This is a genomic window from Pseudomonas fragi (genome assembly GCF_002269505.1).
GTDB classification, from domain to species: domain Bacteria; phylum Pseudomonadota; class Gammaproteobacteria; order Pseudomonadales; family Pseudomonadaceae; genus Aquipseudomonas; species Aquipseudomonas fragi_D.
In genome coordinates this window covers 1-56,005 of record NZ_NQKQ01000022.1, presented here as the reverse complement: position 1 = coordinate 56,005, position 56,005 = coordinate 1, and the positions used below count along the sequence as shown (strand labels likewise).

Here is a 56,005-nt window from a genome sequence, read left to right as displayed (position 1 = left end):
GTTGAGCTGGTGGGCCAGTACCGAGCCGATCAGGAAGCCACGGGCATCCATGGCGCCGATATGGCTGAAGTCAGCCTCGACGTAGCGCTCGATGAAACGATCGGCAATAACGCGCATGGCACGGGGCGACTGGTACAGCGGAGTGATGTCGCGAAAGATGACGCCCGGCTTGGGGAAATCAATAACCGGGCGAATCAGGGTTTTGAGGCAAAAATCGTCGGAGACCATATCGGGCTGTCCTGGGGAGCGTTAAGCGCGCCAGTATAACCCGTCAAGCCGTGTCAAACCTCCAGCGAACCACCGGCCAGGGCACACAGCTTGATCGGGTCAAGAATATGCACTTCTTTGCCTTCGGCGGTGATCAACTGGTTTTCCTGCAGGCGGGTAAACACGCGGGATACGGTTTCTACGGCCAGGCCCAGATAGTTGCCGATTTCGTTGCGCGACATGCTCAGGCGGAACTGATTGGCCGAGAAGCCGCGAGCGCGGAAGCGCGCTGACAGGTTGACCAGAAACGTGGCGATACGTTCGTCAGCGGTTTTTTTCGACAGCAGCAACATCATTTGCTGATCGTCACGGATCTCGCGGCTCATCACGCGCATCAGCTGGCGACGCAGCTGTGGCAGTTGTACGGAGAGTTCGTCGAGACGTTCGAAAGGGATTTCGCATACCGGTGTAGTTTCCAGCGCCTGGGCCGATACCGGGTAGGTTTCGGTATCCATGCCGGAGAGGCCTACCAGTTCGCTGGGCAGGTGAAAGCCGGTAATTTGTTCTTCGCCGTTGTCGCTCAGGCTGAAGGTTTTCAATGCGCCAGAACGTACGGCGTAAACCGAGCCAAAGGTGTCGCCCTGGCGGAACAGGAATTCGCCTTTTTTCAGTGGGCGGCCGCGCTTGACGATTTCTTCCAGCGCATCCATGTCTTCCAGGTTCAACGAAAGTGGCAAGCAGAGAGGGGCCAGGCTGCAATCCTTGCACTGGGCCTGATTATGAGCTCGCACTTTTACTGGCTCGGACATTTCTTAAATCCTTGTAGGAAAACACACATAAGATGCAAGGGTACCCCAGCGTGGGGGGGCTAGGCCAGCCGCACCATGCCAGGGCATGCATCTCATGCTGTAGAGGTCGTGTTTGCGACCTTAAATCACCCGCGAATAGCGCTGGCGGGTTTGTTGCTCAAGGTAAGCGTCGAACACCATGCACACAGAACGTACCAGCAGCCGCCCAGCTGGCAGTACGGTCAGTTGCTCGTCATCGAGGGCGATCAGGCCGTCGGCAGCCATGGTCTTGAGCGCCGGCCACAGGGGGGCAAAATAGCCGCGAAAGTCGATATTGAACGCCTGCTCCACAGGCGCGAAAGGCAGATGCAGATTGCAGATGATCTGCTGGATGACCTCGCGACGGATACGGTCATCCTGATTGCATATCAGGCCGCGGCTGGTGGCGAGCTGGCCGCTGGCCAGGGTGTGCTGGTAATTGGCCAGGTCGCTGTCGTTCTGACAGTACAGGTCACCGATCTGGCTGATGGCCGAGACGCCAAGCCCGATCAGGTCGCAATGGCCATGGGTGGTATAGCCCTGGAAGTTGCGTTGCAGGGTTGATTCTTCCTGGGCGATGGCCAGTTCGTCGTCCGGCAGAGCGAAATGATCCATGCCGATATAACGATAGCCGGCGCCGGTCAGTTGCTCGATGGTGCGCTCCAGCATCTGCAGCTTGGCGGCAGGCGAGGGCAGGTCGCTGGTGTTGATGCGGCGTTGGGGCATGAAGCGTTCAGGCAAGTGCGCGTAGTTGAACACCGACAGGCGATCGGGCTGCAGGCTGATCACTTCTTCAACGGTGCGGGCAAAGGCTTCGGGGGTCTGCTTGGGCAGGCCGTAGATCAGGTCGATATTGATCGAGCGAAATTGCAGTGTGCGCGCAGCGTCGATCACGGCCCGGGTCTCTTCCAGGCTTTGCAGGCGATTGACCGCCCGCTGCACGTCCGGGTCGAGGTCTTGCAGGCCGATGCTGACGCGGTTGAAGCCCAGTTCGCGCAACAGGCCCATGGTCGACCAGTCGGCTTCGCGGGGGTCGATTTCGATGCCGTAGTCGCCAGAGTCGTCGTCCAGCAAATTAAATTGCTGGCGCAGCTTGGCCATCAGTTGGCGCAATTCGTCGTGGCTGAGAAACGTCGGGGTGCCGCCGCCAAAGTGCAGTTGCTCGACCTTCTGTTTGGGGTCGAGGTGGCAGGCGATCATCTGGATTTCCTGCTCAAGCTTCTGCAGATAGGGCTGGGCCCGGCCACGGTCTTTGGTAATGACCTTGTTGCAGGCGCAGTAATAGCAAATATTGGCGCAAAACGGCACGTGCACATACAGCGACAGCGGGCGCAGTGCCTTGCGGCTTTCGCGCAGGGCGTGCAGCAGGTCGAACGGGCTGACCTGGTTGTTGAACTGCATGGCTGTCGGGTATGAGGTGTAACGCGGTCCGGCCAGATCGTAGCGGCGGATCAATTCTGGGTCCCAACGAATGGCGTCGAGCATGCGGGCATTCCCCTGGGATGGCTGGCAATGCTCCGGAGTCTAGGGGGTGAGTCGATGTTGCATCTTGATTTGCATCAAGGGCTGTGATTTGGCTTATTCCCTGTAGTCGCTGCCGCAGGCTGCGATAAGGACCGCAGGGCCTTCAAAAACCAGGCCTGCTACGCAGTCCATCGCAGCCTGCGGCAGCGACTACAAGGTGCTTTATCTAATGCCCCATCAACCAATGCTGATGGGGGCCGGGAAGGGTCCAGATACCGAACAGAATCACCAGCAGCCCGCCAGTCATGCGCACGCTGCGTTTGCGTAGCAGTGCGCTCACACGTTCGGCAGCCAGCCCGGTGGCCAGCAAGACCGGCCAGGTGCCAAGGCCAAATGCAAGCATCAGCAGTGCGCTGTCGGTTGCGCTGCCTTGGCTGGCTGACCAGATCAGTGTGCTGTACACCAGCCCGCAGGGCAGCCAGCCCCACAGCGCGCCCAGCAGCAAGGCGCGCGGCAGGCTGGACACCGGCAGCAAGCGGGTGGCCAAGGGCTGGATATGCCGCCACAGGCCGCGGCCCAGGCTTTCGATACGGGTCAGGCCGCTCCACCAGCCAGCCAGGTACAGGCCCATGCAAATCAGCAACAGGCCGGCGAGGATGCGCATGAACATGGCCGCCGGGCTATTGGCCACTGCCCAGCCTGCAAGGCCCAGCAGTAAACCCGCAGTGGCATAGCTGAGAATTCGCCCAAGATTGTAGGCCAAAAGCAGCCTGAAGCGTCGGCTGCGTTGCTCCTTGGGGATGGCCAGGGTCAGCGCGCCCATCAGACCGCCGCACATGCCCAGGCAGTGTCCGCCGCCGAGCAGGCCCAGGATCACGGCCGAAACCAGCAGGGGAGCCAATTCAAGCATGGGGTGGCGACTTGCTGTCGGTGTCGCTGGCCGATTCCCCGTGCTGGTTCCTGGCTTCTTCGACGGCAGCGGTGTGCTGCGGATCCTGGTCGTCGAACAGGATACTGTGGGCCGGGCTGTCCAGGTCGTCGTACTGACCGCTGTCGACCGCCCAGAAGAATATAAAGATGCAGATGGCGACAATCAGCAATGCCGCCGGAATCATGATGTAAAGCGCTGGCATAAAGGCTCCAGGCGACCGGTTCAGGCCGGTAGCGGGCGGTTGTGTGGCATGGCTGGAGTATGCGCCACCGCAGGCATGCGCGTCAGGCGCAAGGCGTTGAGTACCACGGTCAGTGAGCTGAGCGACATGCCGATTGCAGCCCAGATCGGCGTGATCCAGCCCAGCGCGGCAAATGGCAACATAAGGCCATTGTAGAGGCCGGCCCACAGCAGGTTCTCGATGATCACCCGTCGGGTCCGGCGCGCCAGGCTGAACGCTTGCACCAGCGCATCGAGGCGGTTGGACAGCAGCACCGCGTCGGCACTGGTTTTCGCCAGGTCCGTGGCCGAGCCCATGGCCACGCTGATATCGGCAGCGGCCAGTACCGGCACATCGTTGACGCCGTCCCCCAGCATCAGCACCTTGCGCCCCTGGGCGTGCAACTGCTGCAAAACCTGCAGCTTGTCATCCGGGCGCAAGCCGCCCTGCGCTTCATCTATTCCCAGTTCGGCGGCCACGCTGGCGACCATCGGCGAACTGTCCCCCGAGAGCAGCAGCGTGTGCCAGCCGCGGGCCTTGCACGCCGCCAGCAATGCCGGGGCATCGTCGCGCAGGCGGTCGTCCAGGACAAACCAGGCCAACGCGCCGTGAGTGTCACCCAATAGCAGCCATTGGCCGGGTTCTTCCGGCATCGGCACAGCCGGGCACTGGCTTAACTGGCAGACAAAGCCCGGTTGGCCAATGCGCAAGCGCTGTTCGCCGACCCGTCCTTCAAGGCCCAGTCCCGGAGTGCTGTGCACTTCCTCGGCTGCTTGTGGGGCACGGCCAAAGGCGCGGGCTATGGGGTGCTCGGAGCGATTTTCGAGGGCCGCGGCCAGGGCCAGGCACTGGTCGCTGTCCAGGTCGCGCAAGGGGCGGATGGCGCGCAGGGCCAGACGGCCTTCGGTCAGGGTGCCGGTTTTGTCGAAAATCACTGTATCAATCTGATTCAGGCCTTCGATCACGTGGCCGCGGGTCATCAACAAACCCAGCTTGTGCAGCGTGCCGGTGGCAGCAGTGAGTGCGGTCGGCGTTGCCAGCGACAATGCGCAAGGGCAGGTGGCCACCAGCATCGCCAGGACAATCCAGAAGGCCCGTGATGGATCAAGTTGCCACCACCACAGGCCGATCCCGGCAGCGGCGATTAACGAGAACAGCAGGAACCACTGCGCGGCCTTGTCGGCTATTTCCGCCAGGCGTGGTTTTTCGCTTTGCGCACGATCCAGCAGGCGCACGATGGCGGACAGGCGAGTGTCCTGGCCCAGCGCCATGACCTCGACGGTCAACGCGCCTTCCACATTCAGGGTGCCCGCAGTGACAGCATCGCCACTGCGGCGCGGCTGCGGCAGGTACTCGCCGGTCAGCAGGGATTCGTCGATGCTGGACTGGCCATCGAGGATCTTGCCGTCAGCCGGCAGGATCGCCCCCGGATGTACAAGTACTCGGTCGCCGACTTTCAGTTCGCTGAGCAAGATACGCTCGCTTTGTCCGTCGGCGCTCAGACGCAGGCATGAGGCGGGCAGCAGGTTGACCAGTTGCGCAGTGGCGGCGGCGGTGCGTTCCCGGGCGCGGCGTTCCAGATAGCGTCCGGCCAGCAAAAACAGGGCAAACATGCCCACGGCATCGAAATACAGTTCACCAACACCGGTGATGGCGGTCCAGATCCCGGCGATATACGCCCCGCCAATGGCCAGGGACACCGATACATCCATGGTCAGGTGGCGGGTGCGCAGGTCGCGCATGGCGCCTTTGAAAAAGGGGGCGCAACTGTAAAACACGATGGGTGTTGTCAGAAACAACGCAACCCAGCGCAGGATGGTGTGCATTTCGGGACTTAGATCGATATTGAACTCTGGCCAGGTGGCCATGGTAGCCATCATGGCCTGGAACCACAGCAGCCCGGCGACGCCGAGCTGGCGCAAGGCCAGGCGGTTTTCGCTGGCCAGTTGTTCGGTGGCGCGATCGGCCTGGTACGGGTGCGCGGCATAACCGATGTGGCGCAGTTCGCTGAGGATTTCACTCAACGGTACCTGGCTATCGTCCCAGCGTACCTGCAGGCGATGGTTGGACAAGTTGAGTCGCGCTTCACTGACGGCAGGCAGATGGCGCAGGTGCTTTTCGATCAGCCAGCCACAGGCGGCGCAGCTGATGCCTTCGATCAGCAGGGTGGTTTCGGCCTGCTCGCCTTCATGTCGGACAAAGGGCTTTTGCACGTCAGGTCGGTCATACAGGGCCAGCTCTTCGACCAGTTGCACGGGCAGTGCCTGCGGATTGGCGGAGGCTTCACTGCGGTGCTGGTAGTAGCTTTCGAGGCCGCCGGCGACGATGGCTTCGGCCACCGCCTGGCAGCCCGGGCAGCAGAATTCGCGAAGTTCGCCCAGTACAAGGGCGGTAAACCGGCTGCCGGGCGGGACGGGCAGGGCGCAGTGAAAGCAGGGAACGGGAGTGGTCATGGTGTGTTGAGCGCGCCTGGCCTTGGTATTTGAGTGGGCTGCTTGCCCTCACCCCAACCCTCTCCCGGAGTGAGCTGATCAGGGTGCTTTTGCTTAACGCTTACTTGTCGTGAACTTCTGCGCCCTGGATAGGCTCGTCGCCCAGCAGCAGGTCCTTGTCGTGGCCGACCAGTTCTTCTTCAAACAGGCGCCAGGTCTTGCCGTCTTCAACACCCAGCAGCTCAACAAAGCGCCGACCTTCGATCTTGTCATCCAGTTGGCCGATGTAGCGACCCGGTTCCGTTGCGCTCTGGCTCAGGCTGATCTTGCGGTCTTTTTCCGGCTGGGTTGGCGAAATCAGGTTCAGTTCCAGCACTTGCGGCTTGCTGTTGCCCTCAAGCAGCAGCACGACTTCGCCGGTCATCTCGTCCAGGCGCAACTTGGCTTTGAGCTGCAGGGTCTGGCCCAGAAGCTCACGGTCCAGAGCCCGGTTGATGCCTTTGCCAGCCTCGTAGTAATTGTCGTTAACCAGGTTATCTGGGTTGTTCACGGCAATGGTCACCATCGACAAGGTCAGGGTCACCGAGCAGGCCAGGATGGCAATGATGATCCATGGCCAAATGTGCTTGTACCAGGGGCTGGAAGCGTTTGCTGCGGGCATGTCGAGTTCTCTTATCTGATTTGAGGGCCGATGAATCGGCTCTTGGCTTTAACGGTGACGTCGTTGTTGTCGGCGTCCTTGAGGATAAAGAACACCTCGTTGGTGCTTGACGGCAGTTTCTCGGGAGCAATTGACAGCTCGACCGGCAGGCTGACGATATCGCCCGCTGCGACCTTGATTTCACGTTTGCCCTGCAGCTTGAGATCCGGCAAGCCGGCGGCGTCTAGCACATAGGTGTGGTCTTGCTGGTCCTTGTTCATGATTTTCAGGCTGTAGACGTTTTCGATCCGCCCTTCGGCGTTTTCACGGTACAGCACGCGGTCTTTGCTGACATCGAAGCCTACCAGCGTACGAGTAAAGAACGCAGCCGCCAGCAGTCCCATCATGGTCAGCAACACCAGCGCATAGCCGATCAGGCGCGGGCGCAGCTTATGGGTTTTCTGGCCTGAGAGATTGTGCTCGGTGGTGTAGCTGATCAGGCCGCGGGGGTAGTTCATCTTGTCCATGATGCTGTCGCAGGCATCGATACAGGCCGCGCAGCCGATGCACTCGATTTGCAGGCCATCGCGTATATCAATCCCGGTAGGGCATACCTGCACGCACATGGTGCAGTCGATGCAGTCGCCCAGGCCCATGGCCTTGTAGTCGGCGTCCTTTTTGCGCGGGCCACGGACTTCGCCGCGACGTGGGTCGTAGGAAACGATCAGGGTGTCTTTATCGAACATCACGCTCTGGAAGCGTGCATACGGGCACATATAAATGCACACCTGCTCGCGCAGCCAGCCGGCGTTGCCGTAGGTGGCGAGGGTGAAGAAGCCGACCCAGAAATACGCCCAGCCATCGGCCTGGCCGGTGAAGAAGTCGATCACCAGTTCGCGGATGGGCGAGAAGTAGCCGACAAAGGTCATGCCGGTGACAAAGCCGATCAACAGCCAGAGTGTGTGTTTGCTGAACTTGCGCACAAACTTGTTGGCGCTCATCGGTGCTTTGTCGAGCTTGATGCGCTGGTTGCGGTCGCCTTCAGTGACCTTCTCGCACCACATGAACACCCACGTCCACACGCTTTGCGGGCAGGTATAGCCACACCACACGCGCCCGGCGTAAACCGTAATAAAGAACAGGCCAAAGGCCGCGACGATCAGCAGTCCAGAGAGCAGGATGAAATCCTGTGGCCAGAAGGTGGCGCCAAAAATAAAGAATTTGCGTTCGGGCAGGTTCCACCACACAGCCTGGTGACCGCCCCAGTTGAGCCACACCGTACCGAAGTACAGGAGGAACAACACCGCTCCGCCGCCGATGCGCAGGTTACGGAAAAGCCCGGTAAAGGCACGGGTGTAGATTTTCTCCCGGGCCGCATAAAGATCGGTGCTTTCAGCGGGTTTTTTGGCAGGTGGAGTGACGTTGTGTACAGGAATCTGATTGCTCATTAGTGCGTCCCACGGCAGTGGAAAATGCCTCGGTCAGTACGTGCCGACCGCGGTCAGAAGGTGTTGCGATAGCGTAATGATACCCCTGTGACTCTAGCTCAAGGGTGCGACCTTTGGTCGCGTTCCTGAAAAGATCAAGTTGGTATAGGAGTTGTAACAAGTCATGACATGGATCAATTGACTTAAGCCTGTACCTGGGTTGCGCGAAGCCCTGAAACGGGGTTGCACAGGTTGATCTCGTTGATGCCAAAGGTGAGGGGCGGCAGCCTGAAACAAAACGGCCCCGCCAACTCTCGTTGGCGGGGCCGTTTTTTGCAGCACTCAAACGCTTGTATTACTCGTCTGCCTTGGCCTCATCGCCATGGGACAAGCTGTAAACATAGGCGGCCAGCAAGTGAACCTTGTCGTTCCCTTGCAAGTCAGCCTGGGCAGGCATCTGACCCTGACGGCCATAACGGATGGTCTGCTGCAGTTGAGCAAAGCTCGAACCGTAGATAAACGCCCCGGGGTGAGTCAGGTTGGGTGCGCCCATCAGCGGGTTGCCCTTGCCTTCAGGTCCGTGGCAAACCGCACAGTTGGTCGCGTAGATTTCCTTGCCTTTGGCAGGGTCGGCTTTCGCGCCTTCCGGCAGTTTGCGCCCGTCGAGACTGGTCAGCACATAGGCGGCCACATCGCTGACACCTTGCTCGCCGATCACTTCAGACCAGCCCGGCATGACCGCGTGACGGCCGGCCATGATGGTGGTCTTGATGTCGGCAGGCGTACCGCCCCAACGCCAGTCGGCGTCGGTCAGGTTGGGGAAGCCGTAGGCGCCTTTGGCGTCGGAGCCGTGGCACACCGAACAGTTGGAGGCGAACAGACGGCCACCCATTTTCAGTGCTTGCGGGTCCTTGGCCACTTCTTCAATGGGCATGGCTGCGAATTTGGCGAAGATCGGCCCAAACTTGGCGTCCGATTTGGCCATTTCCTTTTCCCACTCGTGCACGCCGGTCCAGCCGGTCTGACCATTGGCAAACGGTGTTTGCTCTTTGGTATCCAGGTACTGATAGCCCGGCAGCAGGCCTTTCCAGTTACCCAGACCCGGGTACAACACGAGGTAGCCGAGGGCGAAAATGACGGTGCCCACAAAGAGCATGAACCACCATTTTGGCATCGGGTTGTCGTACTCTTCGATCCCGTCGAACGCGTGACCGACTTTCTCGTCGGTCTGCTCGCTGCGCTGGCCCTTGCGGGTGGCCAGCAACAGCCAGGTCAGGGCGAAGATGGTACCCAGAGTGAGGACTGTAACGTACAGACTCCAGAACGTAGTCATTCTTTGTTACTCCTAGAAGCTTGCTCTTGCTCGACGTGCTTGATGGCTTCGGGATCATCCTTGAACGGCAACAGGGTCGCGTCGTCAAATTCTGACTTGCGCCGCGGGCTGAATACCCACAATGCCAAACCGATAAAAGCCACCATCACGACGACAGTGCCCAGGCCACGAATCATCCCGATATCCATTCAGATCACCGTTTGCTTTTGATGATGGTGCCCAAGCCCTGGAGGTAAGCCACCAGTGCGTCCATTTCAGTTTTGCCCTTCACTGCATCCTTGGCGCCGGCGATGTCTTCGTCGGTGTAAGGGACGCCGAGCGTGCGCAAGACTTCCATTTTTTTCGCGGTGTCCTTGCCGTCCAGCTTGCGCTCTACGAGGAACGGGTAAGCCGGCATGATCGACTCAGGCACAACGTTGCGCGGGTTGTACAAGTGCGCACGCTGCCAGTCATCGGAGTAACGCCCGCCGACTCGCGCCAGGTCCGGCCCGGTACGTTTGGAACCCCACAGGAACGGGTGGTCCCATACGCTTTCACCGGCTACCGAGTAGTGACCATAACGCTCGGTCTCGGCGCGGAACGGACGGATCATCTGCGAGTGGCAGCCGACACAGCCGTTGGCGATGTAGATATCGCGGCCTTCAAGCTCCAGCGCGGTGCGTGGCTTCATGCCCTCGACCGGAGTGTTGGTCACGTCCTGGAAGAACAGCGGAACGATTTGCGTCAGGCCGCCGATGCTCACGGCAATGACCATGAAGAAGGCCATCAGGCCGATATTCTTCTCGATTGTTTCGTGCTTGATCATCAGTGGGCTCCAACTACAGCGATCTTGCTCGCTGCTTCAGCTTCTGCCGGGTTCGAGGCACGAACGGTACGGAACACGTTGTAGGCCATGAACAGCATGCCGCTGGCGAAAATGGCACCGCCAAGGGCGCGAACGATAAAGCCCGGGTGGCTGGCTTGCAGCGCTTCCACGAACGAGTAGGTCAGCGTGCCGTCGTCGTTGATCGCACGCCACATCAGGCCCTGGGTGATGCCGTTGACCCACATCGAGGCGATGTAAAGCACGGTACCGATAGTTGCCAGCCAGAAGTGCACGTTGATTAGGCCGGTGCTGTACATCTGTTTCTGGCCGTAAACTTTGGGGATCATGTGGTACATGGCGCCGATCGAGATCATCGCTACCCAGCCCAAAGCGCCGGCGTGTACGTGACCGATGGTCCAGTCGGTGTAGTGCGACAGCGCGTTGACGGTCTTGATTGCCATCATCGGGCCTTCGAAGGTCGACATGCCGTAGAAGGCCAGGGACACCACGAGGAAGCGCAGGATCGGGTCGGTGCGCAGCTTATGCCAGGCGCCCGAGAGGGTCATCATGCCGTTGATCATGCCGCCCCAGCTTGGAGCCAGCAGGATGATCGACATTGCCATGCCCAGCGACTGGGCCCAGTCCGGCAGCGCGGTGTAGTGCAAGTGGTGCGGACCTGCCCAGATATAGAGGGTGATCAGCGCCCAGAAGTGCACGATGGACAGGCGGTATGAGTAGATTGGGCGCTCGGCCTGTTTCGGCACGAAGTAGTACATCATGCCCAGGAAGCCGGTGGTCAGGAAGAAACCTACGGCGTTGTGGCCGTACCACCACTGAATCATGGCGTCAGTCGCCCCGGCGTAAGCCGAGTAGGACTTGAAGAAGCTCACTGGCAGAGAGGCGTGGTTGACGATGTGCAGCATTGCCGTCACGACAATAAAGGCACCGTAGAACCAGTTACCGACATAGATGTGCTTGGTTTTGCGCTTGGTAATGGTGCCGAAGAACACAATGCCGTAGGTCACCCAGACAATGGCCAGCAAGATAGCCAAAGGCAATTCCAGCTCGGCGTATTCTTTGCTGGTGGTGTAACCCAGTGGCAGGGTGATGATCGCGCCGACGATAACCGCTTGCCAACCCCAGAAGGTAAACGAGGCCAGCGTATCGGAGATCAGTCGTGTCTGGCAGGTTCGCTGCACGACGTAGTAAGAAGTGCCAAACAATGCACAGCCACCAAAGGCAAAGATCACAAGGTTGGTATGCAGGGGGCGCAGACGGCCGAAGGTCGTCCACTCGAGGCCAAGGTTCAATTCAGGCCACACAAGCTGTGACGCGATGAAAACCCCGAGCCCCATGCCAAGGATCCCCCAGACCACCGTCATGATGGCGAACTGGCGGACTACCTTATAGTTATAAGCAGTCGGGCTGATTGCTGTGCTCATTCTAAGGTTCCACGGTTTAGGTATTTTATTAGGATAAAAATCGGTCGCAAGTATGTATAAAGCGTAGGGCTATTGCAACGAACCATGACCCCGGTCAATGCTTTCCAAGGCTTGTTCTGCGGCCTTTCCATGCGGGAAGTAAGGTCAAAGTGACCTCGCCAAAAACGCCGCATGCAGGGCAAAAGTGAAGGGGTCGAGGCGGGCTGGTTGAGGTGGGGGCAAGGCGCGGCAAAAATCGTAATGCACGATAGCCGGTGCAAACCCACCATTGTGGCCCGTAACGCTGCCCTTCAACTTACCGGTTAGTTTCACTTGACGTGACGCTGCATAGATCCGGCTCACACAAGCGTTGAGCTTAGTCTTGAATGGCGGGAGAGCAATGGCGGGGCATAAAGAGGTGCGACACTTGGTCGCGCTTTGAGGCGGGAACTGCCGCACCAAAATGATGCGGCAGGAAATGTCCGGTAATTATTCGGCAGTTTTTTCCTCTTGATTACCGTGTGACAAGCTGAACACATAAGCCGCCAGCAACTGCACCTTGTCGTTGCCCAGCAACTCGTTTTGCGCCGGCATATGGCCCTGGCGACCGTGGCGAATGGTTTGCTGCAATTGCGCCAGGCTGGTGCCGTAGATAAAGCCGGCTGGTTGAGTCAGGTCGGGCGCGCCCATCATCGGCATGCCTTTACCGTTTGCCCCGTGGCAGGCCACGCAAGTGGTATCAAACGCTTGCTTGCCAGCAGCCAGATCGACAGTGGCGCCTTCAGGCAACGGCAGACCTGCCAGGTCGTGGCGTACATAGGCGGCGACGTTTTTCACCCCGTCTTCACCCAGGACTTCACCCCAAGCTGGCATTGCCGCGATGCGACCGCCCATGATGGTGGTTTTGATCGTGTCGGCATCGCCGCCCCAGCGCCAGGTGTTGTCGGCCAGATTGGGAAAGCCGAAAGCACCCTTGGCATCCGAGCCGTGGCACACCGAGCAGTTGGAAGCAAACAGGCGCCCGCCCATTTTCAGTGCTGCCGGATCCTGAGCGACTTGTTCAACGGGCATGGAGGCGTATTTGGCGTAGATGGGCCCAAATTTGGCGTCCGCCTTGTCCATTTCCTTTTCCCACTCATGTACACCGGTCCAGCCATTCTCATAGCCGGGCAGCAGGCCTTTCCAGTTGCCCAGGCCCGGGTACAGGATCAGGTAGCCCACGGCAAATACCAGCGTGCCGACGAACAACATGAACCACCATTGTGGCAGCGGGTTGTCGTATTCCTCGATGCCGTCAAAGCTGTGGCCCATGGTCTCGACGGTATCGCTTTTGGTCTCGCCCTTGCGCGTACTGACCAGCAGCCAGGTCAGGCCGATCAGCGTGCCGATAGTCAGCACGCATATGTACAGACTCCAGAAGGTGGTCATGCTTTGTTACTCCTAGACGCTTGTTCTTTCTCTACGTGTTGAATCGCCTCTGGATCGTCCTTGAATGGCAGTAAGGTCGCGTCTTCAAACTCCGATTTGCGTCGTGGGCTGAACACCCACAGCGCCAGACCGATAAACGCCACGGCCACCACCACGGTGCCCAGGCCGCGAATCATTCCACTACTCATCTCCAAGACCATGACTCACCTCTTGCTCTTAATGGCAGTGCCCAGCACTTGCAGGTAGGCGACCAGAGCGTCCATCTCGGTCTTGCCCTGCACGGACTGCTTGGCGTTGGCGATGTCTTCGTCGGTATAAGGCACGCCCAGGGTGCGCATCACTTCGAGTTTTTTCTCGGTGTGGCTGCTGTCTACCGGGGCTTCCACCAGCCATGGGTAGGCAGGCATTTTCGACTCGGGCACGACGTTGCGCGGGTTGTACAAGTGCGCACGGTGCCAGTCATCCGAGTAGCGCCCGCCGACGCGGGCCAGATCCGGCCCGGTGCGCTTGGAGCCCCACAGGAACGGGTGATCCCACACGCTTTCCCCGGCGACCGAGTAGTGACCATAACGCTCGGTCTCGGCACGGAACGGACGGATCATCTGCGAGTGGCACTGCACGCAGCCTTCACGGATGTAGATGTCGCGACCTTCCAGTTGCAGTGCGGTGTAAGGCTTCATGCCTTCCACCGGGGTGTTGGTCACGTCTTCAAAGAACAGCGGGACGATTTGCGTCAGGCCGCCCACGCTTACGCACAGGATCATCAGCAACAGCATCAGGCCGATATTTTTTTCAACGACTTCGTGTTTCATTGCCAACTCCTCAGGCCATCTGCGCGGCGGCTACGACTTCAGCGGGCTCGGCGTTACGCACGGTGCGCCAAGTGTTGTAAGCCATCAGCAACATGCCGCTGAAGAAGATCGCACCACCGACCAGTCGCACGACATAGCCCGGGTGGCTGGCCACCAGGGTTTCGACGAAGGAGTAAGTCAGCGTGCCGTCTTCGTTGACTGCGCGCCACATCAGGCCCTGGGCGATGCCGTTGACCCACATCGAGGCGATGTAGAGCACGGTGCCGATGGTGGCCAGCCAGAAGTGCGCGTTGATCAGGCCCAGGCTGTACATCTGCGGGCGGCCGAAGATTTTCGGGATCATGTGGTACAGCGCGCCGATCGAAATCATCGCCACCCAGCCCAGCGCGCCGGCGTGAACGTGGCCGATGGTCCAGTCGGTGTAGTGGGAGAGGGCGTTGACGGTCTTGATTGCCATCATCGGGCCTTCGAATGTCGACATGCCGTAGAAGGCCAGGGACACCACCAGGAAGCGCAGGATCGGGTCGCTGCGCAGCTTATGCCAGGCGCCCGAGAGGGTCATCATGCCGTTGATCATGCCGCCCCAGCTCGGAGCCAGCAGAATAAGTGACATCACCATGCCCAGCGACTGTGCCCAGTCCGGCAGCGCGGTGTAGTGCAAGTGGTGCGGACCTGCCCAGATGTACAGGGTGATCAGCGCCCAGAAATGCACGATGGACAGGCGATAGGAGTAGATCGGACGTTCGGCCTGTTTCGGCACGAAGTAGTACATCATCCCCAAAAAGCCCGCCGTCAGGAAAAAGCCCACAGCGTTATGCCCGTACCACCACTGCACCATGGCGTCAGTGGCGCCACCGTAGAGTGAGTAGGACTTGGTGAAGCTGACCGGGATTTCCAGGTTATTGACGATGTGCAAAATCGCCACAGTCACGATAAAAGCGCCGAAGAACCAGTTGCCCACGTAAATGTGCTTGGTCTTGCGCTTCATGATCGTGCCGAAGAACACGATGGCGTAGGCCACCCAGACGATGGTGATCAAGATGTCGATCGGCCATTCCAGCTCGGCGTATTCCTTGGAACTGGTGTAACCCAGTGGCAGGCTGATGGCCGCCAGGACGATGACCAGTTGCCAGCCCCAGAAGGTAAACGCCGCGATTTTCGGCGAAAACAGGGTGGCCTGGCAGGTGCGTTGCACCGAGTAGAACGAGGCGGCGAACAGTGCGCAGCCGCCGAAGGCGAAAATCACGGCGTTGGTGTGCAATGGGCGCAGGCGCCCGAAACTGGTCCAAGGCAAATTGAAGTTGAGTTCTGGCCAAACCAACTGCGCGGCGAGAAAAACCCCGAGCCCCATACCGACGATGCCCCAAACCACCGTCATAATGGCAAATTGGCGGACCACCTTGTAGTTGTAGGCGGTACTTGTAGAAGTGTTCATGGTTCCCCATCCACGGTTCAGGCGCGTCAAACGCACGCCTGGAGTTATAAGCAGACTAAAAGCGAGGCAAGCATGGTCGTAGCAGGCAAGGCCGGTATTGACGGGGATCAATGGGCGCAGTGCGTGCAAGAGCGGGGCTGGCTGTGGAATGGCGCCTGCGGGAAGCCATCCGCGACCCTGATCCTGGCCCACGGCGCGGGTGCGCCGATGGACAGCAACTGGATGGACGGCATGGCTGAACGCCTTGCTGCACGCGGGGTGAGCGTGTTGCGGTTCGAGTTCCCGTACATGGCCCAGCGCCGCCTTGATGGTGGCAAAAGGCCTCCTAATCAGCAGGCGAAATTGCTCGAATGCTGGCGTGAAGTTTTTTTCGAGGTGCGACGGCATGTCGCTGGGCGATTGGCGATTGGCGGCAAGTCAATGGGCGGGCGCATGGCCAGTCTGCTGGCGGATGAGCTCAATGCCGACGCGCTGGTGTGCCTGGGTTACCCGTTCTATGCCGCCGGCAAGCCGGAAAAGCCGCGGGTGGCGCACCTGGCCGACCTGCAGGCGCCGACCCTGATCGTGCAGGGCGAACGTGATGCATTGGGCAACCGTGCGGCGGTAGAGGCCTACACACTGGCGCCGGGTATTGAATTGATGTGGCTGGAGGCGGCTGATCATGACCTCAAGCCGCTGAAGGCCTCGGGGTTTACCCATGAACAGCATCTGGATGCGGCGGCGGACAAGATTTCGCAGTGGCTGAAGTCGCCCAGTTCCCTGTAGTCGCTGCCGCAGGCTGCGAAGGGTTGCGGAGCAACCCGTTTGCTTGAATGCACCGCCGCCCCAATCGCCGCCTGCGGCAGCCATTACAGAGTTTCCTGCTTATCGGTTAAACCGCTCCACCAGCGAATACTGGGTATTCACGGTCTGCGACAGCTCCTCGCTGAGCAAGGCCGAATGTTGCGCCTGCTCTGAGGTCTGGTCAGCCAGGTCGGCAATGGTGCTGATGTTGCGGCTGATTTCCTCAGCCACGGCACTTTGCTCCTCGGTCGCAGCCGCGATCTGGGTGGTCATGTCAGTGATATTGGCCACCGCTTCGCTGATGCCCACCAGTGCCTGGTCGGCTTCCAGTACCCGCGCCACACCTTCTTCGGCCTGACGATGACCGGCGTCCATGGTTTGCACCGCAGTGGCGGCGGTCTGCTGCAGTTTGGCGATCAGGCTGTGAATCTGCCCGGTCGAAGCACTGGTACGTTGAGCCAGCTGACGCACTTCGTCAGCCACCACGGCAAAGCCACGGCCCATTTCACCGGCCCGTGCTGCTTCGATGGCTGCGTTCAGGGCCAGCAGGTTGGTCTGATCGGCAATGCCCTTGATCACGTCGACGACGCCACCAATCTCGTCACTGTCCTTGGCCAGTTGTGTAACCGTGGCCCCGGTTTCACCCACTACCACCGAAAGGCGCTGGATCGCTTCGCGGGTTTCACCGGCAATATCACGACCGCGGCTGGTCAGGCGGTTGGCTTCCTGGGTGGCGTCGGCAGTGCGTTGCACATGGCTGGCCACTTCCTGGGTGGTGGCGGCCATCTGGTTCACGGCCGTGGCCACTTGCTCGGTCTCGACGCGCTGGCGCTCCAGGCCTGTCGAACTCTTGTGCGCGAGGATGTCGGACTGGCGAGCCTGGCCGCTGAGGTGCTCGGCGGTGTCCTGCAGACGTGTCAGGCAGGTCTTCAGCCGTGCTTCCTGGCTCAGGATGGACATTTCCAGACGCGCTTGCGGGCCGCGGCTGTCGGTGTACATCTGCGCAATCAACGGGTCAGAGGTGGTTTGCTCGGCCAGACGCAGCAGGCGTTTGACCCCGCGTTGCTGCCAGGTCAAACCCAGCAGGCCCAGCGGAATCGACAACAGGGCTGCCAGGGCAAAACCCCAGCTGGAATTGAGCGTGGCGCCAATCATGAAGCTCAACTGGCTGACCAGAATGAACGGTAGCCAGTCCTGCAGCACCGGCAGCCACTTGTCGCGCTGGGGTACCGCCGACTTGCCACGATTGAGGCGCAAGTACAGGGCTTCAGCGCGGCGGATCTGCTCTGCCGTCGGCTTGACCCGCACCGACTCGTAGCCCACCACCTGCTCGTTTTCGAAAACCGGCGTTACATAGGCGTTGACCCAATAATGGTCGCCGTTCTTGCAGCGGTTTTTGACGATACCCATCCATGGCGAACCCTTTTTCAGGGTGCTCCACATATGTTCGAAGACTGCGGACGGCACGTCCGGGTGGCGCACCAGATTGTGCGGCGCGCGTATCAGCTCCTCACGCGAAAACCCGCTGATTTCCCTGAAAGCATCGTTGCAGTAGGTGATGACGCCTTTGGCATCGGTCGTGGAAATCAACCGTTGTTGCGCGGGGAATGTACGTTCGCGTTGAGTGATGGGCTGGTTGTTACGCATGTCGTTTCAATCCGCAAGACTTTGACAGGCTGTCGGCATGCTCAAGCAATTGTTTAATTTATATTTCAGACGCCGGGCCTTCAGGGGGCGAGCATTGGGTAAGTGAAAAACACGAAGTGCAGCGCGTTAAGCCCAAAGTGCGTGGCGATCGCAGCACTCAGCCCGCCAAAGCGGTAGGCCAGACCGTAGCCAATGCCTGCCAGCCCTGCCAGCAACATCCATTGCCAGCCTGCTGGCGCATGCGCCAGGCCAAACAGCACCGACGCCACGACAAGCGCTACGGTCTGGCCGTAGGGCAGCAACTTGAGCTTGCGGCTCAGTCCGCCCTGAATGTAGCCGCGAAACAGAGCTTCTTCGACCAGGGTAACCAATAGCAGATTATTCAACAGCCAGAGGGTGCCCTGATGAGGCCATTTTGGTGCCCAGGCCACCATGCCCAACAGCATTGCGCCGCCCAGCGCGGCAATGGCAGCCAGTGCCAGACCCATCGCGATGGCGCGCAAAGACACACGCCAGGCAAACCGTGGCGCGATCCACGGGCATACCAGCAGCAGCCAAAAGCCAATCAGCGGCTTGTCCAGGTTGAAGTACATCGAAAACGGCACGGCATCTGGTGTCAGGCGCACCGGGCTGATGGCCCTGCCGTTATGGAAGCCGGGTAGCCAGTGCAGGGCCAGTGCGACAGCCAGCAGGGCAAACAGACCGTGGCCAGCATAGCGCAGGTAATGGCTTTTGTTTTGCAGTACGGCGAGCCCGCTGAGCGTCAGCAGGGCCAGTGTGATGAGGGTTTGAATGGCCAGTTGCCCGTAGCTGAGGGCAAGGCCGTAGCCCAGGGTGAGAAGTGCCAGATAAGGCCATGGCAAAGCAATCATGAAAATCCTTGGAGTCGTTAAAAAACACCCCGGATCCAGTCCGGGGTGCGCAAGTATAACGATTCAGGCACCAGTGCGAGCGAGCCTGCTCGCGATGCATACAACTCGGTCATGTTTATGCAATCGCGAGCAGGCTCGCTCCCACAAGGCTCAGGTGTGGCTATGAAGCAATCAACTGACGTAGCACGTAGTGCAATATCCCTCCGGCCTTGAAGTATTCCACTTCGTTAAGCGTGTCGATCCTGCACAGCACTTCAACTTTTTCCTGGCTGCCATCCTCGCGGGTGATCACCAGGGTCAGGTTCATCCGTGGCTGTAACTGGGCTCCGGTCAGACCGAGGATGTCGAGGGTCTCCTTGCCTGTCAGGCCCAGGCTCTTGCGGTTCTGGTCGAGCTTGAACTGCAACGGCAGCACACCCATGCCCACCAGGTTGGAGCGGTGAATGCGTTCGAAACTCTCGGCAATCACCGCCTTGACTCCCAACAGGTTGGTGCCTTTGGCCGCCCAGTCACGGCTTGAGCCGGTACCGTATTCCTGGCCGGCAATCACCACCAGCGGCGTGCCGCAAGCCTGATAGCGCATGGCTGCATCGTAGATTGGCAGTTTTACGCCGGTAGGAATATAGATCGTATTGCCACCTTCTTCGCCACCGAGCATTTCGTTACGAATTCGAATATTGGCAAAGGTGCCGCGCATCATCACTTCATGGTTACCACGACGCGAACCGTAGGAGTTGAAGTCCCGTGGTTCTACGCCTTTTTCCCGCAGGTAGCGCCCGGCGGGGCTGTCTGCCTTGATATTGCCGGCAGGGGAAATATGGTCGGTGGTGACCGAATCGCCGAGCAATGCCAGAATATTCGCACCCTTGACGTCAGCAATTACCGGCAACGGCCCGCTGATCTGGTCAAAGAAGGGTGGATGCTGGATGTAGGTCGAATCCTCTTGCCAGACATACGTCGCGGCTTGCGGTACTTCGATGGCTTGCCACTGCGCGTCGCCGGCAAAGACTTCGGCGTATTCCTTGTGGAACATGCCGGTAGTCACCTGGGCCACAGCATCGGCGATTTCTTTCTGGCTAGGCCAGATATCGCGCAGGTACACAGGCTGGCCATCTTTACCGGTGCCCAGCGGGTCACGGCTGATATCAATCCGGACTGTGCCGGCAAGGGCATAAGCGACAACCAGTGGTGGCGAGGCCAGCCAGTTGGTTTTCACCAGCGGATGCACGCGCCCTTCAAAGTTGCGGTTGCCGGACAGGACCGAGGCCACGGTCAGGTCGGACTGGGTAATGGCCTTTTCAATCGGCTCGGGCAGGGGCCCGGAGTTGCCGATGCAGGTGGTGCAGCCATAGCCCACCAGGGCAAAGCCCAACTGGTCGAGGTACTGAGTCAGACCGGCGGCCTTGTAGTAAACGGTGACTACCTTAGAGCCCGGTGCCAGCGAGGTCTTGACCCACGGCTGGCGCGTCAGGCCTTTTTCCACGGCTTTTTTCGCCACCAGTCCTGCAGCCATCATTACGCTGGGGTTGGAGGTGTTGGTGCAAGAGGTGATTGCGGCAATCACCACTGCGCCGTTTTTCAGGCGATAGGTGTGGCCTTCAAAGCTGTAGTCCGCTTCGCCGATCAGGTCGGCATTGCCCACGGCCACGCCGCCACCGCCTTCGCTTTCAAGGCGGCCTTCTTCTTTTTTCGTGGCAGGCTTGAATTGCAGGCTCATGAAATCGTCGAAAGCCTGGCCCACATCGGGCAGTGCAACCCGGTCTTGCGGACGTTTAGGCCCGGCCAGGCTGGCCTCGACAGTGCCCATGTCCAGGGCCAGGGTTTCGCTGAAAACCGGTTCCTGCCCTGCGATCCTCCATAGCCCTTGAGCCTTGCAGTAAGCCTCGACCAGTTTGACCGTGGCATCAGGGCGACCTGAAAGGCGCAGGTAGTCCAGGGTGATCTCATCCACCGGGAAGAACCCGCAGGTGGCACCGTATTCCGGGGCCATATTGGCGATGGTGGCACGGTCGGCCAGGGGCAAGTCCGCCAGGCCATCACCATAAAATTCGACGAACTTGCCGACCACGCCCTTGCTGCGCAGCATTTGCGTGACGGTCAGCACCAGGTCTGTGGCGGTGATGCCTTCCTTGAGCTTGCCGCTGAGTTTGAAGCCCACTACTTCGGGGATCAGCATCGACACCGGCTGACCGAGCATGGCAGCTTCGGCCTCAATGCCACCTACGCCCCAGCCCAGCACGCCAAGTCCATTGATCATGGTGGTGTGGGAGTCGGTGCCGACCAGCGTGTCGGGGAACGCGTAAGTGCGGCCGTCTTCGTCCTTGGTCCACACGGTACGCCCCAGATATTCGAGGTTTACCTGGTGGCAAATCCCGGTGCCGGGTGGCACCACGCTGAAATTATCAAAGGCATTTTGCCCCCAGCGCAAAAACGCATAACGTTCGCCATTGCGCTCCATCTCGATGTCGACGTTTTGCTCGAAGGCGCTTGCGCTGGCGAACCGGTCAACCATCACCGAGTGGTCAATCACCAGGTCCACGGGGGACAGCGGGTTGATACGTTGCGGGTCGCCGCCGGCCTTGGCCATGGCGGCGCGCATGGCGGCCAGGTCGACCACTGCCGGCACGCCGGTAAAATCCTGCATCAGCACCCGGGCAGGGCGGTACTGGATTTCCCGGTCGCTGCGCCGCGCCTTGAGCCAGGCGGCCAGCGCCTTGAGATCGGGCTCGGTGACGGTCTTGCCGTCTTCCCAGCGCAGCAGGTTTTCCAGCAGTACTTTGAGCGACATGGGTAACTGGCTCAAATCGCCCATAGAGTTGGCGGCGAGCGCAAGGCTGTAATAGTGATAAGTCTTATCGTCGACTTTTAGTGTAGCGAGGGTGTTCAGGCTATCGAGGGAGGACATGAAATGACTCCTTTAGACGGATCACATGGCACAAGCAGAGCTTCTAACCTAGCCCTGATTGTGGGTGCTGGCTAATAACTGGACTGTCTATACGGGCTCCAGGTTCCGAACTCAGTTATCATGCCCGCCTTTTCGTGACACACCTTGCTCCAAAGCAAGGTTGCGCAGCCGGCCAATTCCCGCCAGTTGCCCAGGAGTAATTCAATGAACACCGTTTTTATGCACTGCCGACCCGGGTTTGAGGGTGAAGTCTGCTCGGAAATCGCCGAGCACGCCGCCCGCCTTAATGTGTCTGGCTACGCCAAGGCCAAGCCGAGCACTGCCTGTGCCGAGTTTGTGTGCACTGAAGAGGGCGGCGCCGAACGCCTGATGAACAGTCTGCGTTTTGCCGAACTGATTTTCCCGCGCCAATGGGCCCGTGGCGGCTTTGTCGAGCTACCGGAAACCGACCGGATCAGCGTGATCCTCGAACACATGGCCGATTTCCCGGTATGCGGTAGCCTGTGGCTGGAAATCGTCGACACCAACGACGGCAAAGAACTGTCCAATTTCTGTAAAAAGTTCGACAGCCACCTGCGCAAGGCGCTGATCAAAGCCGGCAAACTGACTGAAGAGGAAGATGCCAGCAAGCCGCGCCTGCTGCTGACCTTTAAAAGTGGCCGTGAAGTGTTCCTGGGCCTGGCGTCGGCCAGCAACTCGGCCATGTGGCCGATGGGCATTCCGCGCCTTAAGTTTCCGCGTGAGGCGCCGAGCCGTTCGACCCTCAAGCTGGAAGAGGCCTGGCACCACTTTATCCCGCGCGACCAATGGGATGAGCGTCTGCACAGCGACATGACCGGCGTTGATCTGGGCGCTGCACCGGGCGGCTGGACCTGGCAGTTGGTCAACCGTGGCATGATCGTGACTGCCATCGACAATGGCCCGATGGCTGAAAGCCTGATGGACACCGGTCTGGTGCAGCATCTGATGGCTGACGGTTTTACCTTCAAGCCCAAGCAGCCCGTGGACTGGATGGTCTGCGACATCGTTGAGAAACCGGCGCGCAATGCCGCCATGCTTGAAGAGTGGATCGGTGAAGGTCATTGCCGTGAGGCGGTTGTCAACTTGAAATTGCCGATGAAGCAGCGTTATGCCGAAGTGCGCCGTTTGCTCGACCGTATTGCGGACGGCTTCAAGGCGCGGGGCATTCAGGTTGAAATCGGCTGCAAGCAGCTGTACCACGACCGTGAAGAAGTGACCTGCCATTTGCGTCGACTGGACGTCAAAAAGCCTAAATCTCGCTGATTGGGGAGTAAATGATGAGTTTTACCGACCTGCCGGTTGACGGCACCCTGGACGCTACCGGGCTGAACTGCCCGGAGCCGGTGATGATGCTGCACCAATACATTCGCGACCTGGCGCCGGGCGGCTTGTTGAAAGTCATTGCGACGGATCCTTCGACCCGCCGTGACATTCCCAAGTTCTGCGTGTTTCTGGACCATGAACTGGTGGGCCAGCAGGAAGAGGCGGGCACTTACCTGTACTGGATCCGCAAGAAGCAGGATTGAGATGATCCTGCTGAAACTGTAGTCGCTGCCGAAGGCTGCGAAGGGTTGCGAGGCAACCCGTTATATTGAAGGCCCAGGGGTCCTTCTCGCAGCCTTCGGCAGCGACTACAGGTTACGCGGTACGGCGAATATGCTTTTTCGCACTGCGCGCCAAGCGCACGCCCAGCATCAGCGCAGCGCAAGTCAGGCCGACGATCAAGCCCTGCCACAGCCCGCTCGGGCCATTGGCCGGGCCGAACCAGTCGGTCAGCCCTAGCGCGTAGCCCACCGGCAAGCCAATCCCCCAGTAAGCAAACAAGGTCAGGATCATCGTCACACGGGTGTCCTGATAACCGCGCAGCGCACCGGCCGCGGTCACCTGGATCACGTCCGAGAACTGATACAGCGCAGCAAACATCAGCAGCATGGTCGCGACCTCGATCACCATTGGATCGGCGGTATAGACGGTGGCAATCTGCTCGCGCAACAGCAGGATCAGACTGGCGGAAATCGCCGCCCAGACCAGTGCGGTGCCCATGCCCACACCCGCTACAAAGCGGGCTTCGCGGGGTTGCTGACGGCCCAGGGCCTGGCCCACGCGCACGGTAATCGCCATGCCCAGTGAGTACGGAATCATAAATACCAGCGAGCTGAAGTTCAGGGCTATCTGATGCCCTGCCACCACGGTGGCCCCCAGGCTGCCGATCAACAGCGCAATCACCGCAAAAATGCTCGACTCGGCAAAAACCGCGATTCCGATCGGCAGGCCGACGCTGAGCAAACGCTTGAGGATTGCCCAGTTTGGCCATTCAAAATGGCTGTAAACCTTGCTCGACTGGTAGATGGCGCCCTTGTAGGTCCAGGCCACCATGCCCAGGGCCATAAACCACATCACAATGGCCGTGGCCCAGCCGCAGCCCACGCCGCCCATGGCCGGCACGCCAAAATGGCCATAAATGAAGATGTAGTTGATCGGGATATTCAACGCCAGGGCGCTGAGCCCCAGGATCATGCTCGGGCGCGTCTTGCCCAGGCCGTCACTGAAGTTGCGCAACACGCAATACAGGCCTACGGCGGGCATGCCGCTGGCGATCCCGTGCAAGTAACCCATGCTCGGTGTGATCAGTTCAGGATCGACCTTCATCATATGCAGCAGCGGTTCTGCACCGATCAGGATCAGGGCTGCACACAAGCCGGTTATCAGGGCCAGCCACAGAGCCTGGCGCACGATCGGGCCGATTTCGCCGTGGCTGTTGGCGCCAAAACGCTGGGCCACCTTGGGCGTGGTCGCCAGTAAAATGCCTGACATCAGCAAAAACACCGGCACCCAGATCGAGTTGCCCAGTGCCACGGCTGCCAGGTCGCGTGGCCCGACGCGCCCGGCCATCACCGCATCGACAAAGCCCATGGCCGTGGTGGCGATTTGCGAAATGATGATCGGGAAGGCGAGTGCCAGGAGTGCGCGCACTTCGGTACGCACCCTGGCCGGACGGCTGACGGTGAGGCTGGAGGGTGTTTGAGTGACAGAGTTCACAAGCGTGCATCCACAATGTTTAACGCGCAAAGCCGGCAATTGTACGCCTGACCAAGTGGTCAGAAAACATCGAGTTGTAGGTGCTTTGTAAACGTGCTCGCAAGTAGCTGCACACCCGGCTGGCCCATTGCGCGTAACAACGCCTACACTGCCACTCCGCGAAAGGAGCCTGCCATGTTGATTGTTGCTGACGAAAATATTCCGCTGATCGAAGAATTTTTTGCTGACTTCGGTGAAATACGCCGCTTGCCGGGGCGCCAGATCAACCGCGCAGACGTACATGACGCCGACATTTTGCTGGTGCGCTCGGTGACCAAAGTGGATCGCGAGCTGCTCGAAGGTAGCGCGGTACGGTTTGTGGGAACCTGCACCATCGGCACCGATCACCTGGCGCTGGACTACTTTCAGCAGGCCGGTATCCAGTGGTCCAGCGCACCGGGTTGTAATGCCCGTGGCGTAGTGGATTACGTGCTTGGCAGCCTGCTGACACTGGCCGAAATAGAAGGCGCCGATTTGACCCAGCGCACCTATGGCGTAGTTGGCGCCGGGGAAGTGGGCGGGCGGCTGGTCAATGTCCTGCGTTCACTGGGTTTCAACGTGCTGGTTTGCGACCCGGTGCGTGAAGCGGCCGAGGGCGCTGGTTACGTCGGTCTGGAGCAGATCATCGAACAGTGTGACGTGCTTAGCCTGCACACTCCGCTGGACAAGAGCGGCGATTACCCGACCTGGCACCTGCTCGATCAGCAGCGTCTTGAGCAGCTCAAACCGGGTACCTGGTTGATCAACGCCAGCCGCGGCCCAGTGGTGGACAATGCTGCGCTGCGTGAAGTGCTGACCCGCCGCGAGGATCTGCAAGCGGTGCTGGATGTATGGGAAGGCGAGCCGCAAGTAGACCGCGAACTGGCGGATCTGTGCGTGCTGGCGACCCCGCACATTGCCGGCTACAGCCTTGATGGCAAGCAGCGGGGCACGGCGCAGGTTTATCAGGCGCTGTGCGAGTTCCTTGGCCAACCGCTTCAGGTCAAACTCGCCGATTTGCTGCCTGCGCCCTGGCTGGCCAAGGTTGAGTTGAGCGCTGACAGCGACCCGGCATGGGCCCTGGGCATGCTGTGTCGTGGTGTTTACGACCCGCGCCGTGACGATGCAGACTTTCGCCGCAGCCTGATCGGTACTGTCCAAGAGCAAAAGCTGGCATTTGACGGTTTGCGCAAGCAGTACCCGATTCGTCGTGAAATCGAAGGCTTGCCGGTGCATATTGCAGGCGATTCGATGGCCTTGAAGCAGTTGGTCAAAGCCCTTGGCGCCGTACTGGTCTGATAACCCCGGGCATAAAAAAACCGGCCTTACGCAGTAGGGCCGGTCAGTGATGCGAATGCTGTTTATTCATGAACTAGGTCTTGTAGGCAAGGATCAGCCCTTGCGCGATGGCTTGACCAGGCGTTGCTCCAGCTCGTGGCAGGCGTCCTGAATCATCGCCTCGGTGATCAGAATTTCCTGACCATTCTCGTCGATAAATGCGCACCCCAAGGATTGCTGTGGTTGGGTGCGAATCACCGGTACGGCTTGAGCGTTCTGTTGCAAATCCATGGCCTGTCTCCTCATCAGGGTGTAGCGCTACTGTAGATCCGTTTAATGACCAAGCTGTTACAAACTTGGCGACCACCCCAGTCCAACAGAAATATCCTGAAACTTCCAGTGCGACTTTAGAACATTACTGTCTAGGCTTTGTGGTTGCGGGTCATATTCAAAACGAGTGAGAAAGGTTTACCAGTCTTAGGCGAACTTCGTTGTAGGCTGTGTAAGGCTTTTTACGCTGATCCTCACTGCGGATACCCTCCCATGCTTTCTTCCCGTCATCGCCGCGCCATTCGTCTGGCAATTCATTTTATTGCGCCTTATCGCTGGCAGGCCTTTGGCGCCCTGCTGGCGCTGATTGTTACGGCGGGTATTACCTTGTCGATGGGGCAGGGTATTCGTCTATTGGTCGACAAGGGTTTCATGACCCAGTCGCCGCAGTTGCTTAACCAGTCAATCGGCTTTTTTCTGTTGCTGGTGCTGGGCTTGTCAGTGGGCACTTTCGTGCGTTTTTATCTGGTGTCATGGATCGGCGAGCGGGTGGTCGCCGATATTCGGCGTCAGGTGTTCAACCATCTGATCGGCTTGCATCCGGGCTTTTATGAAAACAACCGCAGCTCGGAAATCCAGTCGCGTTTGACCACCGACACCACGTTGCTGCAGTCGGTGATTGGTTCGTCGCTGTCCTTGTTCTTGCGCAACAGCCTGATGGTGATCGGCGGCGTGGTGCTGTTGTTTGTCACCAACCCCAAGCTCACCAGTATTGTGGTGGTCGCCTTGCCACTGGTTCTGGTGCCGATTCTGTTTTTTGGTCGTCGGGTACGCAGCCTGTCGCGCCAGAGTCAGGACCGGATTGCCGATGTCGGCAGCTATGTGGCCGAGGCTCTGGGTCAGATCAAGACGGTGCAGGCCTACAACCACCAACAGCAAGACCAGCAGCGTTTTGCTAGTACCGTTGAGCATGCGTTTGCCACTGCACGTAAACGTATCCTGCAACGGGCGTGGTTGATCACTCTGGTGATCTTGCTGGTGCTGGGGGCTGTAGGGGTCATGCTGTGGGTCGGCGGCATGGACGTGATCGCGGGGCGCATCACTGGCGGCGAGCTGGCCGCCTTTGTGTTTTACAGCTTGGTGGTGGGCAGTGCATTCGGCACGCTGAGTGAGGTGATTGGCGAGTTGCAGCAGGCGGCGGGCGCAGCCGAGCGGATTGCCGAGCTGCTGCAAGCCAAAAGCCTGATTTTGCCACCGAGCACGGGTTTACGCGTTTTGCCCGCACGGGTAGAAGGTAACCTTCAGCTGGAAAACCTGCGTTTTGCCTACCCGTCACGGCCCGAAAGTCATGCAATTGATGGTCTGAGCCTGACGGTTAATGCGGGAGAAACCCTGGCACTGGTCGGCCCTTCCGGGGCGGGCAAGTCGACATTGTTCGACTTGTTGCTGCGCTTTTACGATCCGCAGCAGGGGCAAATCCTGCTTGAAGGGCAGCCGATCACCCAGCTTGATCCGCATGACCTGCGTCGTTGTTTTGCCCTGGTGGCGCAAACACCTGCGCTGTTTTTTGGCACGATTGAAGACAACATCCGTTATGGCAATGCTGCTGCCAGCGATGAGCAGGTCGAAGCGGCGGCGCGAATTGCCCACGCCCACGACTTTATTCTGCAGATGCCTGAGGGCTATAAAACTCACCTGGGTGATGGTGGCCTGGGGCTGTCGGGCGGTCAGCGCCAACGTCTGGCGATTGCCCGGGCGTTGCTGGTGGATGCGCCGATCCTGTTGCTGGACGAGGCTACCAGTGCACTTGATGCCCAGAGCGAGCATTTGATCCAGCAGGCCTTGCCGAGCCTGATGCAAGGCCGCACCACGCTGGTGATTGCCCATCGTCTGGCCACTGTACAGAATGCTGATCGTATTGCGGTGATGGATCAGGGCAAGCTGGTCGCCATTGGCACCCATGCCCAATTGATCGCCGCCAACCCGCTGTATGCACGGCTGGCGGCGTTGCAGTTCAATGCAGGCAACTGACGCGGTATTGCTTAGCGGTACTCACACAGGTAGGCGGTGTCCACTGCGACCTTGAGCTGGAACTTGCTGTTGGCCGGCACGTTGAACTGGCTGCCGGTCTTGAAGGTTTCATAATCGCTGCTGCCCGGCAGCTTGACGCTCAGCTCGCCCGAAACCACGTGCATGATTTCTCGCTCGGCAGTGCCAAACTCGTATTCACCCGCAGCCATGACGCCAATGGTGGCCTTGCCTTCGGTTTGGGCGAAGGCAATCGACTTGACGGTGCCGTCGAAGTATTCGTTGACTTTAAACATGGCGATTCCTCGGAATGGGCTAAAAAAGGGCTGGCCAGTATGCAGAAGCGGTTTTATCCCGTCACGCCCTTTTATGGTCGTTATCCCTTGAGCACCAAGGGCAATAAACGCGCAGTATTGCGGGCATCTTCCAGGGCCCGGTGCTGTTGACCATTGAATTGCATTCCGGCCAGTTGCAGCGCGCTGTTAAGGCCCAGCGGCTGCTTTAGCTGGCGGGCCCTGGCAAATTGCTGCTTGAGGTTCATGTGCGGCAATTGCAGCAGGGCACTGTGCAGTTGCTTGTGGTGCCATTCCTGCTCCAGTTGTTTGCGGTCGTACTCGCCCCAGCTGGCCCAGCCTTCAAGTTTGGGCAGGTGCTGGCCGAGCCAGCGTTCAAATTGCTCCCAAACCGTCGTCATCGACGCAGCGGCATCAATATTGGCCTGGGTGATGCGGGTCAGCTGTCGACAGAAAGGGGTCAACAGGGGGCGACGTTGCGGGCGAATAAAACGCTGAAAATGATCCACCTCACGGCCTGCGCGGGTGACCACGCTGGCGCCGATCTCGATCACTTCCATTTCCACCAGGGGCCAGCCGCCATCATCGGTAGTGGCTTCCAGGTCAATTACCAGCCAGTGAGGCATGTGCAGCTTCCTTTAACAGCATCGGCGTTGAAGTTGGAGCGTAGCTAAAACACTGAGTCCGGCGCTTATTTTGTAGTGGGCCAGTCGAGCACTTGCTAGTCTATAGGCGCTTTAATGGTGTACGTGCTCGATCTCAGGTCGTGTGTCGATCAATAAGTTCCAGCCATGGGCGGCGTCAGGTGTGTATGGTTTTGAAGTGTTCGCCAATTCAGTTGGCCCACAGCCTGTTGCTGACCCTGGGAATGGGCTGGCTGACACCGGTTTGGGCCGCTCAGGAAATCAGGGTTGGAGCTGCGCACTTCCCGCCTTACATCGTACGTCCCGAGCGCGGCACCGACGCGGGCCTGTTGTCGCAATTGCTCGCAGCCCTCAACCAGTTGCAAGGCGACTTCCGTTTTGTCCTGGTACCCAGTTCCATTGCGCGGCGCGTGCGTGACTTCGAGCGCGGGCGGGTGGACATGTTAATGTTCGAGAACCCGGCCTGGGGCTGGCAGGCGTTCCCCTATGTTGCAGTTGATATGGGCCTGGAAGACGCTGAAGTGTTTGTTGCTCGGCAGCATCCGGACCGTGAACAAGGCTATTTTGAAGACCTCAAGGGCAAGCGCCTCGCCCTGTATAGCGGCTATCACTATGCCTTTGCCGGGTTCAACGCCTCGCCGAAGTTTCTCACCGAGAGCTTCGGCGCAACCCTGACCTACTCCCACGAAAGCAATTTATTGATGGTCTTGAGGGGGCGGGCGGATATTGCCTTGATGACACGTTCCAACCTGATCGACATGTTGGGCTGCGACCCGCAGATCAAGGACCGGGTCATGGTGTCCGAGCGTATCGACCAGACTTATCGGCATTTCGCGCTTTTGCGCCCGCAAGCACCGATCCAGAGTCAGCAGTTTGCTCAAATGATGCAAAAACTGCGCGACAACGGCCAGTTGCAGGCGATTTTTGCACCTTACAAAATTGCTGTGGTTGAGATGTAGGAGGGAAGCCTTGTAGCAGGTCGGTAGCTGCTACGGTTGTATCAACGTCGTGCGTAGGTATCAGCGTGGGTACCTGACACTGCGCGGCAATGGATCAGGGCATCGCGGATCATGAAGTTGACCAGGGTAGGCGATACGCCCAGTTCCTTGGCAATGTCCTTTTGCTGCACGCCGTGCAGGCGGTACATTTCGAAGGCATAACGGGTACGGCTTGGCAGCTCGGTGAGTGCTACCGCGATATGTTCCAGAGTCGAGAAATTGATCAGCGAGGTTTCCGGAGAGGCGCCATGGATCACTACGTTCATGCCTTCTTCTTCGGTGCCGGAGTATTTTTGCTCCAGCGCCTGCTTGCGGTAATGGTCGATTGCCAGGTTACGCACGATCTGGAACAGGTAGCTGAGTTGTGCCTTGAACGATGAGGTAATTTGCGGCGCGGACTGCAAACGGAAAAACGCATCCTGCACGACATCTTCTGCCCGGTATCGACAGCCAGTGATACGGGCTGCGATTTTGACCAGAACCAGTCGGTTATCAACAAAGGCTTGAAGTAGGGGTGAGTCGCACTTGCCTGTGGACATTTGTTCCGTCATGGAGATCACCTGCTGCGAATGAGTGAGTGAGGACCTCTTCGTGGGAGGCGTCCTACACAGCTGTTCACAAGCTAGGCTTAATGATAATGATTGTCAATTGAGAAACAGAATTAATAGCGTGCGAAAAGGCAGACTGAGACATGGCTCACGCCAGCATCGGCGCGGGCTGCGAACGGTTTGTAGCGCGATCGCAGCCCGCAGGTTTTACTTAGGTCCCAGAATCTGCACCAGTTTGTCTGGCGACGGTGCGCCTTGCTGCTGTTGCAGGTTGCCTTGAGCGTCCTGGTAGAAAATGGCCGGGGTGGCTGCCACGTCCAGCTCTTCCATCAACTTTGCATTGGCATCGAGCTTGGCCTGAACATCAGCCGGAATTTTGGCCAGGGGCTTGAGGGTACTGGCCTTGCCGGCTTTCTCGTGTTCGTGCAGGGCTTGCTGCGGGTCTTTGGCTGCGAGCAGGGCGGCCGATTTGGCCGGACTGTCCTCGCGGATGATGCCCACCATGATGTGGCGTAATTGCACCTTGCCCGAGTCAACCCAAGGACGGGCCTGTTCCCAGAACATGTTGCAGTAGGGGCAGTTCGGGTCACTGAACAGGTACACGATGCGCGGCGCATCAGATTTGCCGTCGGCGATCCAGTTGCTTTTCTCCATTTCGCCCCATACCTGCTTGGCCATCGGCTCGTAGACCAGCTTTTGCAGCGGCGCCAGGCTCAGGTCTTTGCCGTCGGCATCATACAAATTACCCACCAAAACGTTTCCGTCCGGGGTCAGGTACAGCGCCATGCCACGGTTCTGGTACTGGGCGGCATAGCCACGCAAGCCGCCGGGAGCATCAAAGCTGCCAATGATTTTTGCGCCCTTGGCTTCAATCTTCTTGATCGCCGGCGGCAGCTCTTCTGCCTGCAGCACAGGTGATTGCAGGAGTGCAGCACCCAGCAGGGTGGCCATGCTCAGGGTCAGCAGTTTGCGGTTAAACATTTTTGCTCATTCCTTGCAGGGTCGACCTGTTGGGCCGACATTGAATTGTTCAGATTGAAGGGCTCCATGGCCCGAGCCAGGCTGGCTTTTGACAGCTCGCCCAGATGACTGCCCAGAAGACGACCATCAGCGCTGTAGAACAGGGTAGTCGGCAGGGCCATCGAGCCGACTTTTTGTGCCAACTGGCCGCCGCTGTCGAACAGCACGTTGCTCAGGTTCAGACCCTGGGTTTCAAGGAAGGTGCTGACGCTCTGCATGCTCTCGCCCTGATTGACGAACAAGAAAGTCACGTTTTGATGTTGATGCTGGGCGTCTTGCAGGACCGGCATTTCGCGCCGGCACGGCGGGCACCATGTGGCCCACAGGTTGATCACCAGCGGGCCGCCCTGATAGCTGCTCAACTGCACCGACTCGCCGTTGGCATTGCGCAACACCAATTCGGGCAGGCGCGTGCCTTTTTCGTAGAGGCTTGATGACAGGCTGGCCAGCAGCCAGAACGCCAGCCCGCTGGCCAGCCCCCAGCCCAAAGGGCGGCGCAGGCCGGCGCGGCGCCAGCCCCAGATGAGCGCACCGACCAGCACTGCCAGCAGCCCCGGCCACAACAAAAAACCGCCATCGCGCAGGTCGAGCATTTGCAGCGGGTCGTCCTTGAAGTAGCGCCAGTAGCTGAGTACAAAGCCGATGCGTGCGCTGAGTAAACCTAGTAAAAACAGGCTGAACAGCACGGATTCGGGGTTTTCGCCACCGCGTTTGGCCACACGCCACCCCACCAGTGTCGCCAGGGCAAGGGCCAGGATCAGCAGCAAGTGGTTGATGGCCAGCGCAAACGAACCGATGGTCAGGGTGAGCATTTAGAGGAGTTCCCGAGTGGCGTTCCAGTTATTCAAAAAGGTCTGGGCGTTGACTTCGCCAGTGATGCGTTGCCCGCGACGCTCAACGCCATTGGGGCCGATCCAGACGAAACTGGGCGGGCCGGGGACTTGATAGCGGCTGAGCAGCTCGCGGCTGGCGACATTATCGGCGGTTACGTCAAGACGCAACAGGCGCACGCCTTGCAAGGCATCCATCACCTGGGGTTTGGCAAATACCTGTTTCTCCATGACCTTGCACGACACGCACCAGTCAGCGTAATAATCGAGCATCACCCACTGGCCTTCAGCCTTGGCGCTAGCCAGTTCGCGGTCCAGGCTGGCCGGGTCCTTGATGGTGACAAAGGCGTCATGGGCGGTGCTTATCGTGCTGCCGGCCACCGTGTTGGCGGTATACACCTGCAACGGTTGCCAGAGGTCGGTGCCGCCCCCGGCGGCGCCCACCAGCAACAGGCTGCCCCACAGGCCTGCGAGCAGGCTCAGCGGGCTGAACAGTGGTCTGGCGCGAAGGAATGCCTGTTCCTGTTGCCACAGGCTATATGCCAGAACAATCAGCAGCGCACCCCACAAGCCGACCCAAAGGGATTCGTCGAGCACCGGGCGCACCAGCAGTAGCGCAGTGCCCAGGAACAGGAAGCCGAACAGGCCCTTCATCAGGTTCATCCACGCGCCGGGCTTGGGCAGGAAACGACTGCCCACGGTGACCAGCAGCAACAGCGGTACGCCGATGCCCAGGCCCATCACAAACAACACCAGCCCGCCTTCCACCGCGTTGCCGCTTTGCGCGATATACAGCAGCGCACCGGCCAGCGGCGCGGTCATGCACGGGCCTACCAGCAGGCCGGAGAGGGCACCCAAAATGCCTGCACCCAGCAGGCTGCCGCCTTTGCGGCCGCGCCCGGCTGTTTCCAGGCGATCACGCAGGCCGGCGGGCAATTGCAGTTCAAAAAAACCGAACATCGGCAGTGCCAGGACCACGAACAATGCAGCAAAGCTGCCCAACAACCAGGGTTGTTGCAGCAGCGCCTGCAAGTTGGCGCCCAGCAAGGCTGCCAGTACGCCCAGCCCGGCATAGACCAGTGCCATGCTGATCACATAACTGCCGGCCACGGCAAAACCGCGTCCGGCCGTGGCTCCGCTACCCACTACCAGCCCGGCCAGAATCGGCAGCATGGGCAGCGAGCAGGGCGTAAAGGCCAGCAGCAGGCCCAAGCCGAAGAACAGCAGCAGGCTCCAGCCCAATGAACGCTGTTGCAAGGTGCTCGCCAGTGACTGGTCCTGGGCCTGACCCTGCACGGGAGCTGCCAAGGTGCCGCCCAAATCGACAGTCTGGCTTTGTGGCGGGTAGCACAGGCCGGCATCGGCGCAGCCTTGCCAACTGACCTTGACCTGACCGCTGGCTCCCGCCGGGATCACAATTGCGACGCTGTCGCGATAAACCTGGGTGGCACCAAAAAACTCATCGCTGTGTTCCAGCCCTTGTGGCAGAACAGGTGTGTGCGCGGCGTCGAGGCCGTCAAACTTGAAGCGTTTTTGATACAGATAGTAGGTGTCGGCTATTTTCCACTGCAGGCGGGTTTCGCCGGAGGGCAATGGCTCGACACTCAGTGCAAACGCCTTGGAGACCGGCAAAAAGTCGTCTTTTTGTGAAAACGGGTCTTCGCTGGCATAAGCCTGGCTAAAACCCGTGACCATCAGCAGGAAAAAGATAAACAAACGAGACATGCGCCAGACCTTGGTGTTTACAGATAGAGCACACCTTGGCGGGTATCGATTAACCGAGTGTTAATGCTTGGTCGGCCGAGGTTGTTGCAGGGTCAGCGTAAACAGGCGCGCAAGCGGAACTCGGATAGCAGCGGGTATTGTTCGCGCCAGTACCGGGCCCAATTTATGCCTTCGTTGATTTGTACCTGTGTGAGTTCGCGCTCCAGTTGGGCCAGGATATTTTTAAAATCAACTGGCGCTGATTCTCGACCTTTCACCTGGTTGACGAGCCAAAGTAATCCATAGCCTTTGACATAATCGGCATCAAATCCGCTATCGGTATCGTTGTATTGCTCATCGCTGTAAAAGCCGGAAAGTGCCAGGCCGTAGCGAGCAACAGCATCAATGCTGCCGGCTTTTGCTTCATCGATCCGCAGGTGCTGGATAAAAATAAAGTTGCCACGCAGTTTGAGACGGTTGGCGTACCAGTACATCGCGGGCGGGTAACCCCCGATGACAGCGCTGCGCAAGACCGCGTCGATGTGGGTTTCGAGCGATAAATTGATGTGAGCCGGGACGTAAAGTTCAGGATTCTCGTTATAGCGCAGGGCCAATAAATAGTGGGCTACTGCATTCCCGGCGCCTGATGCCTTTTTCAGCCACTCCAGCTCCCTGGTCAATGCGTACATGTTCAGCAGCGCTTCACTCTCGTTGCTCTGCACGCCGGGAGCCAGTTGAAGGCGCACCTTCTCGGCCCACTCATCGCCTCCCAGGCGCAGCATTGCGTCAATATGACCTTGTTCGGCTGCTGCCTGGTAAAGCGCCAGATATCGGGCCTTGAACGCGTTTTCAATGTCGCTGATTTGTTGGCCCACCTGCTGGATGTAAGTAGCCCTGACATCTTCAGGCAGGCTGATGGTTTCAGCCTGCGCCAGCGCCTGCTTGAGGGGCGCTATTGTGGACAGGGTTTCGGACGGGTCACGTTCAATGATACTGGCCAGAGCAAATTGAGCCTCGGCGTCGCCAACGGCCGCAGGCAATTGCAGGAATTGCTGCGCGTATTTGAACGCGCCAAGGTCATACAGGCGCATGCCTTTTTCATGGAGCGTGGTATAGGTACTCAGCCCTTCGAAGAGCCAGGAAAATTCATCAGTGAATGCCAGCATACAAGTTCCTTTTGCGTGTGGATGGACAGGCGCTCAGGGTAGGGAGGGATCTGCAGTACTGTGCACTACATATGTAACGCCAGATCGCGTATTCAGGGGGGCATGATGTCTGGCTACACGGCATAATCCGCCCTTAATCCCACCGCTTTTTAATCGGCTCATTTACGCGGGTATCAGCATGCATGTACTGGTTTGCGAAGACGACGAACTGATTGCCAGCGGCATCAAGGCCGGGCTGACGGCCCAGGGCCTGACGGTCGAGCATGTCGCCAGTGCCGGTGCAGCACGGGCCATGCTCAAGGCTGCCGAGTTCGATGTGATGGTGCTCGACCTGGGCCTGCCCGACGAAGATGGCCTCAAGCTGCTGCAGCAGTTGCGTCAGCAAGGCCTTGAACTGCCGGTGCTGATCCTCACCGCCCGTGACTCGGTCACCGACCGTGTCGACGGCCTGCAGGCCGGTGCCGATGACTACCTGCTTAAACCTTTCGATCTGCGCGAACTCGCCGCCCGCCTGCATACATTGCTGCGCCGGGTGGCCGGGCGCAGCGTCAACCTGATCGAACATGGCCGCCTGAGCTACGACCCCAGCAGCCGCGTGACCTTGCTGGCGGGCCAGCCGGTCGATTTATCCCGCCGCGAGCAGGCGCTGCTGCAAGCCTTGCTGCATAACCGTGGCCGAGTCTTGTCCAGCGAGCAGCTCAAGGACAGCATCTATGGCTTTGGCGATGAGCTGGAGAGCAATGCCCTGAACGTGCATATCCACCATCTGCGGCGCAAATTGGGCAACAGCATCGTCGAGACTGTGCGCGGCCTGGGCTATCGCCTGGGCCCGGCCGATGACGCAGAGCCCCAAGCTTGATGAGCTTGCGCCTGCGTTTGAGCCTGACCATCGGCTCGGCGTTTGTGCTGGTCTGGGCCCTGGCTGCGGCCTGGATGCTCAGCGACCTGCGTCAGCAGATGATGTTTTCCCTCGACCAGCGCCTGGTGGCCTCGGCTCGCATGGTCGCCGGGTTGCTGGAGCAACTGCCGCAATTGCCGGTCAAAGGCGAGGGCACCCATTTCAGTGCCGAACAACTGACCATCCCCGGCGGTATGGCCTGCCAGGTCAGTTCGCTGCGCGGCGAGGTTCTGGCCCGCAGCCACAACAACCCGGACCAGCCGATGCAATCCCAGGCGGCGGGTTTTCATGACCAGGTCATCGATGGCGCTACCTGGCGCACCTTTACCCTGGACCGTGGCGATGTGCGCATCACCACGGCCGATCGCCAGGTCGAGCGCGAGGCCTTGAACCTGTCGGTGCTGCTGGCGGCTTCGGTCCCGGTGGGCATGGCGCTGATCGTCTGTTTGCTGCTGCTGTGGCTGGGGATCGGCCAAGGGCTTGCGCCACTCAACCGCATGCGCGATGCCCTGATGCGCCGCGATGCCGACTCCTTGCAGCCGTTGCACATTTCACCGTTGCCCGGCGAACTGAAACCGCTGCTCGATTCCCAGAACCAGCTGTTTGCCCGTATCGCCAAGACCATAGAGCGTGAGCGGCGCCTTACCGGTGATGCGGCCCACGAACTGCGCAGCCCGCTGACCGCGATCAAGACCCACCTGCAAGTGGCGCGCATGACCGACGGCGAAGCTCGCGAACAGTCACTGGCCCATGCCGAGGCGGGCGCCGACCGCCTGCACCGAACCCTGGAGCAATTGCTGCTGCTGGCGCGGGTCGAGGGCAGCCTGTCGTTTGACGACGGGGTCAATTGTTCGGCCGAGCAAGTGGCACACTTGGCGGTTCACGATGCAGCAGCAGGTGAGGGCGAACGTATCCGCCTGCACTTTGCGCCCGACCTGCCAGCCACGGTGCTTGCAGTGCCGTCGGTGTTGGCCATCGCTGCGCTGCGCAACTTGCTGGACAACGCCTTGCGCCATACCCCGGCGGGCACCCAGGTGGAATTGACCGTGGCTGTTGACGGTTCACAGGTCAAATACCAGGTGCGCGACCATGGCCCCGGTATCCCCGCCGAAACCCTGCAACATATGACCCAGCGCTTCTGGCGCAATGGCAACAGCAACGGCTGTGGCTTGGGCCTGGCGATCGTGCAGGCGATTGTCGAGCGTTGTCGCTGTGAACTGAGCTTCGACAGCCAGCCCGATGGTTTGCGGGTTGAATTGCGCATGCCGTTGAAAAGGAGCGCTTGAGGCGCATCGTCTGTGGGAGCGGGCTTGCTCGCGATACAGGCAACGGGGTCTTGCAGGTCGTTTGAGGTGATGCCATCGCGAGCAAGCCCGCTCCCACAATAAAAGAGACTTTCGGCCGCCCACGGTACGAATACGCTCCAGTGGACTGATTTCGTTACAACTTCAGCTGGGCCATGGTTTACAGTACCCGCGCTCCACCGAATCACCCGCAAACGTGTTTTTGTGGAGTGATTCCATTACAGACAAACAGACTCCACGGCCCATAAACGGCCCGCTTGACCGCTTGTACGGGGCTGGCACAGAACGTGCTCATGTCCCTTTGTCCGCTCTGGATAAACATGATGTTTATCTGGTCCAGGGACCCCGTACAAGAACAATAAAAGAGGATGATTCATGCAAAATCACCGACCTGATACCCAAGAGCCGAAATCGGAACCGGAGCTGCAACGCAGCCTGTCCAATCGCCATATCCAGCTGATCGCCATTGGCGGTGCCATTGGTACCGGACTGTTCATGGGCTCGGGCAAGACAATCAGCCTCGCAGGTCCCTCGATCATCTTCGTTTATATGATCATCGGTTTTATGTTGTTTTTCGTGATGCGTGCCATGGGCGAGCTGTTGTTGTCCAACCTCAAGTACAAATCCTTTATCGACTTCTCCGCAGACTTGCTGGGCCCCATGGCCGGGTACTTTACCGGCTGGACTTACTGGTTCTGCTGGATCGTGACCGGCATTGCCGATGTGATCGCCATCTCCGGCTATACCCATTTCTGGTTCCCCGATATCCCCTTGTGGCTGCCTGCCATCGGCTGCGTTGCGCTGCTGCTGTCGCTGAACCTGATCACGGTGAAGATGTTCGGCGAGCTGGAGTTCTGGTTTGCCATGATCAAGATCGTGGCCATTTGCGCGCTGGTCTGCACCGGGCTGTATATGGTGACCACGGCGTTTCAGTCACCCACCGGCAATTCTGCATCGCTGGCTAACCTGTGGAATGACGGCGGCATGTTCCCCCATGGCCTGATGGGCTTCTTCGCCGGTTTCCAGATTGCCGTGTTTGCTTTCGTGGGCATCGAGTTGGTGGGCACCACTGCGGCGGAGACCAAAAACCCGGAGCGCAACCTGCCGCGGGCGATCAACTCGATTCCGCTGCGTATCATCATGTTCTACGTGTTCGCACTGATTGCGATCCTGGCGGTCACCCCGTGGCGTGATGTGGTGGCTGACAAGAGCCCTTTCGTTGAACTGTTTATGCTCGCCGGTTTGCCCGCAGCCGCAGGCATCATCAATTTCGTCGTGCTGACCTCAGCGGCGTCTTCGGCCAACAGTGGCGTGTTCTCCACCAGCCGCATGCTGTTCGGTCTGGCGATGGACGGCGACGCACCGAGCAAGTTCAAGAACCTGTCGCGCCGTGCGGTACCGTCCAATGGCCTGATTTTCTCCTGCATCTGCCTGCTGGCGGGCGCGCTGGTGATTTATGTGGTGCCCAACCTCATGGAGGCATTCACCCTGATCACCACGGTATCGGCCACCTTGTTTATGTTTGTGTGGACAATGATTCTGCTGTCCTACCTGGCCTATCGCAAAAAGCGCGATCACCTGCACCGTGCCTCGAAGTACAAAATGCCGGGTGGCAAGGTCATGGTCTGGGTGTGCCTGACCTTCTTCGTGTTTATCCTGACTTTGCTGGCGCTGGAAGATGACACTCGCCAGGCGCTGTACATGGTGCCGGTGTGGTTTGTGGTGCTGGGCCTGGGCTATCGCTCGGTTCTGCGCAACAAGCAGGAGGTTGCGGACCTGGCTTGCCAGACCGACTGAGGGCTGCTTCACGACATTGATTCTGCCCGGGGGGCGGCACAGGGTGTGCCGCCCCTCGTTGTTAGCTGTCAGGGAGCGCCAGAGCATGCGAATTCACGTCACGTTCAAAGACCGCGTCGGCATCACCCAGGAAATCCTGATGCTGCTGGGCGCGCGCAATCTCAACCTGGACGCGGTGGAGATGAGCCCGCCGAATGTCTATATCGATGCACCCACCCTGTCGCAAAAGGTGCTGGACGAACTCCACCACGCCTTGCTTGGGGTAACAGGGGTGCAGGCTGTTGATCTGGTGGACATCCTCCCGGGCCAGCGCCGCCGCCTGCAACTGGAGGCCTTGCTGGCCGCCATGAGCGATCCGGTGATGGCGGTGGATCCCGATGGCTGCGTGCTGCTGGCCAACCCCGGGCTGACGGACCTTTATGGCAGCGATCCCACCGGTGAGCCGCTGTCGAATCTGTTCGCGGCCCCTGACCTGGCCCACACCCTGATCGATAAAGGCTTTCGTCTGCCTATGTGCGAAGTGAGCTTCAAGGGTCGCGACCTGCTGCTCGACGCCACACCCATCAGCGGCGGTACGGATGTTCTGGTCGGCGGGCTGCTGACCTTGTACCCGCCAAGCCGTATCGGTGAGCGGCTGGCGTCCCTGTTGCGCGATCCGGCTGAAGGGCTTGAGGCATTGCTGGGCAAGTCGCTTGTACTGGAAGAACTCAAGACGCGGCTGCACAAAGTGGCGAGCCTGGATGCGCCGCTGCTGATCCAGGGCGAAACCGGCACCGGCAAGGAACTGGTTGCCCACGCCTGTCATGCCATGAGTGCCCGCCGCGATGCGTCGTTCCTGGCCTTGAACTGTGCAGCGTTGCCTGAAAGCCTGGCCGAAAGCGAGTTGTTCGGTTATGCCGCCGGGGCCTTTACCGGTGCCCAGCGTGGCGGCAAGCCGGGGCTTCTGGAATTGGCAGACCGTGGCACCGTGTTTCTGGATGAAGTGGGGGAGATGTCACCGTACCTGCAAGCCAAACTGTTGCGGTTTCTCAGCGACGGGTGCTTTCGGCGCATCGGCGGTGAGCGCGAAGTCCGGGTGAATGTGCGGGTGCTCTGTGCGACCCATCGGGACCTGGAGCGCATGGTGAGGGAGGGCACTTTCCGTGAGGATCTGTATTACCGCCTCAACGTCCTCAACCTGCTGGTGCCGCCGTTGCGCGAGCGCGGCATGGACATTCTGCTGCTGGCCGAGCACTTTCTGCGCCAGGCCTGCGAACAGATCCACCGTTCGCCCTGTCAACTGGCTGTGGCGACCCATCCGCTGTTGCTGGGCAATCGCTGGGCGGGCAATGTGCGGCAACTGCAAAACGTCATCTTCCGCGCAGCAGCCACCACCGAGGGCGACGTGATTGATTGCGGTGATCTGGAACTGGCGGGTACCGAGCTGACCGGCCACAAGACGGTCAGCGAAGAAGTGACCAGCCTGGAAGCGGCGATGCAGGGTTTTGAAAAAACCTTGCTGGAGCGTTACTACGTGGCCTATCCATCGACCCGGCAGTTGGCCTCGCGCTTGCAAACGTCCCATACCGCCATCGGGCAGCGGTTGCGCAAGTACGGGATAGCCTCGCGTTCGTAACCCGCACCGCTGAACTGTAGCCGCTGAGGAGCGCAGCGAGGCTGCGATGGCGTGGTGCGGCACTCCGACGTAGCCGTCGTAAAACCATTCAGCGCGGCGTATCAGGTACATCGCGATTGCACGCTTTGCGAAGACTGCGTCTTCGATCGCAGCCTCGCTTCGCTCCTCAGCGGCTACATTCAGTTCGCGTTGGTGCGAGTGGTGTGATTGCGCTCCAGCGGAATGATTTCGCTCCGGGCCCGCCTTGACCCCGCCCTTGTGGGATCAACCAGCCAGACCCTCTCCAGGGCTGGAGCAGTTTCGCTCCACTGCCTTCGTCATAATGGCTTCGTTTTTATTTAAACTATTGATATTAATGGTTTTTTAAAACTTGGCATCGCCCTTGCTCTGGTCTTCTCAGTAACGCCTGTCCGTCCTGCATCAGGACACACTGATAACAAGAGAAAAGTCCATGAGCACTCTGCGCTTTACCCCTGAACACGAATGGCTGCGTCTGGAAGCGTCCGGCGAGTTGACCGTCGGTATTACCGACTTTGCCCAGCAGGCACTGGGCGATGTGGTGTTTGTGCAGGTGCCCGAGCTGGGGGTGTTCGAGGCCGGTCACGAAGTGGCCGTGCTGGAGTCGGTCAAGGCCGCCAGCAATATCACCATGCCGCTGACCGGTGAGGTGGTGGCTGTTAACCAGGCTCTGGCCGATGACCCTGCACTGGTCAATGCCTCACCCCTGGGCGAAGGCTGGTTCTTTCGCATTCGCATCGAAGACATGTCGGCTTTCAACGATCTGCTGGACCAGCAGGCTTATGACGCCTTTGTTGCCGAAAACGGCTGATAGCGCTCTGAGACATTGCTTGAATCTCTAATAAAAAGGAAAACCCCATGTTCCATAAAAGCCTGACCCTGTCCGATTTCGACCCCGCCCTGTTCGACGCCATTAGCCGCGAGGCGCAACGTCAGGAAGAGCATATTGAGCTGATCGCCTCGGAGAACTACACCAGCCCGCAAGTGATGCAGGCCCAGGGTACCGAGCTGACCAACAAGTACGCCGAAGGCTACCCGGGCAAGCGTTATTACGGTGGCTGTGAGTACGTTGATGTGGTTGAGCAGTTGGCCATCGACCGCGCCAAACAACTGTTCGGCGCAGGCTATGCCAACGTTCAGCCGCACTCCGGCTCCCAGGCCAACTCGGCGGTGTACCTGGCGTTGCTGCAAGCGGGCGACACCATTCTGGGCATGAGCCTGGCCCACGGCGGCCACCTGACCCACGGTGCCAGGGTCAGCTCCTCGGGCAAACTGTACAACGCGGTGCAATACGGCATCGATGCCAATGGCCTGATCGACTATGACGAGGTCGAGCGCCTGGCCCTGGAGCATCGGCCAAAAATGATCGTGGCCGGTTTCTCGGCCTACTCCAAGACCCTGGACTTTGCGCGTTTTCGTGCCATTGCCGACAAGGTCGGGGCGTATCTGTTTGTGGACATGGCCCATGTCGCCGGGTTGGTCGCGGTCGGTTTGTACCCGGACCCGCTGCCTTACGCCGATGTGGTCACCACCACCACCCACAAGACCCTGCGCGGTCCGCGTGGCGGTCTGATTCTGGCCAAAGCCGACGCCGATCTGGAGAAAAAACTCAACTCGGCGGTGTTCCCCGGCGGCCAGGGCGGGCCGCTTATGCATGTGATCGCAGCCAAGGCGGTGTGCTTCAAGGAGGCGCTGGAGCCGGGCTTCAGGGACTACCAGTTCCAGGTGATCAAGAATGCCCAGGCGATGGCCGAAGTGTTCAAGCAGCGCGGCTATGACGTGGTTTCCGGCGGCACCGACAACCATCTGTTTCTGGTCAGCCTGATCCGCCAGGGCATTACCGGCAAGGAGGCCGACGCGGCACTGGGCCGTGCCCATATCACCGTGAACAAAAACGCCGTGCCCAATGATCCGCAGTCGCCGTTCGTGACCTCGGGCCTGCGTATCGGTACCCCGGCGGTGACCACCCGTGGCTTGCAGATTCCCGAGTGCCGCGCGCTGGCCACCTGGATCTGCGACATCCTTGACCATCCGGGCGATGGGGCGATCGAGGCCCGGGTTGCCCGTCAGGTCGGCGAACTGTGCGCACTGTTTCCGGTGTATTCGGCCTGAATGCATACCCGTGTGGAGCCAAGCCATGAATGCACAATTGCCTGTTGCCAGCCGCCCGCAGCCCTTGCAGGCCGGGGTAAAACTGCGTGGAGCCGAGAAGGTGGCACGTATCCCGGTGAAGATCCTGCCCACCGAAGAAATCCCGCGCAAGCCCGAGTGGATCCGCGTGCCCATTGCCACCTCGCCCGAGGTGGCACGGGTCAAGGCGCTGCTGCGTAAGCACAAGCTGCACAGTGTGTGCGAAGAAGCCGCCTGCCCAAACCTGGGCGAGTGTTTTTCTGGCGGTACTGCGACCTTTATGATCATGGGTGATATCTGCACCCGGCGCTGCCCGTTCTGCGACGTGGGGCACGGCCGGCCCAAACCTCTGGACAGGGACGAGCCGAAAAATCTGGCGATTGCCATTGCCGACCTGGGCCTCAAGTATGTGGTGATCACTTCGGTAGACCGTGATGACTTGCGCGACGGTGGCGCGCAGCACTTTGTCGACTGCCTGCGTGAAATCCGCAAGTTGTCGCCCGGTGTGCAACTGGAAACCCTGGTGCCCGACTATCGCGGGCGCATGGATGTGGCGCTGGCGATCACTGCGCAGGAACCCCCCGATGTGTTCAACCACAACCTGGAAACCGTGCCTCGACTGTATAAAGCTGCGCGGCCGGGGTCGGATTTCGAGTGGTCACTGGACTTGCTGCAGCACTTCAAACACCGGGTGCCCCATGTGCCGACCAAATCAGGGTTGATGCTGGGGTTGGGTGAAACGGACGAAGAGGTGCTCGAAGTCATGCGGCGCCTGCGCGAGCATGAGGTCGACATGCTGACCCTGGGCCAGTACCTGCAACCTTCGCGCAGTCACCTGGCGGTGCAGAGGTTTGTGCACCCTGACACCTTCGCCTGGTTTGCCGAAGAAGGGTTGCGCATGGGATTTAAAAACGTCGCCTCGGGGCCGTTGGTGCGCTCGTCTTATCATGCGGACAAGCAGGTGCTCAACATCCGGTAGTCGCTGCCTCAGGCTGCGATGGGAGTTGTGGGGTTTTCAAGAAAACGGGTTGCTACGCAACCCTTCGCAGCCTCCGGCAGCGACTACAAGCTGCCAAGTACTTTCACGACAGCCTCAATATTGCCCTGCAACTGCGCCACGGGATCGGTGCCATCGGCACCGATCACCACCAGCTTGCCGCCGCCCTCGGCAATGGCTTTTTTTACCTCGGCTGAAGGCTCGCGGTGATCCAGTACCAGCGCCACATCCTGCTCTTTCAAGGTTCGGCTCAGTGCTTGTAACGACTCGGCTGTCCAGGGCTCGTCCGCCTTGTGATCCACCTCGACCCGTTCCAGGTTCAACCCGCCAATCAGGTAATCGAGACGATCCGACAGGCTGACCACGCTCAAGTTGTCCGCTTGGGCCAGCTGCGCTTCGCTGTCGGCGCTGAGTTTGAGCAGGCGCTGTTTAAGGCTCGCCAGATTGGTTTCGATGGCTGGCTTGGCATCCGGCGCCAAACGTACCAGGTCAGCTGCAATCACATCCGCCATGCGCCCCATATTGTTGCTGGTCAGCCACGGCTGGCTATTCAGCCCATCGACATGCACACCCGGCTGCACGGCAATGCCCGGCAGGCTGCCGTCCACCGGCCGCGCCGCGTCGATTTCAACAATGCGGATATTGCTGCGCCGTGCCATCGGGTACAGCGGATCGTCGCTCCACACCGAGCGCAGGCCGATCACCGCATCGGCTTCTGTGGCCAGGGTGTGCAGGGCCGGGGCACCACGGCTGCTGAAATAGGCACTCTGGCGGCTGCCCGGCAGGTTGGCCGGTGCTGCCCGTTGCAGTTTTACGCCGCTGTCCTTGAGCAGCAGTTCGCTCAACCCAAAGGTAATCGGCAGGCTGGCCAGTACGGTGGTTTCGGCCAGCACCGGGGTGCTCAACAGGCCGGTGAGGGCCAGGGCGAGGGTCAGTTTGCGCAGAGTGAACATTTATCCAATATTCCCTTTTAGGCTGGGCACCACACCCCGGGCGATGGCGGCGAGGGCGAAGGCGATGCCGGCCATCAGAATGATCGCGGCACCGGACGGGATCGGCAGGTCAAACACGATGGGCAGCAGGATGCCGCACAGGGTGCTGACGGTGGCGATCAGCACCGAGATCCAGAAAAACCCCTTCAGCGACTGGCTGAGCAATCGTGCCGCCGCCGCAGGAATCACAAGCAGGGCGCCGACCAGAATCGCGCCGATAACTTTAACGGCGGCTACGGTGATCAGCGTCACCAGAATCACGAACAAGTAGTCCAGTGCCTTCACTGCCACTCCGCGTACCGCAGCCAGTTGCGGGTTGAAGCTGGCCAGCATTATGCGGTTGTACAGCGGCAGGCTCAGCCCCAGCACCAGCGCGCCGACCACAGCCAGTACCAGCAGGTCGTTGCCGTTGACCGTCAGTACCGAACCAAACAGCACGTTCTCAAGGATATGCACGTTGATCTTGCCCGCCAGAATCAGCAGCAGGCTGGCACCCAGGGCCAATGACACCGACAGGAACACGCCGATCAGCGTATCCGGTGCCAGGCCTGTGCGGTTGCGCAGGTAATTGAGCGAGATGCCGAACAGCAGGCAGTAGCCGAACAGGCTGCCATAGGGGCCGGTGTAGGGTTCGCCGAGCAGGATGCCGATGGCCACGCCGGTCAGTGCGGCATGGCCCACGGCTTCGGAGAAAAAGGCGAAACGCTTGACCACCACCAGGGTGCCCAGGCCGCCCAGCACGGGGCCGATCAGCAAGCCTGCGAGCAGGGCGTTGACCACAAAGCCATACGCCAGTACTTCTGGTAGATAACCGGCAGACGCCCAGCCCTGGACTAGCAAGCGGAAGGCTTCGTAACTCATGAAAGGGCGCTCCCGTGAGCCTTGGGATGGGTCGAAAACAGCGTGAGCAAGCGTTCCGGGCTCAGGGTTTGCTCCGGCGGCCCGTCAAACAGCACCTGGCGGTTGAGCCCGGTGACACGTTCGGCCAGGCGCTTGACGGCGGCCAGGTCGTGTTCGATCCACACCACCGTGACCCCGGCCTGACGCCAGTCCTTCAGCAGCCGCTCAAACACCTGGGCACCGGCTTCGTCCAGGGCCGACATGGGTTCATCCAGCACCAGCAACTGCGGTGCAGGAATCAGCCCCTGGGCCAGCAGTACCCGCTGGCGTTCACCGCCGGACAGCGCGCCCATGCGCCGCTTGCGTTTGTCCTGCATGCCCACCCGTTCCAGCGCTTCGCCGATGGCCGGGGCAACCTTGCGCGACAACCCCATAAAGGCCGGGCGGCGCTGGCACATGGCGGCCATAAAATCATCGACGGTCATCGGCAAGCCGCGGTCGAACTCCAGCGCCTGGGGTACATAACCGATCAACCCCGGCTCACCGGGCCAGTTCAAGCACAGGCGGCCCTGATGGGGCATTTGCCCCAGCAGTGTCTTGATCAGCGAGCTTTTGCCGCCGCCATTGGGCCCCACCAGTGCATGCACGCTGCCGGGGCGGATGCTGAAGCTGACGTGATCGAGAATGGGCGTGCGCCCCAGCGTCAACGACACCTGGTCAAATTCGACGCCCGGCCCGCAAGCCGTAACGGACAGGCGTTCGACGGCGGTCATGCTCCGGCCTCCTGGATTGCCCGAACCACGGTATTGAGGTTGCCGGTCATTTCTTTTTCGTACTTGTCGGCGCTGTAGTCACCGTAGGAAATGTGCGACAACGGGTACAACTTGACCCCGGACTCACGCTGGATGGTGTCGACGTAAGTGGACGGGAAATCCATCTCGGAGAAGATCACCTTCACGTCCAGCTCGCGCAGTTGATCGATGGTTTTTTTCAGTTGGCTGGGGCTGGGCTCGATGCCGTGGGCAGGTTCGACCACAGCCGTCACTTCCAGGCCAAACTCGCGCAGCAGATAGTCGTAAGCCGCGTGCACCGTGGCGACGCGCAGGTCGGCGTTGGGTGCCTGGGTGAGTTTGGCCAGGGCATCGGCGCGCATCTGGCGTAGGCGTTTGCCGTAAGCGCGGGCATTGGCGGTGTAAGCCTTGGCGTTGGCCGGGTCGAGCTTGCCCAGTTCGCGGGCTATGTTGTTGACCTGGGCAATCGAGGCGCTGATCGACAGAAAGGTATGCGGGTTGACCACCTTGCCCGCACCCCGTGCCGCGTTACCCGTGGCTGCCAGCAAGGGTACGTTCTGGTTGGCTTCGATCACCGGGATCTGCGGTTTTTCGCTGGCCTCGATCATGCGGTCGGCGAAGTCATCATGGCCCACGCCATTGAGCACGATCACATCCAGGGTGCCGATGCGCTTGATGTCTTCAGCGCGGGGCTCGTAGGCGTGCGGGTTGAACCCGGCCGGAATCAGCGGCACCACTTCAGCCCTGTCACCCACGATGTTTTTTACATAGCTGTAGTAAGGGTGCAGGGTGATGCCGATACGCAGCGGTTTGGCCAGGGGCGCGGGCGCGCTGTCGGCGCTGACCAGGGGAGACAGGCAAAGGGCGAACAGGCTGGCCAGCAACAGGGTGCGGCGGCGCAATACAGATGAAATCGACATGGCGAGCAGTCTTCTCTCAGGGCAAACGGTGGGTTCAGTGGCGGTGCTGACGGGTCACACCGGCATCGAATTGCGCGACCACTTGTTGCCAGCCACTCTGGTTGAGAGCGGCATCGTCAAGGTCGGCAGGGACGCTGGCGCCGGGATTGCGGTTAAGCCACACGTCCGGTTGATCGCCAATGCGCAGCAGAAACGAACCGGCCACATCAGGGTTGGGGCTCAGGCCCAGGTAGGCCTGCTCGCCGAGCAACTGCCAGGCGTGATTGCCACGGCTGACCGAACTGGCGTCGTGGGCAAAGGGCGCGAAGCCGTCTTCGGCCAGCTGCGCGGGTCGGGGCAGGTTGCCGGACTCTTCGCGCAGCAGCAGAATTTCGTCCAGGGTGACCCGCAGGTCGGCGTAGATGCCTTGTTCGGCGGCATTCAGGTCGCGGCGCGCATCCAGTTGATGGGCCGCCACCGACGTCACCTCGGCAGACTCATGTCGCCAGGCCACCACCGAGCCGGCTACGGTCACAATCAGCAGGCACAACAGCAGCACATAAAGGGTTTCATGCCCCGCCCCGGCCGGGCGTACGACTTGAGTACTCATGGGGCCTCGATATCGGCTTGGTCGATTTCAACGATATGCCCGGGGCCTGCGTCGAAGAGCACATAAAACTCGGAATCCGGGCGCTTGAAGGTCAGGGTCGAATCGGCCCCCAGCTTGCCGGGGACCAGGATGGTTTCGTCGTAGCCGATCACGTCCAGGGTTACCCCCGGTGCGCCACTGCCATCGGAAAACCCGCCGGTGCAGCGGATTTGTCCGTCTTCAATGGCCTTGCATTCGCACATCGGGTTGTGGGCCTGTGCCTGGCTGCAAACGCCGATCAAGGCGATCAGGGCCGCTGCCAGGGCAGGTGTTTTAAACAGGCGCGGGTGCATTATTTGGCTCCTCGTTGGGCCAGCCAGGCGATGGTTGCCGGTGAGGCCTGGCTCAGGGGAATGGCGGCCTGGTGCATGGAACCGTCCCACCCTTCGAGGGTGATCCACAGCTCGGCGTCGGCCTTGGTGCGTTCCGGGATGGGCAGGGTGGCGCCCATGCGGTAGGGCGTGCCGAAGAAAATCACCCCGGCGGCGCGCAGGCTGCGCGGCTTGCCGATACGCAGGTAGGCGGCCTTGACCTGATCGATGCAGGTGTCACACAGGGCCGCGTTAAAACTCTTCATATAACCTGCCGGGCCATCGGGGCGCGGGGCTTCATTGCGCAACTCGGCCAGTTGCAGGCTCCAGGGGCCAACCTGCACGGTGCCGATGTCGCGCTCGCCCAGGCCGCTGTCGCCGCGAAACAGGGAAGCGTCGGCAAAGTACTTGGGCATAAAGCCCAGCGGCACCAGCAACAGCAGGATATTGATGTGAAAGCGCCATTTGTGCCACAGCCGGCTCAGGGTGGACGTGGGCTGTGCAGCCACTGCCTTGCTCATACATTGGCCTCTTCGGGCTGCTGGCTATGCGCCGTGACGGCGACTGCCCGCCGGGGTTTTTCGCTGCGCTTGAGGGCATTGGCGGTGGCCAGGGCCGTACGTTTGGTCCAAATCAACAGGCCGCTCAACACCATCATGCTGAGAATCAGGCCGAAGAAGAACCAGATCAGCTTGACCCACAACCCGCCAAAATCGCCGGTGTGCAGCGGGCGCATGGACTCGGTTACCAGCTCCAGCCCGGAGCGGTCGGCGATCATCCGCGAGCCTTCGATTGCGCCGTTGTACGGGTTGATGTCGGCAGTCTGGAACAACAGCGGGTACCAGCCCGGGCCGCCCACCTCGATATGCCCGTAGGCATTGCTTGGCAAGCTGACAAAGCTGGCTTCCAGCCCGGGGATATTGTCGGCGGCAATCTTGACCGCCTGATCGAGGCTGATCTGCGGTGCTGGCTTGCCGTCAGGCATGATCGGCACGTCCTGGCGGGCCACAACCGGCGGGTTGCCTGCGGTCGAGATGGAAATCTGATTGTCGAACATAAATGCCTGGATCAGGAACCACAGGCCGGTGATGGAAATCACCGCAATAAACCAGATCGACCAGATGCCGCACAGGCGATGAAAGTCACCCCAGAAAATCCGTGCCCCGTGCTTGAAACGCAGGTTGGGTTTGAAGAAGCCCTTCCAGAATTTCTTGTAGACCACCAGTCCGGTAATCAACGAGCCCAGCAACGGCAGGCCGAGGAACGACACCAGGTACCAGCCCCAGCTATAGCCGTTGGTAAAGGGCACCAGCCACCAGCCGTGGAGGGCGCGGGTAAAGGCCTTGAAGTCAAAGCTGGGGCTTTCGCCCTGGATCACCCCGGTATAGGGACTGATATACAACGATGGCGAGCGGCCGTCCGGGTACACCACGCTGGCCACCAGGGCAAAGTGCGACTCGTCGGGGCGGCTGATGGACTGCACGGCCAGCGCCGGTTCGGCCTTGTGAATGGCGCTCAGCACCTGCTCGTAAGTCAGCAGCGGGGCGTCATCCGACGGTTGCGTGGCGCGGGCCTCGGGGGTGGCCAGCCAGACGATCTCCTGGCTGACAACGGCCAATGTGCCGGTCACACAGACAATCAGCACAAAGAACCAGATGGGCAGGGTCAACCAGCTGTGAACCAGAAACCAGAGTTTTGAACGGGACTTTTTGGACATGGGAAACGGCAAACTCGCGGCAGGGCGGGTGTGTAATCGCCATTGAGAAGCGACTGCTTATCCATGTAGGACGGATGAGATGTTGAAAACCCGAAGCCTGACTTGTAAAAAAATGTTTCAAGCTGCTGTGGGTAGTCGCTGCCGAGGCACGACGGCTGCGAGCCTTTGAGCTTGCAGCGATTTGAATAAAAAAAGCTCGCAGCCTTCGTTCCTCGTCAGCGACTACCAGCAGTATTAGCCCAGCGACCGCCCCAGTTTCCAGTACCCCATCAAGGTCAGGCCCTTGCGGTCCATGCCGCACTCATGGACGAAAAACCTTCTGATCGCCATCACTGCCATCGATTCCCCGGCCACCCAGGCATAAAACTCGTTGTGCTTGGCACTGGCCCGGTCCCACAGGCGCTGATTGTCCAGATCCAGTTCTTGCAGGTCGGCGCAGGCCCGGGCCTGCATGCGTCTTGGCGGCAGGCTGGCCAGTTCACGGGCGGCCAGGAGCATACCGGCGCCGTGCTGTTTGCCCAGGCTGGCGCGGGGCAGCCAGTGCACCTTGGTGTTCGGGCCACAGAGCAAGGGCTGGCAGTCTGCCTCTTCGGGAACTTCGATAAAGGCTTGTACCTGGGGGGTATCGGGATGCAGGGCAAGTTCTTCAAGAATCCCGGCAATGGCCGGCAGGGCGGTTTCGTCGCCGATCAGCAACACGTTGCGCATACCCTGCGGTGGCTGCCATTCATAGCCGCCGGGGTCGTCGGCATAAGCGGCATTGGGCGCCGCGATCTGCAGGCGATCACCCGCCTTAGCCTGGCTGGCCCAGCGTGTAGCGGGGCCGGTGACACCGTGCAGGACAAAGTCAATGTCCAGCTCACCGGCATCCACCCGCAGGTTGCGAATGGTGTAGGAGCGCATGGGCGGCACCAGCTCCGGGCTCATGTCACGCAGGGGCGCCCGCCAGTCGCCCTGTTTGGGCAGGTTGGCGGCGGCGCCATTGGCGCTGGGGAATAGCAGCTTGACCCGTTGATCGGGTGCCAGGGTGCGCATCAGCGCCACATCGTTGCCGCTGAACACAAAACGCGTCAGTGACGGGCTCAAGGTGATGCGGTGCTTGAGCCGGATATCGAACAGGCGATAGGCCGTAGGCTTGCTCAGACGATTGCGCAGGTTTTGCACCAGGGTGGCAGCGGCGGACATAACAGCACCTCAATTGCAGGAGTCGTCTTGTATAACGAGGCCCCAGGTGCTGAATTTAAGGGGCAGGGGCGGTTATGCCCCGAACCCGATCTGAGCAATCAGCCACACATTGGCGCAACTGATGACTGCAAACAGAAACCACGCCAGCAGCCGTGTTGGCAGGCGGTTGGCGAACGGGCCCATCAGGCCTTTGTCGCTGGTCATGCGGATCAACGGGTACAGGGCAAACGGCAATTGCAGACTGAGTACCACCTGGCTGAGGATCAGCAGTTTGCCGACCGCATCGTCGCCCATCAACCACACGCCCAGGAAAGCAGGCACCAGCGCCAGCCCGCGGGTGATCAGGCGCCGTTGCCAGCAGGGAATCTTCAGGTCCAGATAGCCTTCCATGATCACCTGCCCGGCAATAGTGCCGGTGAACGTCGAGCTTTGCCCCGAGGCGAGCAACGCCACGCCGAACAGGATGCTGGCCATGGCGCCGCCCACCAGCGGGTCGAGCATGCGGTAGGCGTCCTGAATTTCGACCACGTCGCTGTTGCCGGTCTGGTGAAAGGCGGCCGCAGCGAGGATCAGAATGGCGGCGTTGACCAGCAAGGCCAGGGCCAGCGAGCCGATGGTGTCGATGCGCGACAGGCGTACGGCATCCAGTTTGCTGGCGTAGTCGCTGCCGGTCAGGCGGGTCTGCACGATGGAACTGTGCAGGTACAGGTTGTGCGGCATCACGGTAGCGCCAATGATGCCGATGGCGATGTACAGCGGGGCCGCGTCGCTGATGGCCGACAGTGACGGTTTAAAGCCGTCGAACACATCCGGCCAATACGGCTTAATCAGTACCAGTTCGACGAAAAAACACCCGACGATGGTCATTACCAGCGCCAGCATGATGGCTTCAAGCCGGCGGAATCCACGCCCTTGCAAGGCCAGCACCAGCAAGGTGTCGAAGGCGGTGAGGGCGATGCCGGTGGTCAGCGAGCAGCCCAGCAACAGATGGAACGCCAGCGCGCAGCCGAGCACTTCGGCCAGGTCGGTGGCGATAATCGAGATTTCCGCCAGCAGCCATTGCACCCGCGCCGAGCGCTTGCTGTAGCGCTCGCGGCACAGTTGCGCCAGATCGCGGCCGGTGGCGATGCCCAGGCGCGAACACAGGCATTGCACGGCCATGCCCGCGAGGCTGGCGAGCAGCACCACAAACAGCAGGTTGTAGCCGTAACGTGAGCCGGCTTCGATGGCGGTAGCCCAGTTGCCGGGGTCCATGTAACCGATGCTGATCAGCAGGCCGGGCCCGGCAAAGCGCAGCACGCGCTTGAAAAACGGCGCGCTGGCGTCGACGGGCACGCTGCCACTGACTTCGGAGGGGCAGAAGGGCGCAGTGGCGGTTGTTGGCAGGCGAAATTTCAAGCGCAGGCTCCGGGTCAGGCAGGCTGGGGCAATGGCACCGGGGTGAGTACGGGCTTGCCGGCAAAAAACGCCTGCAGGTTATCGACAACCAGTTGCACCGTGGCTTCCACCGCATCGGGTGACTGGCCGGCCACGTGCGGGGTCATGACCACGTTGCCCAGGGTTTTCAGCGGGTCCGGCACGCGGGGTTCATCTTCAAACACATCGAGCCCGGCACCGGCGATTGTGCCGGCGGTCAGGGCGCTGATCAGCGCCTGGGTATCGACCACGCTGCCGCGGGCGATATTGATCAGGTAGCCCTCGGTGCCCAGGGCGTCCAGCACGCGGGCGTTGACCAGATGATGAGTGGCGCTGCCACCGGGGGTGGCGATCATCAGGAAATCCACCGCAGCGGCCAGTTCAGGCACGCTGGCACAGTAGGTGTAGGGCGAGTCGGGGTGCGGCTGACGGCTGTGGTAGCTGATGCTCATGTCAAAGCCGTGGGCCGCACGTTTGGCGATGGCAGCGCCGATGGCGCCGAGGCCGATAATGCCCATGCGTTTGCCCGACAGCGATGGCTGGCGCACCTTGGTCCACTCGTTGCGACGGATGCTGGCGTCGGCCTGGGGGATGCCGCGGACCACGGACAGCAGCAGCGCCATGGCATGGTCGGCCACTGACGAGGCATTGGCGCCGGCCCCGAACGTAACGGTAATACCCAGGTTGCTCGCGGCTTGCAGATCGACCTGTTCGAAGCCGGCGCCGATCACGCAGATGATTCTGAGCAGAGGCAGGGCGGCCATTTCATCGGCATGCAGGCCCAGCGGGCCGCGGGTCAGCACGGCGTCGATACGGGCGCCGTGCAGGGCTATGGCTTCGGCGCGGCTGGCGGGGGTGGGCGCTAGGATCAGCTCGTAGCCCTGGTTTTCCAGCATGTGCAGATAATCATTAACGCTCTCTACCAGCACCAGCACAACGTGGGACATGGGTCTCTCCAGCCAGGGGATGTCGGGAATGAGCCGAGATTAACACCGGTATCGGACGCTTTTCCCTGTATCAATTCGATACAAACTCTCTATCAAGGCTTTTTTCGGCCGTGCGGCGGGTGGGTCGAGTCCTGTGCTGGAGCCAAGCCGGGTCGGCCTGTTACCATTCGCCCTTTGTTTTATCTTCACTTCGAGACCGCCCATGACCACCGTTCGCACGCGCATTGCGCCATCGCCTACCGGCGACCCCCACGTCGGCACCGCTTACATCGCTTTGTTCAACTACTGCTTTGCCAAGCAGCATGGCGGCGAATTTATCCTGCGCATCGAAGATACCGATCAACTGCGTTCGACCCGCGAGTCCGAGCAGCAGATCTACGATGCCCTGCGCTGGCTGGGTATCACCTGGAGCGAAGGCCCGGACGTTGGCGGCCCGCACGGCCCGTACCGTCAAAGCGAACGCAGCGAGATCTACAAGAAATACACCCAGCAACTGGTCGATATGGGCCACGCCTTCCCGTGCTTCTGCACGAGCGAAGAACTGGACCAGATGCGCGCCGAGCAAATGGCCAAGGGCGAGACCCCGCGCTACGACGGTCGTGCGCTGTTGTTGTCCAAGGAAGAAGTTGACCGGCGCCTGGCCGCTGGCGAGCCTCACGTGATCCGCATGAAAGTGCCGACCGAAGGCGTATGCGTAGTGCCGGACCTGCTGCGCGGCGACGTTGAAATCCCGTGGGACCGCATGGACATGCAAGTCCTGATGAAAACCGACGGCCTGCCAACCTACTTCCTGGCCAACGTGGTCGATGATCACCTGATGGGCATCACCCACGTACTGCGTGGCGAAGAGTGGCTGCCATCGGCACCCAAGCTGATCCTGCTGTACGAGTACTTCGGCTGGGAACAACCGCAGTTGTGCTACATGCCGCTGTTGCGCAACCCGGACAAGAGCAAGCTGTCCAAGCGCAAGAACCCGACCTCGGTGACGTTCTACGAGCGCATGGGCTTTATGCCTGAAGCGATGCTCAACTACCTGGGCCGCATGGGCTGGTCGATGCCCGACGAGCGCGAGAAGTTCTCGCTGCAGGAAATGGTCGACAACTTCGATCTGAGCCGGGTGTCCCTGGGCGGGCCGATTTTCGACGTTGAGAAGCTGTCCTGGCTCAACGGTCAGTGGCTGCGTGACCTGCCGCTGGACGAGTTTGCCAGCCGTGTGCAGCAGTGGGCGTTGAACCCCGAGTACATGATGAAGATCGCGCCGCTGGTACAGGGCCGCGTCGAGACCTTCAGCCAGATCGCACCCCTGGCCGGGTTCTTCTTCTCGGGCGGCTTGCAGCTGGATGCCAAGCTGTTTGAGCACAAGAAACTGTCCAACGAGCAAGTGCGTCAACTGATGCAGTTGATCCTGTGGAAGCTTGAGAGTCTGCGTCAGTGGGAAAAAGACGCCATCACCGGCTGCATTCAGGCCGTGGTTGAAAGCCTGGAGCTGAAGCTGCGTGATGCCATGCCGCTGATGTTCGCCTCGATCACGGGGCAGGCCAGCTCTGTGTCCGTGCTGGACGCGATGGAGATCCTGGGGCCGGACCTGACCCGTTTCCGTCTGCGTCAGGCGCTGGACCTGCTGGGCGGCGTGTCCAAGAAAGAAAACAAAGAGTGGGAAAAGCTGTTTAACGCGATGAATTAACAGCTTTTATTTGTAGTCGCTGGCGCAGGCTGCGAGGGGTTCTGTGGCGTTTCCAGGAAAACGGGTTGCTTCGCAACCCTTCACAGCCTTTGGCAGCGACTACAGGTTTTGTGGGTTTTGCCCCGTATTTACGGGGCGGGAAGGGTAAGTGGTTGTTCTCACGGCAAATTTTTTTAAAAAAGTTTAAAAATAAGTTTGACAGCCTACCCAACCAGTCTTAATATGCGCCCCGTCAACACAGCAACACGAAACAAGCAGAACGCAACACAGCAACACCCAATACTGAAAGTTTGGGGCTATAGCTCAGCTGGGAGAGCGCTTGCATGGCATGCAAGAGGTCAACGGTTCGATCCCGTTTAGCTCCACCAA

General features: G+C 60.0%; 53 protein-coding genes and 1 tRNA gene (1 of these 54 cut by a window edge). 15 read left to right on the top strand and 39 right to left on the bottom strand.

The features are described from left to right. The 16 genes from CJU81_RS17795 to ccoN (CJU81_RS17720) all read right to left on the bottom strand — a co-directional run. Window positions 1-228, bottom strand: the 5' portion of a protein-coding gene (locus tag CJU81_RS17795) for an adenine phosphoribosyltransferase (RefSeq protein WP_095037678.1). Its footprint begins 318 nt before the window's first position; only the first 228 of its 546 coding nucleotides appear in the window; it begins with the start codon at window positions 226-228; its stop codon lies beyond the left edge, outside the window. A gap of 53 nt (window positions 229-281) precedes the next feature. Beyond that, the gene (gene fnr, locus CJU81_RS17790) at window positions 282-1,016 is read right to left on the bottom strand and encodes a fumarate/nitrate reduction transcriptional regulator Fnr (protein ID WP_088379456.1); all 735 of its coding nucleotides are present in this window, start codon (window positions 1,014-1,016) and stop codon (window positions 282-284) included. A 120-nt stretch (window positions 1,017-1,136) separates the two neighbouring features. Continuing rightward, window positions 1,137-2,519, bottom strand: a complete 1,383-nt coding sequence (hemN, locus tag CJU81_RS17785; protein WP_095037677.1) for an oxygen-independent coproporphyrinogen III oxidase — start codon at window positions 2,517-2,519, stop codon at window positions 1,137-1,139. 205 nt (window positions 2,520-2,724) lie between these two features. Then, window positions 2,725-3,408 carry a sulfite exporter TauE/SafE family protein gene (locus CJU81_RS17780; RefSeq protein WP_095037676.1) on the bottom strand — a complete coding sequence of 228 codons (684 nt, stop codon included), beginning with the start codon at window positions 3,406-3,408 and terminating at the stop codon, window positions 2,725-2,727. Further along, window positions 3,401-3,631, bottom strand: a complete 231-nt coding sequence (ccoS, locus tag CJU81_RS17775; RefSeq protein ID WP_095028160.1) for a cbb3-type cytochrome oxidase assembly protein CcoS — start codon at window positions 3,629-3,631, stop codon at window positions 3,401-3,403. The genes CJU81_RS17780 and ccoS overlap by 8 nt, the downstream gene beginning before the upstream one ends. A gap of 20 nt (window positions 3,632-3,651) precedes the next feature. Next, window positions 3,652-6,102 (bottom strand): heavy metal translocating P-type ATPase, encoded by a 2,451-nt coding sequence (locus tag CJU81_RS17770; RefSeq protein WP_095037675.1) that lies wholly within the window; start codon window positions 6,100-6,102, stop codon window positions 3,652-3,654. A gap of 100 nt (window positions 6,103-6,202) precedes the next feature. Further along, window positions 6,203-6,742 (bottom strand): FixH family protein, encoded by a 540-nt coding sequence (locus CJU81_RS17765; protein WP_095037674.1) that lies wholly within the window; start codon window positions 6,740-6,742, stop codon window positions 6,203-6,205. Between the two features lie 11 nt (window positions 6,743-6,753). Then, window positions 6,754-8,169 carry a cytochrome c oxidase accessory protein CcoG gene (gene ccoG / locus CJU81_RS17760; RefSeq protein WP_095028162.1) on the bottom strand — a complete coding sequence of 472 codons (1,416 nt, stop codon included), beginning with the start codon at window positions 8,167-8,169 and terminating at the stop codon, window positions 6,754-6,756. 334 nt (window positions 8,170-8,503) lie between these two features. Further along, a complete protein-coding gene (gene ccoP, locus CJU81_RS17755) occupies window positions 8,504-9,481 on the bottom strand; it encodes a cytochrome-c oxidase, cbb3-type subunit III (RefSeq protein ID WP_016780303.1) in 978 nt (325 codons plus the stop codon). Then, the gene (locus tag CJU81_RS17750; RefSeq protein WP_003447209.1) at window positions 9,478-9,669 is read right to left on the bottom strand and encodes a CcoQ/FixQ family Cbb3-type cytochrome c oxidase assembly chaperone; all 192 of its coding nucleotides are present in this window, start codon (window positions 9,667-9,669) and stop codon (window positions 9,478-9,480) included. Before CJU81_RS17750 ends, ccoP (CJU81_RS17755) begins: the two co-directional genes overlap by 4 nt. Window positions 9,670-9,674: 5 nt before the next feature. Next, complete coding sequence (gene ccoO, locus CJU81_RS17745; protein WP_095028165.1) at window positions 9,675-10,286, bottom strand: cytochrome-c oxidase, cbb3-type subunit II; 612 nt, start codon at window positions 10,284-10,286, stop codon at window positions 9,675-9,677. After that, window positions 10,286-11,728 (bottom strand): cytochrome-c oxidase, cbb3-type subunit I, encoded by a 1,443-nt coding sequence (ccoN, locus tag CJU81_RS17740; protein WP_095028166.1) that lies wholly within the window; start codon window positions 11,726-11,728, stop codon window positions 10,286-10,288. Before ccoN (CJU81_RS17740) ends, ccoO (CJU81_RS17745) begins: the two co-directional genes overlap by 1 nt. A gap of 468 nt (window positions 11,729-12,196) precedes the next feature. Beyond that, window positions 12,197-13,135 carry a cytochrome-c oxidase, cbb3-type subunit III gene (ccoP, locus tag CJU81_RS17735; protein ID WP_095037673.1) on the bottom strand — a complete coding sequence of 313 codons (939 nt, stop codon included), beginning with the start codon at window positions 13,133-13,135 and terminating at the stop codon, window positions 12,197-12,199. Beyond that, entirely contained in the window at window positions 13,132-13,323 is a 192-nt protein-coding gene (locus tag CJU81_RS17730; protein ID WP_029611342.1) for a cbb3-type cytochrome oxidase subunit 3, read from the bottom strand. Before CJU81_RS17730 ends, ccoP (CJU81_RS17735) begins: the two co-directional genes overlap by 4 nt. Before the next feature lie 15 nt (window positions 13,324-13,338). After that, a complete protein-coding gene (gene ccoO / locus CJU81_RS17725) occupies window positions 13,339-13,947 on the bottom strand; it encodes a cytochrome-c oxidase, cbb3-type subunit II (RefSeq protein ID WP_048358477.1) in 609 nt (202 codons plus the stop codon). A gap of 10 nt (window positions 13,948-13,957) precedes the next feature. Further along, window positions 13,958-15,382 carry a cytochrome-c oxidase, cbb3-type subunit I gene (gene ccoN, locus CJU81_RS17720; RefSeq protein ID WP_019826669.1) on the bottom strand — a complete coding sequence of 475 codons (1,425 nt, stop codon included), beginning with the start codon at window positions 15,380-15,382 and terminating at the stop codon, window positions 13,958-13,960. A gap of 72 nt (window positions 15,383-15,454) precedes the next feature. Between ccoN (CJU81_RS17720) and CJU81_RS24100 the strand changes: the two genes are divergently transcribed. Next, window positions 15,455-16,147 carry an alpha/beta family hydrolase gene (locus CJU81_RS24100; protein ID WP_095037672.1) on the top strand — a complete coding sequence of 231 codons (693 nt, stop codon included), beginning with the start codon at window positions 15,455-15,457 and terminating at the stop codon, window positions 16,145-16,147. A 99-nt stretch (window positions 16,148-16,246) separates the two neighbouring features. On the opposite strand, the gene CJU81_RS17710 is transcribed toward CJU81_RS24100, so the two are convergent. From CJU81_RS17710 to acnA, 3 genes are all read right to left on the bottom strand, one after another. Next, entirely contained in the window at window positions 16,247-17,812 is a 1,566-nt protein-coding gene (locus CJU81_RS17710) for a methyl-accepting chemotaxis protein (RefSeq protein WP_095028169.1), read from the bottom strand. An 80-nt stretch (window positions 17,813-17,892) separates the two neighbouring features. Further along, entirely contained in the window at window positions 17,893-18,684 is a 792-nt protein-coding gene (locus CJU81_RS17705) for a CPBP family intramembrane glutamic endopeptidase (protein WP_095037671.1), read from the bottom strand. Window positions 18,685-18,844: 160 nt separating this feature from the next. Beyond that, window positions 18,845-21,589, bottom strand: coding sequence for an aconitate hydratase AcnA (gene acnA / locus CJU81_RS17700; RefSeq protein WP_095037670.1), 2,745 nt, complete (start codon window positions 21,587-21,589; stop codon window positions 18,845-18,847). A 204-nt stretch (window positions 21,590-21,793) separates the two neighbouring features. Between acnA and rlmM the strand changes: the two genes are divergently transcribed. Continuing rightward, the gene (gene rlmM, locus CJU81_RS17695; protein WP_095037669.1) at window positions 21,794-22,873 is read left to right on the top strand and encodes a 23S rRNA (cytidine(2498)-2'-O)-methyltransferase RlmM; all 1,080 of its coding nucleotides are present in this window, start codon (window positions 21,794-21,796) and stop codon (window positions 22,871-22,873) included. A 14-nt stretch (window positions 22,874-22,887) separates the two neighbouring features. Next, window positions 22,888-23,136, top strand: a complete 249-nt coding sequence (tusA, locus tag CJU81_RS17690; protein ID WP_095002746.1) for a sulfurtransferase TusA — start codon at window positions 22,888-22,890, stop codon at window positions 23,134-23,136. A gap of 112 nt (window positions 23,137-23,248) precedes the next feature. On the opposite strand, the gene CJU81_RS17685 is transcribed toward tusA, so the two are convergent. Then, a complete protein-coding gene (locus CJU81_RS17685) occupies window positions 23,249-24,649 on the bottom strand; it encodes an MATE family efflux transporter (RefSeq protein ID WP_095037668.1) in 1,401 nt (466 codons plus the stop codon). A 174-nt stretch (window positions 24,650-24,823) separates the two neighbouring features. On the opposite strand from CJU81_RS17685, the gene pdxB reads away from it, so the two are divergent. Further along, complete coding sequence (pdxB, locus tag CJU81_RS17680; protein ID WP_095037667.1) at window positions 24,824-25,966, top strand: 4-phosphoerythronate dehydrogenase PdxB; 1,143 nt, start codon at window positions 24,824-24,826, stop codon at window positions 25,964-25,966. A gap of 93 nt (window positions 25,967-26,059) precedes the next feature. On the opposite strand, the gene CJU81_RS24095 is transcribed toward pdxB, so the two are convergent. Then, window positions 26,060-26,236, bottom strand: coding sequence for a PA1571 family protein (locus CJU81_RS24095; RefSeq protein ID WP_176464867.1), 177 nt, complete (start codon window positions 26,234-26,236; stop codon window positions 26,060-26,062). 252 nt (window positions 26,237-26,488) lie between these two features. Here CJU81_RS24095 and CJU81_RS17675 point away from each other — a divergent pair, with 252 nt between their 5' ends. Next, window positions 26,489-28,246, top strand: coding sequence for an ABC transporter transmembrane domain-containing protein (locus tag CJU81_RS17675; protein ID WP_095037666.1), 1,758 nt, complete (start codon window positions 26,489-26,491; stop codon window positions 28,244-28,246). A gap of 11 nt (window positions 28,247-28,257) precedes the next feature. Here CJU81_RS17675 and CJU81_RS17670 read toward each other — a convergent pair whose 3' ends face one another. Both CJU81_RS17670 and CJU81_RS17665 read right to left on the bottom strand, forming a co-directional pair. Beyond that, on the bottom strand, window positions 28,258-28,539 hold the full coding sequence (locus CJU81_RS17670) for a pyrimidine/purine nucleoside phosphorylase (RefSeq protein ID WP_095037665.1): 282 nt from the start codon (window positions 28,537-28,539) through the stop codon (window positions 28,258-28,260). Window positions 28,540-28,619: 80 nt separating this feature from the next. Further along, on the bottom strand, window positions 28,620-29,162 hold the full coding sequence (locus CJU81_RS17665) for an exonuclease domain-containing protein (RefSeq protein WP_095037664.1): 543 nt from the start codon (window positions 29,160-29,162) through the stop codon (window positions 28,620-28,622). A 185-nt stretch (window positions 29,163-29,347) separates the two neighbouring features. Here CJU81_RS17665 and CJU81_RS17660 point away from each other — a divergent pair, with 185 nt between their 5' ends. Next, on the top strand, window positions 29,348-30,139 hold the full coding sequence (locus CJU81_RS17660; protein WP_176464866.1) for a substrate-binding periplasmic protein: 792 nt from the start codon (window positions 29,348-29,350) through the stop codon (window positions 30,137-30,139). Between the two features lie 41 nt (window positions 30,140-30,180). Here CJU81_RS17660 and CJU81_RS17655 read toward each other — a convergent pair whose 3' ends face one another. From CJU81_RS17655 to CJU81_RS17635, 5 genes are all read right to left on the bottom strand, one after another. Then, complete coding sequence (locus CJU81_RS17655; RefSeq protein ID WP_095037663.1) at window positions 30,181-30,729, bottom strand: RNA polymerase factor sigma-70; 549 nt, start codon at window positions 30,727-30,729, stop codon at window positions 30,181-30,183. A gap of 204 nt (window positions 30,730-30,933) precedes the next feature. Continuing rightward, complete coding sequence (gene dsbG / locus CJU81_RS17650) at window positions 30,934-31,707, bottom strand: thiol:disulfide interchange protein DsbG (RefSeq protein ID WP_095037662.1); 774 nt, start codon at window positions 31,705-31,707, stop codon at window positions 30,934-30,936. Continuing rightward, window positions 31,686-32,558, bottom strand: a complete 873-nt coding sequence (locus CJU81_RS17645) for a TlpA disulfide reductase family protein (protein ID WP_095037661.1) — start codon at window positions 32,556-32,558, stop codon at window positions 31,686-31,688. Before CJU81_RS17645 ends, dsbG begins: the two co-directional genes overlap by 22 nt. Further along, complete coding sequence (gene dsbD / locus CJU81_RS17640) at window positions 32,559-34,301, bottom strand: protein-disulfide reductase DsbD (protein WP_095037660.1); 1,743 nt, start codon at window positions 34,299-34,301, stop codon at window positions 32,559-32,561. 92 nt (window positions 34,302-34,393) lie between these two features. Continuing rightward, window positions 34,394-35,446, bottom strand: coding sequence for a hypothetical protein (locus CJU81_RS17635; protein WP_095037659.1), 1,053 nt, complete (start codon window positions 35,444-35,446; stop codon window positions 34,394-34,396). Window positions 35,447-35,624: 178 nt separating this feature from the next. On the opposite strand from CJU81_RS17635, the gene CJU81_RS17630 reads away from it, so the two are divergent. From CJU81_RS17630 to lipA, 7 genes are all read left to right on the top strand, one after another. Continuing rightward, window positions 35,625-36,305: a response regulator gene (locus CJU81_RS17630; RefSeq protein WP_095037658.1), complete on the top strand. Its 681-nt coding sequence runs from the start codon at window positions 35,625-35,627 to the stop codon at window positions 36,303-36,305. Further along, entirely contained in the window at window positions 36,305-37,630 is a 1,326-nt protein-coding gene (locus tag CJU81_RS17625) for an ATP-binding protein (RefSeq protein ID WP_095037657.1), read from the top strand. The genes CJU81_RS17630 and CJU81_RS17625 overlap by 1 nt, the downstream gene beginning before the upstream one ends. Before the next feature lie 393 nt (window positions 37,631-38,023). After that, the gene (cycA, locus tag CJU81_RS17620; protein ID WP_095037656.1) at window positions 38,024-39,445 is read left to right on the top strand and encodes a D-serine/D-alanine/glycine transporter; all 1,422 of its coding nucleotides are present in this window, start codon (window positions 38,024-38,026) and stop codon (window positions 39,443-39,445) included. 85 nt (window positions 39,446-39,530) lie between these two features. Then, a complete protein-coding gene (locus CJU81_RS17615) occupies window positions 39,531-41,060 on the top strand; it encodes a sigma-54-dependent transcriptional regulator (RefSeq protein ID WP_095037655.1) in 1,530 nt (509 codons plus the stop codon). 451 nt (window positions 41,061-41,511) lie between these two features. Further along, on the top strand, window positions 41,512-41,889 hold the full coding sequence (gcvH, locus tag CJU81_RS17610) for a glycine cleavage system protein GcvH (RefSeq protein WP_095037654.1): 378 nt from the start codon (window positions 41,512-41,514) through the stop codon (window positions 41,887-41,889). Between the two features lie 47 nt (window positions 41,890-41,936). After that, complete coding sequence (gene glyA, locus CJU81_RS17605) at window positions 41,937-43,190, top strand: serine hydroxymethyltransferase (protein ID WP_095037653.1); 1,254 nt, start codon at window positions 41,937-41,939, stop codon at window positions 43,188-43,190. Between the two features lie 25 nt (window positions 43,191-43,215). Continuing rightward, window positions 43,216-44,187 carry a lipoyl synthase gene (gene lipA, locus CJU81_RS17600; protein WP_095037652.1) on the top strand — a complete coding sequence of 324 codons (972 nt, stop codon included), beginning with the start codon at window positions 43,216-43,218 and terminating at the stop codon, window positions 44,185-44,187. A gap of 83 nt (window positions 44,188-44,270) precedes the next feature. Here lipA and CJU81_RS17595 read toward each other — a convergent pair whose 3' ends face one another. The 11 genes from CJU81_RS17595 to CJU81_RS17545 form a co-directional block, all read right to left on the bottom strand. Then, window positions 44,271-45,158 (bottom strand): metal ABC transporter solute-binding protein, Zn/Mn family, encoded by an 888-nt coding sequence (locus tag CJU81_RS17595; RefSeq protein ID WP_095037651.1) that lies wholly within the window; start codon window positions 45,156-45,158, stop codon window positions 44,271-44,273. After that, window positions 45,159-46,058, bottom strand: a complete 900-nt coding sequence (locus tag CJU81_RS17590; protein ID WP_095018972.1) for a metal ABC transporter permease — start codon at window positions 46,056-46,058, stop codon at window positions 45,159-45,161. Then, entirely contained in the window at window positions 46,055-46,810 is a 756-nt protein-coding gene (locus CJU81_RS17585) for a metal ABC transporter ATP-binding protein (RefSeq protein ID WP_095037650.1), read from the bottom strand. Before CJU81_RS17585 ends, CJU81_RS17590 begins: the two co-directional genes overlap by 4 nt. Beyond that, window positions 46,807-47,748 (bottom strand): metal ABC transporter substrate-binding protein, encoded by a 942-nt coding sequence (locus tag CJU81_RS17580; RefSeq protein WP_095037649.1) that lies wholly within the window; start codon window positions 47,746-47,748, stop codon window positions 46,807-46,809. The genes CJU81_RS17585 and CJU81_RS17580 overlap by 4 nt, the downstream gene beginning before the upstream one ends. Window positions 47,749-47,782: 34 nt before the next feature. After that, complete coding sequence (locus tag CJU81_RS17575) at window positions 47,783-48,337, bottom strand: DUF6162 family protein (RefSeq protein ID WP_095037648.1); 555 nt, start codon at window positions 48,335-48,337, stop codon at window positions 47,783-47,785. Next, window positions 48,334-48,669: a hypothetical protein gene (locus CJU81_RS17570; RefSeq protein ID WP_095037647.1), complete on the bottom strand. Its 336-nt coding sequence runs from the start codon at window positions 48,667-48,669 to the stop codon at window positions 48,334-48,336. The genes CJU81_RS17575 and CJU81_RS17570 overlap by 4 nt, the downstream gene beginning before the upstream one ends. Beyond that, complete coding sequence (locus CJU81_RS17565; RefSeq protein WP_095037646.1) at window positions 48,669-49,208, bottom strand: thiamine pyrophosphate-binding protein; 540 nt, start codon at window positions 49,206-49,208, stop codon at window positions 48,669-48,671. The genes CJU81_RS17570 and CJU81_RS17565 overlap by 1 nt, the downstream gene beginning before the upstream one ends. Continuing rightward, entirely contained in the window at window positions 49,205-50,404 is a 1,200-nt protein-coding gene (locus CJU81_RS17560; RefSeq protein WP_095037645.1) for a PepSY-associated TM helix domain-containing protein, read from the bottom strand. The genes CJU81_RS17565 and CJU81_RS17560 overlap by 4 nt, the downstream gene beginning before the upstream one ends. 234 nt (window positions 50,405-50,638) lie before the next feature. Further along, complete coding sequence (locus CJU81_RS17555) at window positions 50,639-51,589, bottom strand: siderophore-interacting protein (protein WP_095037644.1); 951 nt, start codon at window positions 51,587-51,589, stop codon at window positions 50,639-50,641. A 72-nt stretch (window positions 51,590-51,661) separates the two neighbouring features. Continuing rightward, window positions 51,662-52,987, bottom strand: coding sequence for an Nramp family divalent metal transporter (locus CJU81_RS17550; protein ID WP_095037643.1), 1,326 nt, complete (start codon window positions 52,985-52,987; stop codon window positions 51,662-51,664). 14 nt (window positions 52,988-53,001) lie between these two features. Beyond that, complete coding sequence (locus CJU81_RS17545) at window positions 53,002-53,952, bottom strand: 2-hydroxyacid dehydrogenase (protein ID WP_095037642.1); 951 nt, start codon at window positions 53,950-53,952, stop codon at window positions 53,002-53,004. A gap of 202 nt (window positions 53,953-54,154) precedes the next feature. Between CJU81_RS17545 and gltX the strand changes: the two genes are divergently transcribed. Continuing rightward, window positions 54,155-55,636: a glutamate--tRNA ligase gene (gltX, locus tag CJU81_RS17540; protein WP_095037641.1), complete on the top strand. Its 1,482-nt coding sequence runs from the start codon at window positions 54,155-54,157 to the stop codon at window positions 55,634-55,636. Between the two features lie 292 nt (window positions 55,637-55,928). Then, window positions 55,929-56,004, top strand: a tRNA-Ala gene (locus tag CJU81_RS17535). The last annotated feature ends 1 nt before the right edge of the window (window position 56,005 follow it).

What these genes read in the sequence shown, in the direction of transcription:
- acnA (WP_095037670.1), bottom strand. Translation starts at nt 21,589, where the DNA reads ATGTCCTCCCTCGATAGCCTGAACACCCTCGCTACACTAAAAGTCGAC.
- CJU81_RS17675 (WP_095037666.1), top strand. Translation starts at nt 26,489, where the DNA reads ATGCTTTCTTCCCGTCATCGCCGCGCCATTCGTCTGGCAATTCATTTT.
- CJU81_RS17570 (WP_095037647.1), bottom strand. Translation starts at nt 48,669, where the DNA reads ATGCACCCGCGCCTGTTTAAAACACCTGCCCTGGCAGCGGCCCTGATC.
- hemN (WP_095037677.1), bottom strand. Translation starts at nt 2,519, where the DNA reads ATGCTCGACGCCATTCGTTGGGACCCAGAATTGATCCGCCGCTACGAT.
- ccoN (WP_019826669.1), bottom strand. Translation starts at nt 15,382, where the DNA reads ATGAACACTTCTACAAGTACCGCCTACAACTACAAGGTGGTCCGCCAA.
- gcvH (WP_095037654.1), top strand. Translation starts at nt 41,512, where the DNA reads ATGAGCACTCTGCGCTTTACCCCTGAACACGAATGGCTGCGTCTGGAA.
- CJU81_RS17585 (WP_095037650.1), bottom strand. Translation starts at nt 46,810, where the DNA reads ATGACCGCCGTCGAACGCCTGTCCGTTACGGCTTGCGGGCCGGGCGTC.
- dsbG (WP_095037662.1), bottom strand. Translation starts at nt 31,707, where the DNA reads ATGTTTAACCGCAAACTGCTGACCCTGAGCATGGCCACCCTGCTGGGT.
- CJU81_RS17750 (WP_003447209.1), bottom strand. Translation starts at nt 9,669, where the DNA reads ATGGATATCGGGATGATTCGTGGCCTGGGCACTGTCGTCGTGATGGTG.
- ccoP (WP_095037673.1), bottom strand. Translation starts at nt 13,135, where the DNA reads ATGACCACCTTCTGGAGTCTGTACATATGCGTGCTGACTATCGGCACG.
- CJU81_RS17545 (WP_095037642.1), bottom strand. Translation starts at nt 53,952, where the DNA reads ATGTCCCACGTTGTGCTGGTGCTGGTAGAGAGCGTTAATGATTATCTG.
- CJU81_RS17575 (WP_095037648.1), bottom strand. Translation starts at nt 48,337, where the DNA reads ATGAGTACTCAAGTCGTACGCCCGGCCGGGGCGGGGCATGAAACCCTT.
- rlmM (WP_095037669.1), top strand. Translation starts at nt 21,794, where the DNA reads ATGAACACCGTTTTTATGCACTGCCGACCCGGGTTTGAGGGTGAAGTC.
- CJU81_RS24100 (WP_095037672.1), top strand. Translation starts at nt 15,455, where the DNA reads ATGGTCGTAGCAGGCAAGGCCGGTATTGACGGGGATCAATGGGCGCAG.
- lipA (WP_095037652.1), top strand. Translation starts at nt 43,216, where the DNA reads ATGAATGCACAATTGCCTGTTGCCAGCCGCCCGCAGCCCTTGCAGGCC.
- CJU81_RS17780 (WP_095037676.1), bottom strand. Translation starts at nt 3,408, where the DNA reads ATGCTTGAATTGGCTCCCCTGCTGGTTTCGGCCGTGATCCTGGGCCTG.
- CJU81_RS17590 (WP_095018972.1), bottom strand. Translation starts at nt 46,058, where the DNA reads ATGAGTTACGAAGCCTTCCGCTTGCTAGTCCAGGGCTGGGCGTCTGCC.
- CJU81_RS17555 (WP_095037644.1), bottom strand. Translation starts at nt 51,589, where the DNA reads ATGTCCGCCGCTGCCACCCTGGTGCAAAACCTGCGCAATCGTCTGAGC.
- CJU81_RS17615 (WP_095037655.1), top strand. Translation starts at nt 39,531, where the DNA reads ATGCGAATTCACGTCACGTTCAAAGACCGCGTCGGCATCACCCAGGAA.
- gltX (WP_095037641.1), top strand. Translation starts at nt 54,155, where the DNA reads ATGACCACCGTTCGCACGCGCATTGCGCCATCGCCTACCGGCGACCCC.
- ccoO (WP_095028165.1), bottom strand. Translation starts at nt 10,286, where the DNA reads ATGATCAAGCACGAAACAATCGAGAAGAATATCGGCCTGATGGCCTTC.
- fnr (WP_088379456.1), bottom strand. Translation starts at nt 1,016, where the DNA reads ATGTCCGAGCCAGTAAAAGTGCGAGCTCATAATCAGGCCCAGTGCAAG.
- CJU81_RS17665 (WP_095037664.1), bottom strand. Translation starts at nt 29,162, where the DNA reads ATGCCTCACTGGCTGGTAATTGACCTGGAAGCCACTACCGATGATGGC.
- ccoS (WP_095028160.1), bottom strand. Translation starts at nt 3,631, where the DNA reads ATGCCAGCGCTTTACATCATGATTCCGGCGGCATTGCTGATTGTCGCC.
- CJU81_RS17730 (WP_029611342.1), bottom strand. Translation starts at nt 13,323, where the DNA reads ATGAGTAGTGGAATGATTCGCGGCCTGGGCACCGTGGTGGTGGCCGTG.
- ccoP (WP_016780303.1), bottom strand. Translation starts at nt 9,481, where the DNA reads ATGACTACGTTCTGGAGTCTGTACGTTACAGTCCTCACTCTGGGTACC.
- CJU81_RS17630 (WP_095037658.1), top strand. Translation starts at nt 35,625, where the DNA reads ATGCATGTACTGGTTTGCGAAGACGACGAACTGATTGCCAGCGGCATC.
- CJU81_RS17645 (WP_095037661.1), bottom strand. Translation starts at nt 32,558, where the DNA reads ATGCTCACCCTGACCATCGGTTCGTTTGCGCTGGCCATCAACCACTTG.
- cycA (WP_095037656.1), top strand. Translation starts at nt 38,024, where the DNA reads ATGCAAAATCACCGACCTGATACCCAAGAGCCGAAATCGGAACCGGAG.
- CJU81_RS17705 (WP_095037671.1), bottom strand. Translation starts at nt 18,684, where the DNA reads ATGATTGCTTTGCCATGGCCTTATCTGGCACTTCTCACCCTGGGCTAC.
- dsbD (WP_095037660.1), bottom strand. Translation starts at nt 34,301, where the DNA reads ATGTCTCGTTTGTTTATCTTTTTCCTGCTGATGGTCACGGGTTTTAGC.
- glyA (WP_095037653.1), top strand. Translation starts at nt 41,937, where the DNA reads ATGTTCCATAAAAGCCTGACCCTGTCCGATTTCGACCCCGCCCTGTTC.
- CJU81_RS17580 (WP_095037649.1), bottom strand. Translation starts at nt 47,748, where the DNA reads ATGTCGATTTCATCTGTATTGCGCCGCCGCACCCTGTTGCTGGCCAGC.
- CJU81_RS17625 (WP_095037657.1), top strand. Translation starts at nt 36,305, where the DNA reads ATGAGCTTGCGCCTGCGTTTGAGCCTGACCATCGGCTCGGCGTTTGTG.
- pdxB (WP_095037667.1), top strand. Translation starts at nt 24,824, where the DNA reads ATGTTGATTGTTGCTGACGAAAATATTCCGCTGATCGAAGAATTTTTT.
- CJU81_RS17595 (WP_095037651.1), bottom strand. Translation starts at nt 45,158, where the DNA reads ATGTTCACTCTGCGCAAACTGACCCTCGCCCTGGCCCTCACCGGCCTG.
- ccoO (WP_048358477.1), bottom strand. Translation starts at nt 13,947, where the DNA reads ATGAAACACGAAGTCGTTGAAAAAAATATCGGCCTGATGCTGTTGCTG.
- ccoG (WP_095028162.1), bottom strand. Translation starts at nt 8,169, where the DNA reads ATGAGCAATCAGATTCCTGTACACAACGTCACTCCACCTGCCAAAAAA.
- CJU81_RS17565 (WP_095037646.1), bottom strand. Translation starts at nt 49,208, where the DNA reads ATGAGCAAGGCAGTGGCTGCACAGCCCACGTCCACCCTGAGCCGGCTG.
- CJU81_RS17560 (WP_095037645.1), bottom strand. Translation starts at nt 50,404, where the DNA reads ATGTCCAAAAAGTCCCGTTCAAAACTCTGGTTTCTGGTTCACAGCTGG.
- CJU81_RS17765 (WP_095037674.1), bottom strand. Translation starts at nt 6,742, where the DNA reads ATGCCCGCAGCAAACGCTTCCAGCCCCTGGTACAAGCACATTTGGCCA.
- CJU81_RS17655 (WP_095037663.1), bottom strand. Translation starts at nt 30,729, where the DNA reads ATGACGGAACAAATGTCCACAGGCAAGTGCGACTCACCCCTACTTCAA.
- CJU81_RS17770 (WP_095037675.1), bottom strand. Translation starts at nt 6,102, where the DNA reads ATGACCACTCCCGTTCCCTGCTTTCACTGCGCCCTGCCCGTCCCGCCC.
- ccoN (WP_095028166.1), bottom strand. Translation starts at nt 11,728, where the DNA reads ATGAGCACAGCAATCAGCCCGACTGCTTATAACTATAAGGTAGTCCGC.
- CJU81_RS17670 (WP_095037665.1), bottom strand. Translation starts at nt 28,539, where the DNA reads ATGTTTAAAGTCAACGAATACTTCGACGGCACCGTCAAGTCGATTGCC.
- CJU81_RS17635 (WP_095037659.1), bottom strand. Translation starts at nt 35,446, where the DNA reads ATGCTGGCATTCACTGATGAATTTTCCTGGCTCTTCGAAGGGCTGAGT.
- CJU81_RS17660 (WP_176464866.1), top strand. Translation starts at nt 29,348, where the DNA reads ATGGTTTTGAAGTGTTCGCCAATTCAGTTGGCCCACAGCCTGTTGCTG.
- CJU81_RS17710 (WP_095028169.1), bottom strand. Translation starts at nt 17,812, where the DNA reads ATGCGTAACAACCAGCCCATCACTCAACGCGAACGTACATTCCCCGCG.
- CJU81_RS24095 (WP_176464867.1), bottom strand. Translation starts at nt 26,236, where the DNA reads ATGGATTTGCAACAGAACGCTCAAGCCGTACCGGTGATTCGCACCCAA.
- tusA (WP_095002746.1), top strand. Translation starts at nt 22,888, where the DNA reads ATGAGTTTTACCGACCTGCCGGTTGACGGCACCCTGGACGCTACCGGG.